The sequence below is a fragment of the Amycolatopsis sp. NPDC005003 genome (assembly GCF_053600695.1).
The window spans coordinates 1-57,671 of the sequence record NZ_JBSGAI010000046.1; the positions used below are offsets into that span (position 1 = coordinate 1).

Sequence of the window (57,671 nt, forward strand, 5' to 3'; positions counted from 1 at the left end):
AACGCTCGGCTGGGACACCCCAGCCGAGCGCTTGGCTACACTCCTGGCCAAAGCCAGTTGATCACACGTGTTGCAACGACCCCTGGAATCCGCCCCTCTCGGCCCGGGCCTTCACCGGCGGACCGGCAGGCACCTCTGGCGGGAAGTCGCCGATGGCGACACCCCGCCATCCCAACCCGTGTCTTTCCGGGAAAACCTCCCGCATCCTCGGAAAACCCCTCGCGGCGGCCGTGGCCCACGGCCGCCGCCTGGTATCCGAGGAGAGTGAGGTTCCGATGTCCCCGCGTCCCCCTCACCGACGCCGGCACCACCTGGCCGTCGCCGCCGCGATCGTTCTGTCCCTGCTGACCGCGCCCGGCGCCACCGCCGCTCCGGCCGGACCGCCACCCACCCCGCGCCCCACCGTCCACCGGGTCACCTTGCTCACCGGTGACGTCGTCACCTACGAACAGGACGGCGCGGGTCACCGCACCGCCCAGGTCGAACCGGCGCTCCGCCCGGACCGGTCGCAACCGGCCTTCCACCTCACCACCACCGCCGAGGGCCTGCTCGTGTACCCGTCGGACGCGCTCCCGCTGATCAACAGCGGGGCGCTGAACCGCACCCTCTTCAACGTCACCGCCCTCGTCGCCGACGGCCGCGACGACGCCACCTCCGCGACGATCCCGGTCATCACCCGCTACGACAAGACCGGAGGCCTGACCGCGCGGGCGAAGTCCCTGCCCCGCACCGAGCGGCCGATCGCGCTCACCACGGCCAACGCCGTCGGCCTGCGGGTCCGGAAAGCCGGCGCGGCCGACTTCTGGCACGCCCTGGTCACCCGGGACGCGGCCGGCCGGCCCGCGCTGGCCGCCGGCATCTCCGACGTCCGCCTCGACCGCAAGGTCCGGGTGGCGCTGGACAAGAGCACCGCGCAGGTCGGGGCGCCCGCCGCGTGGCAGCGGGGCCTGACCGGCGCCGGGACGACGGTCGCCGTCGTCGACACCGGGATCGACGCCGGGCACCCCGACCTGGCCGGCAAGACGGTCGCCGCCGCCGACTTCAGCGGGGAGGGCGACGTCGCCGACCACCACGGCCACGGCACGCACGTCGCCTCGATCATCAGCGGCACCGGCGCGGCTTCCGGCGGGCGCTACAAGGGCGTCGCGCCGGACGCGAAACTGGTCGTGGCCAAGGTCTTCGACGCCTCCGGCGAAGGCGACACCGCGCAGGTGATGGCCGGCATCGACTGGGCCGTGTCCCAGGGCGCGAAGATCGTCAACCTCAGCCTGGGAGCCGGGGTCAGCGACGGCTACGACCCGCTTTCCGAGCAGCTCGACACGCTGTCGGCGAAGACGGGGACGCTGTTCGTGGTGGCCGCGGGCAACGAAGGCCCCGGGGACCGGACGGTCACCACACCGGGCTCGGCGACCTCCGCGCTCACCGTGGGCGCGCTCGACCGCGACAACAGCCTGGCCTGGTTCAGCAGCCGCGGCCCGCGCCTGCGGGACGCCGCGGTCAAGCCGGAGATCGCCGCGCCCGGGGTCGGCATCGCCGCGGCCCGCGCGTCCGGCACCGCACTGGGCGACCCGGTCGACGACCGCTACACCCGCGTGTCGGGGACGTCGATGGCGACGCCGCACGTCGCGGGCGCCGCCGCGATCCTGCTCCAGCAGCACCCGGAGCTGTCCGGGGAGACGCTGAAGAACACGCTGGTCAGCACGGCCAAGGACGTCGGGCTGCGCTGGTACGAGCAGGGTGCCGGGCTGCTCGACGTCGCGCGCGCGGTCTCGCAGCAGGCCAGCGGCACCGCCGTGGCGAGCTTCGGCCGCACCGACCGCACCGCCGCGGCGCGGGTCGTGCGGACGCTGACCTACGCCAACACCGGCGACCGGCCCCTCGAGCTCACCCTGAAACTCCAGGTGCGCCCGTGGGACGACGGCACCGCGCCGCTGACCGGGATGCGGCTGTCGGGCACGAGCCTGTCCATCCCGCCGAAGTCCGCGAAGTCCGTGGAGCTGAGCGAAGACCCCAACGAGGGCACGGCCGGCGTCTACGGCGGCTCGGTGCTGGCCACGACCGCGGACGGCGCGGGCGCGCTCCGCACCGCCGTCAGCGCGTACAACGCGGCGGCGCTGGCGCCGGTAACGGTGCGGGTGCTCGACTCGGCGGGCGCTCCCGCGGAGCTGGCTTCGGCGCAGCTGATCGACGACAGCGCGGGTGGCGCCAACCGCAACGATCCCTTCCTCGACCAGGTCAGCCAGCAGGTCGACCTGGTCGGCGGGGTGGGCCGCGTCGCCGTTCCCGCGGGCCGGTATTCGGCGCTCGGCTGGGTCGTGGAACGCGGCGCGACGACGCGCCGCTGGTCCGCGGTCAGCGCTTCCGGGGTGGCGGTTTCGGCGCCCGCGGAGATCACGCTGAACGCCGCGACCGCCGTCCCGGCCGGGTTCACCACCCCGGAACCGGCCGATCTGCGCGACCGCACGGTTATGCTGCGGCGGGTGATCCCCCCGGCCGCGGGCACGAACGGCTACGTCGGTGAAGCCGGACTGTCGGCCGGCGGTTCCGCGTGGGAGGTGCGCGTCGCCCCGGCGGCGCCCACCACGACCGGCACGATTTCCCTGCAGGACAGCGCAGTGCTGTCTTCGGCGGCGGTCGACCTGCGGGCGGGCGCGACCGTGCTGAACCCCGCCTACGACGTCCCGACGCTGACGGCGAACCTGCCGGGCGAGCGGACGCTGCCGCTCGTGTTCGCCGAAGCGGCCGGCCTGCCCGCGGCGGACGTCCGCGGCAAGGCCGTCCTCGTCCGGATCCCGGCCGGCGCGCCCGACGACGTCTCGGCCGCCGCGGCGGACGCGGCCCGGCAGGTCGGTGCGGCGGGCGGCACCGTCGTGATCCCGTACGCCGGTGTGGCGGGTGCGGCGCCGATCCCCGGGCTGACCAGCGCGGCGGTGCCCACGCTCTCGCTCGGGTTCGAGCAGGGGGAGGCACTGCGCGCGGCGACGTCGGTGCACCTGGTGGTGCGCGCGGCGCCGGAAGCGATGTACAACCTCAGCTACTTCGAGCGCAACGGCGTGCCGAAGGACCTCGTCCGGCGGGTTGACCGGGCGTCGCTGGTCGCGACGAAGACGACCTACCACGCCGACCGGCCCGGCCTGAGCGGCCAGAAGAACTGGTACGCGTTCCCGACCGGCTCGTGGAAGACGCAGCTGGTGCAGGGGACGAAGATCCCCGTACCGGGAGCGTGGACGGAGTACACCGGGCCGGGTGACGACCGCCTCGTGTGGAAACGCGTGGTGACGTTGTCGGGCAACGACAACGCGGGCCGCCGCGCGTCACTGGCGATGAACGTCCAGGGCGGCTACCGCCCCGGCGAACGGTCGCGGCCGGACGAGCACTGGTTCCGCGCCCCGCTGCACAGCACGGCGGTGGAGCTCCCACCCGACCACCCCGCCCGCTACCCGGCGACGGCGAACGGCTGGACGGTGCTGTGCTCGCTGTGCCGCGGCGGGGAGGACCCGGACCTGTTCGTGCCGGCGCTGCAGTGGACCGACGGCCCGCACTACACGAGCCCGTACGAGAACGCCCGCTACTTCACGGGCACGACGGCACGCCTGTTCCGGGACGGCCGCGAGCTCCCGAGGGCCAACTCCGGCGACCCGCTCGCGCTGTTCCCGGTGTTCCGGCTCGCTCCCGAGCGGGCGGCCTACCGGCTCGACGTCACCGACGTGATGCCGGCCCAGGCCCAGGTCGGCACGCCCACCGGCGTCCTGTTCCGGCTCGCGCCGCGCACCGACACGTCGTGGACGTTCACCTCGGAGCGCGCCGCGGTCGCGCCGCCGGCCGGGTACACGTGCCACCCGGCCGGGACGGCGTGCGCGTTCCAGCCGCTGATCCAGCTGGACTACCGGCTGCCGCTCGACGCGGCCGACCGGGCGCCCGCGGCGTTCACGTTCGACATCGCGGCGGCGTCCCACTCCGGCGCGCGCGGCGGCGGCCCGGTGACCCAGCTGCGGGTCGCGTCCTCGGTGGACGAAGGACGCACGTGGACACCGGCGGTGGCCCGCCCGCACGGCGATGCCGTGTGGACGGTGACGGTGGACCAGCCGTCGGGCGAGTACGTCTGGCTGCGCGCGGAAGCCCGCGACGGATCGGGGAACACGGTCACGCAGACGGTGCAGCGGGCGTACGAGATCAGTCGCTGACGTCCGGCCGCGGCAGGGCGACCCACCCCCGGGTGGCGGCCTGCAGCCCGGCCTGGAACCGGGTGCCGGCCCCGAGCTGGGTCATCAGGTGCCGCAGCCGGCGCTGGAAGGTCCGGTAGCTCATGCCGAGCTGCTTGGCGATGCTCCGGTCGGGCAGGCCGGTGGTGAGCAACGCGAGCAGCCGGGCGTCGTCGACGGAGAGGACGCCCGGCTGCTCGGTCGCCGGCAGCCGCAACGGCAGCCCTTCGCGCCAGAGGAGGGCGAAGAGGGCGCTGAGCGCGTCGAGCAGGGCGCAGCGCCGGATGACGAGCGCGGTGCGGATCTCGGGGAGGTCGGATCGCAGCGGGATCAGCCCGACGTCCCGGTCGACGAGGATCATCTTCAGCGGCGCCTCCGGCACGACCCGGGCTTCCTCGCCGAGCACGAGCCCGGCCTCGAGATCGGTGGGGAGATCGTGCAGTTCGAGCGCGCTCCGGTCGTAGACACCCCGGAACCGCACCCCCTGCCCGAGCATCTCCCGCTCGGCGGGGTGGAGAACGGTGGGCGGCTGGGCGTACGGGGGCTTGTCGACGAAGGCGACTTCCTGCTTGGCCTGCCGCAGCAGCCGATCGGCCCGTTCGGCGATCCGGTCGTTCCCGTGCACGACCTCGATGAGGTCGACGGCCTGCTGCGCGGGAGCGTCCCGGAACTGCGCTTCGAGCTGCGCGGCGACCAGTCTCGCGGCGGCGAGCTCCTGGTCCTTCCGCCCGAGCATGGCCCCGATGGCGACTTCCGGCCGCACGGGGGCGTAGGTCCTGGGCGTCCCGGGCAGGCGGGCGAGCAGGCCCTTGCGGATGAGGACGCGCAGCACGGGCCGCAGCCGGTCCTCGGTGAGCGCGGTGGCCTCCCGCAGCTGGGCGAGGGTCATCGACCCGGAGCCGGCAAAGGCTTGGTAGACCTCCAGGTCGGCTTCCCGCAGACCGATGATGTCGAGCATGACCCTCCCGAGCGCGTTCCGGCTGCGTGGCCGACGGTAGCGCTGCCGGGGGAGGAGGGAGAGGTACGGAAAGTACTCGGCGCCGGCGGCCGTAATGAGCTGCCGGGAACATCACCTCTTCCGCGGGGAAGGACCAGGCGGCCGGGAGCCGGCTATGCGGTTCGGCAGCTGCGCGGCCAGGTGCTTGATCAGCTCGCCGATCCGCCGCGGGACCCGGGCGTCGTCGGCGCGGAGGGCGTAGATGTCGGCCGGCGGGGTCGGCACGTCCGGCAGTACGCGCACCAGCGCACCGCTGTCGAGGTGGGAGCGGACCTGCCACTCCGACCGCATGATCACCCCGTGCCCCTGCAGGGCCCAGCCGGTCACGATGTCGCCGTCGTTGCTCGACAGGTGGCCGCGCACCCGGACCTGGCGCGGGTTGCGGGCGTCCCCGAACCGCCACAGCGCGAAGTCGCCCTCGTTTTCGCGGAGGACGATGCAGTCGTGGTCCGCCAGGTCCTCGATCCGCTCGGGCCGCCCGCACCGGTCCACATAGGACGGCGCCGCGCACGGCACCCGGCGGTTCTTCGCCAGCCGGCGCATCCGCAGTGAGGAGTCCGGTGGGGTGCCGACGTGGATGGCGAGGTCGAACTCGCGCCGGTGCGGGCGCAGGGGCAGCGCGGACGTGTGGAGCCGGACGGTCAACCGCGGGTGCCGCGCGGTGAACTCACCGAGCAGCGGGGCGATGTGCGCGCGGCCGAGGCCCAGGGTGGCCTCGACCACGATGGCTCCGCGCAGGTCGCCGGAGCGGGGACCGACCGCGTCCTCGAGCTCGCGAACCTGGTCGAGGATCGGCTCCAGCCGCGCGGCGAACAGCTCTCCCTCGGAGGTCAACGCGAGCCGGCGCGTGCCGCGGTGCACCAGGTGGGCGCCGAGCCGGCGCTCCAGTGCGCTGAGGCGCTTGCTGACGACCGGCAGCGAGCACTGCAGCTCGCGAGCGGCCGCCGTCAGCGTTTCGCTGGACGCGACCACCTGGAAGAAGCGGAGATCGTCGATCATCGCGGTTCGTGCCTTTCGCTCAGCGAAAGGATAGGTTGCCCGGGCGGTTCTTGCCGGGACGGCGGCCGCCGATCAGGGTGGAAGGCGCGTGTTCACCGGATCGACAGGAGCGTTTCGTGTCCCAGCGTCACCGCATCGCGGTCATCCCGGGGGATGGCATCGGCCGCGAGGTCGTCCCGGAAGGGCTGAGGTGCCTCCAAGCCGCCGCCGACGCCCACGGGTTCGAGCTCGACGTCGTCGAATTCGGCTTCGCCTGTGCCGACTACTGGCTGCGGCACGGCGAGATGCTGCCGCCGGACTGGCGGGAGGTGCTCGGTGGGTTCGACGCGATCTTCTTCGGGGCGGTCGGGTGGCCCGAGGTGGTGCCCGACCACGTTTCGCTGTGGGGCAGCCTCCTGCAGTTCCGGCGGGGCTTCGAGCAGTACGTCAACCTGCGGCCGGTGCGGCTGCTGCGCGGGGTCCGCAGCCCGCTGCGCGACCACGGCCCCGGCGACATCGACTTCTTCGTCGTCCGCGAGAACACCGAGGGCGAATACTCGAGCATCGGCGGCCGGATCTTCGAGGGCACCGACCGCGAAACGGTCCTGCAGGAGACCGTGATGACCCGGACCGGAGTGGACCGGGTGCTGCGCTACGCCTTCGAACTCGCCGCCGCCCGCCCCCGCAAGCGCCTGACCTGGGCGACCAAGAGCAACGGCATCGCCATCTCCATGCCGTACTGGGACGAGCGCGCGACGGCGATGGCGGAGCGGTACCCGGACGTCGTCGCCGGCAAGGACCACATCGACATCCTCGCGGCCAAGTTCGTCCTGCGGCCCGGGCAGTACGACGTCGTCGTGGCCAGCAACCTGTTCGGCGACATCCTTTCCGACCTCGGCCCGGCCTGCACCGGCACGATCGGGATCGCCCCGAGCGCCAACATCAACCCGGACCGCACCTGGCCGAGCCTGTTCGAACCGGTCCACGGCTCGGCCCCCGACATCGCCGGGCGCGGGATCGCCGACCCGGTCGGGCAGATCTGGAGCGGCGCCATGCTCCTCGACCACCTGGGAGAAACCGCCGCGGCCGCGGCGGTGCTGGCCGCGATCGAGCGCGTGCTCGCCGGACGCCCGGAAGTGCTCACCCCCGACCTCGGCGGTTCCGGCACGACCGCGGGCCTGGGCACGGCGATCGCCGCCGAGATCGCCGCCGGGGCCGCGGCACCGTGACCCCCGCGTCCGGCCCGGAGGCCGGCGAGGGCCGCGCCGGTCAGGGCCGGCCGGCGACCGCCGGCGTGGTGGGTGCGGCGAGCAGATCTCCCAGTCCGCCGCGGGCGTCCTCGATGACGAGCGCCTCGGCGGCTGCCGGGTCGCCCGCCCGCAACGCCCGGACGAGCGCGCGGTGGCTCCCGTAGCGGTCCAGGCCGAACTCGTCGTTCTCCGCGATGCGTTCCAGTAGCCGGGTCCGCCGCTCGGGCCGGGAGAACACCCGGGTCTGGCCGAGCAGGCGCACGAGAACCGGGTTGTGCGCGCACGCCTCGACGACCTCGTTGAAGCGTTGCATGGTGTCGAGCAGCCGGTCCACGTGCCGGGCCGTCTCCTGCCCGGCCTGGTGCCGTTGCTTGATGACGATCAGCAGGTCGTCGGCTTCGTCGAGGACGGCGTTCAGGTGGTCCAGCTGGGCCGGGGACGCGTGCCGCGCGGCGAAGCGGGCCACCATCCCGCGCAGGGCCACCTCGACTTCGGCGAGGTCCTGGATGGCGGTGTCGCCGAAGGCCGTCACCTGGACCGTCCGCGCTCCGGTGCGCTCGAGGAGACCGTCCTGCTCGAGGCGGCGGATGGCCTCGCGCACCGGTGTCGGGCTCACCGACAGCCGCTCGGCGAGCCCGCGTTCGGTGACCTTCTGCCCCGGCCTCAGTTCGCCGGTCGTGATCGCGTCGCGGACGGCGCGGTACGCGCGGTCGGCCAGCGTGTCGGCCGCCAGCCCCTTCAGGGTCTCCCTTGCCATGGCGTCACTGTATCTGCCATGGCGGAGTCATGATGCAACGCTTGACGTTCTTGCTATAGCAAAAGTACGGTGGCGGTCACCCGCGGCAGCGATGACAGGGAAGGTGGCGGATGACGACGACGTCGAGCACACCACACGTGCGGACGGGCCGCATCACGTTCTTCGTCGCCCTGGCGGTCTTCGCGCAGGAGTCGACGTGGAACCTCTACGACTCGCAGGTGCCGCCGCTGCTGCGCGCGCACATCGGCAGTGCCGCGCTGATCGGCCTCCTGATGGGGATGGACAACGTGCTCGGCATCTTCATCCAGCCGTGGATGGGCAACCGGTCGGACCGCACGCGCACGTCGTGGGGCCGCCGGATGCCCTACCTCCTCGCCGGGATGCCTTTGGCGGCCCTGCTGTTCCTCGTCATCCCGCACGTCGCGGCCACCTTGCCGCTGCTGATCCTGACCATGTTCGGCTACGCGCTGGTGGCGAACTCGTTCAAGCCGATCGCCGAATCCCTGCTCCCGGACTTCGTGCCGCCCGAGCGGCGGAGCCGGGCCAACGCGGTCGTCAAGATCGCGTCGAGCCTCACGGTGCTGGTGGCGGCGCTGATCAGCATCTTCCTGATCGACACGCACCCGAAGCTGTCGTTCGCGATCCCCGCGATCCTGATGGTGGTGTCGCTGGCCGTGCTGGCCGCGAACGTGCGGGACAGCCGGTCGACGGCGTACCGGAACGCCGTCGAGGAGGAACGCGCGCCGGAGGGCACGGCCGCACCCGCCGCGCGGGTGCGGGACACCGTGCTCGACATCGTGCGGGACCCCGACCACAGCCGGTTGCTGCTCATCGTGGCCATCCTGCTCTTCGGTGGCGCGTGGGCCGCGTCGCGGGCGCTCATCACGCCTTATGGCATGGAGGTGCTGGGCCTGTCCCGCGGTGAAGCCGGCGGCCTGACGCTGCCCAGCGGAGTGGCCTTCATCGTGGCCGCCTACCCGGTGGCCAGGCTCGCCGAACGCTTCGGCCGGCTGCGGGTGATGACCGCCGGGATGATCGTCTTCGCGGCCGGCCTGGTGCTCGGCAGCCTGGTGGCGACGCCGGCCGGCGTCGTGGCCGGCCTCTGCGTCGCTTCCGCGGGTGCGTCCTCGTTCCTGGTCAACGCGGTCGTCGTCCTGTGGAACCTGGCGCCGTCCGACCGCGTGGTCGGGACCTACACCGGCCTCTACACCGTCGGCTGGGTGAGCGGCGGCTTCCTGGGGCCGGCCCTGGTCGGCGGCCTGGTCGACCTGACCGGCTGGTCCCTGCTGCTGGTCCACGTCGCGATCGTCGCCGTGCTCGCCGTCCTGGCGGTCGCGCGCGTCGATGCCCGGCAACGCCGGTCGTCGGCGGGGCGGGCGCTGTGACCGCCCGCGTCCTGATCACGACGGACTACCTGCGTCCGGGCGACGAGGCCGACCGGTTCCTGCGGCGCACCGGTCTCGAGACCAGCCACCTGCCCATGACCGGTCGCCGCGATCCCGAGGCCCTCGCGGACGCCCTCGCCGGGATCGACGCGGCGCTGGTGGCCAACGAACCGCTGACCGAAGACGTGCTCGCCCGGGCGTCGCGGCTGCGCGTCATCGTGCGGACGGGCGTGGGCTACGACTCGATCGACGTCCGGGCCGCCGCCCGGCTCGGGATCACCGTGAGCAACCTGCCCGGTGTCAACGCCACCGCCGTGGCCGAGTACACGCTCGGCCTGCTGCTGGCGGGAGCCCGGCGGCTCGTGCAGTCCGCGTGCGGTGTGGCGCAGGGGACCTGGCCGCGGGCGGACGGCCACGAACTGCGCGGCTCGACGCTCGGCCTCATCGGCTACGGCGCATCGGCGCGCGCGGTGGTCCCGCTGGCCCGCGCGTTCGGCATGAACGTGGTCTGCACGACGAACGTCCCGGCGCGGCTGCGCGATCCCGGTGTCCGCTACACCGGGCTGGGCGAGCTGCTGTCCACTTCGGACTACGTCTCGGTGCACACCGCGCTCACCGAACGCACCCGTGGCCTCCTGGACGCCGAGGCGTTCAAGCTGATGAAGCCGACGGCGTTGCTGGTCAACACCGCACGCGGCGCCATCGTCGACGAGGACGCCCTCGTCGCGGCGGTACGGGCGGGCGAGATCGCCGGCGCGGCGCTCGACGTCGTGCGCGAAGAGCCGCTTCCGCCCGGCAGCCCCTTGCGGGGTGTGGACGGGATCGTCGTCTATTCCCACCTGGCCGGGCAGACGGCCGAAGCACGTGCCGCCGCGGGCCTGCGCGGCGCGGAGGAACTGGTCGCCGCACTCGCGGGACGGGCGCGGTTCGTGGTGAACGGAGAGAAATGAGGGACATGGACGAAGTGCGCGTCCTGACGCCGAGCGGCATGCTCGGCGCCGGCTGGGACCACGCGACGGTCGAGCGCGGGATCGCCCTGGGGGCCGACGTCATCAGCATCGACGGCGGGTCCACCGATTCCGGGCCCCACTACCTCGGCGCCGCGACGGCCAAGACGACGGCCAAGGCGGTGGCGCGCGACCTGCGCAGCCTGCTGACGGCGGCCTCCGCCGCGGGCATCCCCGTCATCGTGGGCTCCTGCGGGACGAGCGGGACCGACCGCGGCGTCGACTGGGTCGCCGGGATCGCCGCCGAGGTGATGGCCGAGGAAGGCCTGGACCTGAAGGTGGCGCGGATCTACAGCGAGCAGAACGCGGCCGAGCTGAAGGAACACCTGGACGCGGGCCGGATCCACCCCCTGCCACCGTTGGGAGAACTGACCGCCGAGACACTGGAGAGCTGCACGCACATCGTCGGCGCCATGGGGCACGAACCGATCGTCGAGGCGCTGCGTGCCGGGGCCCAGGTCGTGCTCGCCGGCCGCGCCACCGACACCGCGGTGGCGGCCGCCTACCCGCTCATGAAGGGGATGCCCGCCGGGCCGACCTGGCACGCCGCCAAGATCGTCGAGTGCGGTGGCCAGTGCACGAGCAACCCGCGCGCGGGCGGTGTCCTCGCCACCATCGACGACGGCGGCTTCACCATCGAGCCGCTCGATCCCGCCGTGTCCTGCACGCCGATGTCGGTGGCCGCCCACATGCTGTACGAGACCGCCGACCCGTTCGAGATGCGGGAGCCCGCCGGCACCCTCGACGTCCGGGACGCGCGGTACTTCGCGGTCGACGACCGGATCGTCCGTGTCGAGGGGTCCCGGTTCCACGTCGCCGGCCAGTACACGATCAAGCTCGAAGGCGCCCGGATCACCGGCTACGAAACCGTGTCGTTTTCCGCGATCCGGGACCCGCGCATCCTCGCCGACCTCGACGAGTGGGCGCGGCTGATGCGCACGGTGCTCACCGAGCGGGTGCGCCAGACGCTGGAGCTGGCGGACGACGAGTACGCGTTCGATCTCCGCCTCTACGGGCACAACGCGGTGCTGGACGAGCTCGAACCCGAGGCCGGGCCGCCGCGCGAGGTCGGCGTGATGGTGCTCGTCAACGCGCCCGACCAGGCCACCGCCACGGCCGTCGCCAAGGTCGCCAACCCGCTGATGCTGCACCTGCCGGCCCCGGGGATGGACTACCTGCCCAGCTTCGCCTTCCCGTTCTCGCCCGCGGAGATCGAGCGCGGCGCGGCGTACGAGTTCGTGCTGAACCACGTCGTCGACTGCACCGATCCCGCCGAGCTGTTCCGGATCGAACTGGGGGAGCACACCGATGCCTGACACCACTCTCGCGGATCTCGCCCACGAAGTCCGCTCCAAGAACGCGGGCCCATTCTGGGTCACCATGGAGCTGTTCATGCGCGACGCCGAGGGCTACCGGCTCGCCGCGGACCTGGTGGACGAGCGGCTGATCGCGCGGCTGTACCAGGTGGCGGAAAGCACCGTCCGGATCTTCCGGATCCCGTCTCTCGACGTCGTGAAGATCTCCTTCCCGCGCCCGGTGAGCCAGGGTTCGCTCCGGGACCGTGACGTCCACGCGGGACAGCACCACGTCCCGCTGGCCCGCGTCCCGGTGATGTCCCGTGATTAGGGTCGCGGACCTGCCGGCCGCACACCCCGGCCGCCGGCTGCTCACCAAGCGGACCCCCTTCTTCGCCGCGCCGGGCGAACCGCGCTGCAGTTACTGCGTCTACGTGCCGACGAGCTGGACCCCGGAGAGCGAGCTGCCGGTCCTGGTGGCCGTGCACGGCACCGGCCGCAGCGTGGGTGAGCTGCGCGAGGGATTCATCCCGTTCGCCGAACACCACGGCTTGATCGTGGTGTTCCCGCTGTTCCCGGTGGGCATCGACGACCCGGACGACGTCGACGGCTACAAGCTCCTGCAGGCCCACGGCATCCGGTTCGACCTGGTGCTGCTGAACATCCTGGAGCAGGTCCGCTTCCGGTGGAACGCCCGCACCGGCACCGTGCTGCTGTGCGGCCACTCCGGCGGCGGCCAGTTCGCCCACCGCTTCCTGTACCTGCACCCCGACCGAGTGGCGGCAGTCGCGATCGGAGCGCCCGGCGGCGTGACCTTGCTCGAGCCCGAGCTCGCCTGGCCACAAGGCATCGGCGACACCCGCCGGCGGTTCGGGATCACGGTGGATCCCGCGGCGGTAGCCCAGATCCCGGTACTGCTGGTCATCGGCGGCGACGACGACGGCCGCGCCGACCTGGCCGCCATGGGCGACCACGGCCACAGCCGGCCAGAGCAGCTCGACCGCCTCGCCCAAACCCTGGCCGGCCACGGAGCGGCGGTGGAGAAGGTCGTGGTGCCCGGCGTCGGGCACAGCGCCGCAGGAACACGCCCGCCGGTCACCGGCTTCTTCGGCCGCCTGCTGTCCGAATGAGACACGCCCGGGGTGCTCGGCGTCCGAGCGGACCCCCGGATACGACGAAAGCCACGTTTACCTGCGTAAACGTGGCTTGTCCGTCGGGCTGACAGGATTTGAACCTGCGACCCCTTGACCCCCAGTCAAGTGCGCTACCAAACTGCGCCACAGCCCGGACCCGCACTCCCTGAGTGCGTGAGAAGTACTCTAGCGTGCCCGCCGAACAGCCCCGCAACCAGGGTCCCCTGTCCTCCTGACCTGCGGAAACAAGCCAGGAGGACAGGGACTCAAGATCATGCCGGGTTGGCGGCGTGGGTCAGCGTCTGCCATGCCACGAAGAGGTTGTTCGAGCCCGCCGGGCGTTGGCGCTCTGTCAACGTCTGCGTGTTCGTCATCGCGATGCCCATGCGTGTGTTCAGCGCGTTGAAGCCCACCTCCGTCACTGGGCCGAGGCCGAGATTCAGGTGTCCCGAACACAGCCAGGAGGGCACCGCCGCGCCCAGCTGGTACTTCGACTGGAAACCCAAGGCCTGACGCAGGCGCGTGCCGACGTCGGTCCCGTACACGTCGTCGCCCTGGATGCGGAGCGTTTCCGCCACGTCCGCGATTGCCGCTATGCCGTAGCCCGTGTGGGTGAAGTCGCGGCAGGTTTCCTGGGTCAGGCCGTCCACGAACGTCGACTGGCCCTGCCAGTAGCCCACGATCTGGTCGCGGGAGGAGAGGCCGCTGCCGGGGACCGTTTTCGGCAGGGCGCCGTCCGAAGTCAGGTACACGTAAGCCGCGACGCGGTTGCGGTAGCGCGTCACCGCCTTGTCGTAGCTCGTCCGGTCCTCCAGGAACACCGAGATGCCCACCGCGGCCTCCATCATGGACAATTCCCAGTTCCCGTTGCTGTTGCTGCCGTTGATCACCTTGGTCAGGTACACGTTCCGCAGCATCGTCGCGAACCGGCCCGAGTTCGGCCAGCTCGAATACGTGTACTTGACGATCTCCGCCGCGCGCGGCCACGACGAACCCGCCCAGCCCGTCTGCAGCGGGGCGTTGCTGTTCGTGTGGCTGGTGATCACCGCCGACCACGCGTCCATCAGCGCGATCGACTTCTGTGCGTAGCGCGCGTCGCCCGAGATGTACCAGATCAGCGCGTCCGTGTACGCCGCCAGTGCGTCTTCGCGCTCGTCCGTGCAGCCGTTGTTCGGGTTCGAATACGAGCCGCATTCGACCACCGCACGCGGTTTCGGTGTTCGCGAGAGGGAGGCGTACGAGCTGGCCCGCGCCTGGTCGTACGCCGCCTTCCACGGCTGGGCGCCGGCGTTCACCTTGGCCTTGACGAAGTCCAGCTGGGGACGGCTCACCAGCACGCCGGGGTGGGTGAACGCCGCCGGGGCTGCCGGAGCCGGGGTGGCCAGCACCCCCAGGAGCAGGGGGACCAGCGCGAGGACCTTGCGGAAGCGGGACATGGCTCTCCATAAGATTGTTGGTGTTCGGGACTGGATGTTCTGGATGCCCGGGGCGGCGGGGTGTGGCTGATGGCTCTCTGCCGTTGGGTGGCTTCAGAGGAGTGGCCGCCTTGTCGTTCTGGACGTCCTGGCCGCTGATTGAGATCTGCGCTGTGGTCGCTGTTTATGGAGATGTCGGCGGGTCGTCCACGGGGTGCAGCTGGGAAGACGGGAGGACCGGCCGGATGGCCGTGGGCAAGGTGTGGGTCGGGATCGATGTCGGCAAGGGCTTCCACCATGCGTGCGCGGTGGACGAGACCGGGAAGATCGTGTTCTCGCGGAAGGTCCCCAACGGGCAGACCGCGATTGAGCAGCTGATCGCCCGGACCACCGCGAAAGCGTCCGAGGTGGTGTGGGCGGTCGACATGACCTCCGGCGCGGCCGGTTTGCTGATCACGTTGCTGCTGGCCACGGGGCAGCCGGTGGTGTCGGTGCCGGGCCGGCTGGTCAACCGGATGTCCGGCGCCTTCGCCGGCGAGGGCAAAACCGACGCTCGTGATGCCCGCACCATCGCCGAAACCGCCCGGATGCGCGGCGATCTCACGCCGATCACCACCCCTGATGCGGTCGTGACCGACCTGCAGGTGCTCACCGCGCGGCGGGAGGACCTGATGGCCGACTGGGTCCGCGGAGTCAACCGGGTCCGGGAGCTGCTGGCAAGCATTTTTCCCGCGCTGGAGCGGGCGTTCGACTACTCGACCCGTTCGGCGCTGGTGCTGATCACGGGTTTCCAGACTCCCGACGGCATCCGCGCGGCCGGAGCAGCCGGTCTGTCGGCCTATCTGGCCGAGCATGGTGCCTGGGCCAAGGGCATCCCGTCCATGGTGGACAAGGCTCTGGCGGCCGCAGCGGAGCAGACCGTTGCCCTGGCAGGAGAATCGGTGACCGCGCCGTTGATCGCCCGGCTGGCGCGTCAGCTGCTGGAGCTGGACCGGGAGATCAAGGACCTGGGCAAGCAACTCGCCGAACGGTTCGGTGAGCATCCCGATGCCGGGCACATCACCAGCCTCGACGGGTTCGGTCCCATTCTGGGTGCGCAGCTGCTGGCCGGGACCGGCGGCGACCTGCAGGCCGCGTTCCGCAGTGCCGCGCATCTGGCGGCCTATGCCGGGCTGGCGCCGGTGCCCCGTGATTCCGGGCGGATACGGGGCAACCTGCACCGCCCGCAGCGCTACCACCGCGGCCTGCGCCGGGTGTTCTACCTGGCCGCGCTCTCGGCGATCAAACGCCCCGATAGCCCTTCGCGGGTGTTCTACCTGCGCAAACGTGATGAGGGGAAGGGGCACACCCAAGCACTGATCGCCCTGGCACGCCGCCTGGTCGACGTCATCTGGGCCCTGCTGCGCGACGGCCGCGAGTTCCATCCCTCACCACCGGCCGCAGCCGCAGCTACTGCTTGACACAGTCATTGAGACTCCTCGAGACGACGGTGTCCTGGGGCGCGCCGGCTCAGTGTCATGGTCCAGACCATCGCTGGTCAAGCTTTTCTTTGTGCCCCAAAGAAAGGGTTCAGCCCGCTGAACGGAAACGTTCAGCGGGCTGAACGGAACGTCAGCCGAGCCCGGCGCTCACCGCGTTCATCAGCGCGCCGGTGTCGCCCGACATCTCCCACGCCATCACGCCGAGCAGCCCGCGCGACTTGAGCCACGTCGTCTTCAGCCCGATCGACCAGGCGTCGTCGAACGTCCACCACTGCCCGCCGTTGCCCGTGTAGCACGACGTCGCGACCGCCGCCGTGTCGTGGTGGACCGTGCATCCAGGCACGCTCGCCACCAGGTTCGCGTACCCGCGGGTGCCTGCTTCCTCGGCGAACTGGCCCGGCGCCGCGCCGGTCGCCGACTGCCATTCGCCGCTCTTCCCGCCGTCGGCCACGCCCTGCCAGCCGCGGCCGTAGAATGCCAGGCCGAGCGTCAGCCGCCGTGGATCGACGCCGGCATTCGTGTACGCGTTGATCGCGCTTTCCGCACTGAAGTGGAAGTTGTCCGGGTCGTCCGCGTCGGCGTACAGGTTGCCCTGGTGGCCGGTGCGGTTCGGCTCCCACGAGTTGTCGCTGCCCGCCCCGTGGAAGTCGTACCCCTGCACGTTCGCCACGTCCAGGTAACTGAACACCTTCGCCAGGTCCCAACCCGAAGCGACCTTCGCCGGGTCGGCCGGGGTGAACGCGTGCAGCTGGTACCGCTTGCCGGTGGTCGCGCCGTAGGCGTCCAGCTGTGTGCGGAACTCGGCCAGCAGCGCGGTGAGGTTCGCCTTGTCGTTCGGGTTCCAGTGGTTGCCCGGGTGCCCGTCGCCGCTCGCCGGCCACTCCCAGTCGAGATCGATGCCGTCGAAGATGCCGGCCGCGGTGCCCGGGCCGCCCGCGCCGCCGTAGGGCGCGATGTTGCCCTTCAGCCACGTGTCCACACAGGACGCGACGAACTTCTTGCGCGAGGCGTCGGTGGCGGCGACGTCCGAGAAGTACTTCGAATACGTCCAGCCGCCGAGCGACACCAGCACCTTCAGGTTCGGGTGCTTCGCCTTGAGCTTCTTCAGCTGGTTGAAGTTGCCGCGCAGTGACTCCCAGCCGGTGTCGGCCACACCGTCGACGGACTGCGCCGCCGCGAACGGCCGCGAGTAGTCGGCCTCGGCATCACCGGCGCCGTCGCCCTGGTTGGGGTCCTGCGGGTTGGCCGTGGTGCCCTTCGTGACCCCGGACAGGCAGGTCAGGTTCACCGGATCGATGTTCTCGAACGCGTACAGCAAGTGCGTCAGCTTCGCCGCCGCGCCCGACGTTTCCAGGTTCTTCACGAAGTACTGGCGCCCGTAGATGCCCCACTGCACGAAGTACCCGACCTTCGCGTAGCCCGAGACGATGTCGCCGGTCCGCGCGGTCACCGCGGCGCTCGGCGCCGAAACGTTGTCGTAGCCGTCGCGGGCGCGCACCGTGAACGTGTACGAAGTGGACGGTGCCAGCCCGGTCACCACCGCCGACGTCGTGGTCACCGTCGTGGCCAGCACCGACCCGCGGTACACGTCGTAGCCGATCACGCCGGTGTTGTCCGTCGACGCCGTCCACGCCAGGGAGACGCTGCCCGAGTCGGCGGCCGTCGAGCGCAACCCGGTCGGCGCGGACGGCGCCTGCGTGTCGTCGGCCGGGTTGTTCGTCGTGACAGTCAGAGAAGCGCTCGCCGGGGAGGTGTTCCCCTTGGCATCCTTGGCTTTCACGGTGAACGAGTAGGCCGTGCCCGGAGCGAGCCCGGAGACGGTGGCGCTCGTCCCGGTCACCGACGCGGCCACTGAATTCCCCTGGTAGACGTCGTACCCGGTCACCGGCAAGGAGCCGGCCGCCGAAGCGTTCCACGCCAGCGCGACCGACTTCGTCGTCTTCGCGACCAGGCGCAGGTTCGCCGGCGCGCCCGGCGGGGTGTCCGGTGAACCGTCGCAGTTGGCGTTGTCGACGCGGCACTGCGTCGGCGTCGCGGCGGCACTCAGCCGGAACGTCGGGCTGTACGGGTAGGTGTTCCGGCCCGGCGCCAGCGTCGCGATGTAGTACGCGGGCGTCAGCGTGACCTGGGTGCCGTTCTGGGACACCGTGCCGTGTTCCCCGGTCGAAGCCGTGACGCCGGCGGGGAGCGTGAACGTGATCGCCCAGTTGCTCACCGACGTGGTTCCGGTGTTCGCGACCGTGTAGGTGCCGGTGGTGCCGCTCATCGCCAGGGTGGCGGTCAGCGAGCCGGCTGCGGCGGCGGGTGGGGCGAGCGCCGCGGTGCCGCCGAGTGCGATGAGCAAGGCGGCGAGTGCGGAGCGTAGTCGTGCGGGAGTGCGTCTCATGGCGGTTCTCCAAGCGGCACGAGGCGGGGGACGATGTGGTCTAGACCACATCGAATGTAACCCGGTGCGGCGAGAACCGCGCACGCCCGAACGGCGGCAACCGGTGTCCGAACGGACGGTTAACGTCCCGAGAAGGTCGCCTTCCCCGGTCCGTCGGCGAGGAACGACTTCACGGCGGTGCGGAGGTCTTCGGTGTCGAAGAGCTGGGCCGCGATCGTCGTGATGTGCGCGTTCGCCTCGGGGACGCCGCCGGCGGAGAAGTGGTCGAGCACGCGCTTGGTCGCCGCGTGGGCCCGCGTCGGTCCCTCGGCCAGCCGGCGGGTGAAAGCGCGCGCGGCGTCGTCGAAGCCCTCGTCCGGCAGGACGCGGTTGACGACGTTCCAGCGCTCCAGCGTCGCGGCGTCGTAGGTGTCGCCGGTCAGCACGAACTCTTTGGCGCGCCCGACGCCGGCGCGCGCGGCCAGCCGCTGGGTGCCGCCCATGGTCGGCGTCAGGCCGACGACCTTCTCGACCAGCCCGAACTTCGCGCGCTCGGCGGCGAGGATGAGGTCGCAGGCCACGGCGACCTCGAACGCCCAGGTCAGGCACAGGCCGTGCGCCGCGAACACCGTCGGGAACGGCAGCGCCGCGATGCGGTCCGGCACCGCCAGCATTTCGTCGAACAGCACCTTCGCCTCGTCGGGCGAGCCCTGGGCGTCGAACAGCGAAACGTCGACACCGCCACTGACGATCTTGCCTTCGGCGCGGATGAGCAGCGCCCGCGCGGGTTCGGCCTCCAGCTCGCCGATCGCCGAGGAGAGCGAGGACTGCAGCGAAGCCGTGTAGAGGTTCAACGGCGGAGCGTCGACGGTCAGGACGGCGAGCCCGCCGTCACGATCGAGGCGGACCTGCTGAGTCATGTTCACCCTGCTTCTTCGGCTTCGACGATATCGTCCCAATACTGCTGGGCCTCGGGGCGCCAGTCGACGTGTTTGTGATGGAACAGCTCCGCCGCCTTCGTCCCGCTCCACTTCGCCGGCAGCAGCTCGGCGGGCAGCTGTGGGTCGAGGAAGGGGAAGCGCCGCCACTCGTGGACCAGCTCGGTCTGCGCGCGCAGCACCGCGCGGCCGCCGGTGGGGTGCAGGCCGGTGAAGCGGTCGATGAAGTCCTCGTAGCGGTCCTTGAGGTCGGTCAGGTCCCAGGACCGGGCGACCATGGACTCCTGCTCGCCGACCTCGCCGTACGCGGCGGTGAACGACATCGCCTGCGCGTCGAGGCCGAGCTCGTTGACGATCTGCTGGGCCTCCCGCTGGCGGGACAGATCCGGGCTGACCCACACACCGGCGACCGGCGAGCCGAAGCCCGCCCAGGTCAGCCGGGTGCGCAGCCGGTGGCGCAGGTCGCGCTTGGCCTCGGGGACGGAGACGATCAGCATCAGCCACTGCCCGTTCCAGCGGCGTTCCTCGCGGCCGAACGCGTAGATCCGGTCGGCGCCCTCGGTCAGCAGGCGGCGCCCCGGCGGGGTCAGCGACCAGCGCACGCGGCGTCCGACGCGTTCGGAGACCACCCAGCCCTCGGCGGCGGAGCGGGCCAGCGCCTGCCGCGCGGACTTCTCCTCGATGTCGAGGATGCCGAGCACCTCGACGAGCATCGACGTCCAGACCGGCTTGTCCCGCGGCAGCGCGTACTCGCCGAGGACGGTCATCAGCAGCGACCGCGCGCTGGCGTGGCTGACCTCGCGCCGCCGGCTCACCGTGGGCCGGGGCGCGGACGGGCGGCTTTCCCTCGGCTTCGGCCTGCGGCCGAGGGTGACCGGGGGAGCGGGCTCGCCCATGCTGTTCACCGACCTCACTGTGTTTGTGGCACCACCGGGTAGTGGTACTGCCGTTGTGGCACTGACGAGCTGCGGCACTGACAACCGAACAGGGTACCCACAGTGAGTGATCAAAGCGCCACGGGACACACACGGCCGGTGGTTTTGACCTTGATCTGACAGTTCACCACGAGGTCGTAGACTCGGCTACCTCATGAGCGCAACTCTCGTCGCGAAGGACCTGGCCGCGGGCCACGGTGACCGCATCCTCTTCTCCGGCCTCGATCTCGTGGTGGCGCCCGGCGACGTCGTCGGCCTGGTCGGGGTCAACGGCGCCGGCAAGTCGACACTCCTGCGGACCCTCGCCGGGCTCGCGAAGCCGGACAGCGGCGAGGTCCGGCTGAACCCGCCGTCCGCCACGGTCGGGCACCTGCCGCAGGAGCCGGAGCGGCGCGAAGGCGAGTCGGTGCGGGCCTTCCTGGCGCGCCGCACCGGCGTCTCGGCGGCGCAGGCGGACCTCGACTCGGCGACTTCGGCCCTCACCGACGGCGCAGCGGGCGCGGACGACCTCTACGCGGCGGCCCTCGACCGCTGGCTCGCCCTCGGCGGCGCCGACCTCGACGACCGGGCCGCCGAAGTCGCCGCCGACCTCGGCTTGGCCGTGGACCTGGACCAGCCGATGACGTCGCTTTCGGGCGGCCAGGCGGCGCGGGCCGGGCTGGCGTCGCTGCTGCTGAGCCGCTACGACGTCTTCCTGCTCGACGAGCCGACGAACGACCTCGACCTGGACGGCCTGGCCCGCCTCGAGCGGTTCGTGACCGGCCTCCGCGCGGCGACGGTGCTGGTGAGCCACGACCGCGAGTTCCTGGCGCGCACGGTCGACCGCGTCGTCGAGCTGGACCTGGCCCAGCAGCAGGTGAACGTCTACGGCGGCGGCTACGAGTCCTACCTCGAAGAGCGCGAGGTCGCGCGCCGGCACGCGCGCGAGGACTACGAGGAGTATGCCGACACGAAGGCGGCGCTCGAGGCACGCGGGCGGATGCAGCGGGCGTGGATGGAGAAGGGCGTCAAGAACGCCCGCCGGAAGCAGCCGGACAACGACAAGGCGGCGCGCAAGTTCCGCAGCGAGGCGACGGAGAAGCAGGCGTCGAAGGCGCGGCAGACCGACCGGATGATCGAGCGACTGGACGTCGTCGAAGAGCCGCGCAAGGAGTGGGAGCTGCGGATGGAGATCGCCGCGGCCCCCCGGGCGGGCGCGGTGGTGGCGACCCTGCGCGGCGCGGTGGTCCGGCGCGGCGGGTTCACGCTCGGGCCGGTCGACCTGCAGATCGACTGGGCGGACAAGGTCGCCATCACCGGGGCGAACGGATCGGGCAAGTCGACGCTCCTGGCGGCCCTGCTGGGCCGGGTCGAGTTGGCCGACGGGGCCGCCGCGCTGGGCCCGGGCGTCGTGGTCGGCGAGGTCGACCAGGCGCGGCGGCTGTTCCTGGGTGACGTCCCACTGGTGTCGGCGTTCGCGCAGGAGGTGCCGGAGTTCGCGGACGCGGAGGTCCGGACGCTACTGGCGAAGTACGGCCTGAAGGCGGCCCACGTACTCCGCCCGGCGGCGACGCTCTCGCCGGGGGAGCGCACTCGGGCGGCGCTGGCTCTGCTGCAGGCGCGGGGAGTGAACCTGCTGGTCCTGGACGAGCCGACCAACCACCTGGACCTGCCGGCGATCGAGCAACTGGAGGCGGCGCTGGAGAAGTACCCGGGAACGCTCCTGCTGGTGACGCACGACCGCCGGATGCTCGATGCGGTGAAGGTGACCCGCAGGCTGGCGGTGGACGGCGGCAAGGTCAGCGAAGTGTGACCGGCGGTTGTTCCGGCCCTCGGTCCTCCCAGTACCGGTCGCCGGTCATCGGTGCTGGATGCCGGACATTCATGAGCAGTGCTCTCGAATGTGATCATCGCTCGCGACGCCAAGTGAGCGGTGCTCTCCTTTTGGAGCACCATGTCGGAGTGGTGGTGAGCAGTGCTCTCGGAACTAAGCGGCGCGCGCCGGGATATCGGTGAGCGCTGCTCTCCCGGTTGAAGCGTGGGTGCGGTGAGAGAGAGCGGTGCTCTCTGAGCTGTGTGGTGGGCGCTCTCGGGCGAGAGCGGTGCTCTCCTGGCTGGGCGGCGGGCACTGTCGCGGGAGAGCGGTGCTCTCCGAGTCGGGCGGCGGGTGCTGCGGGGCGAGAGCGGTGCTCTTGATTGAGAGCGCCGTCGACCCGGGGAATGTGATCAGTGCTCTCGCGCGAGAGCGGCGCTCACCCCTTCGTCGCCCCGCCCGTCAGGCCCTTCACGAACTGCTTCTGCAGGGCCAGATAAAAGACCAACACCGGCAGCGTCGCCAGGAACATCAGCGCGAACACGCTCCCCAGATCCGCCTGGTACTGGCCGATCGAGCGGTAGATGCCCGTCGTGATCGTCGTTCCCTGGCTGGGGCCGAGGATGATCAGCGGGTCGATGAAGTCGTTCCAGATCCACACGCCCAGGAAGATCAGCACCGATGCCGTCGCCGGGCGGAGCAACGGGAACACCACCCGCCAGAACACCTGCATGCGGCTGGCGCCGTCGAGCAGGGCCGCCTCCTCCAGCTCCACCGGCACCCCGCGGATGAACCCCGTGAACACGAACACCCCGAACGGCACGTAGTACCCGACGTTGAACAGGACCAGCCCGGGCAGCGTCGCCATCAGGTGGGTGACGCGCAGGACGTCGGTGATCGGGATGAGGATCACCTGCGGCGGGATCATCAGCCCCGCGAGGAGCACCAGCGTCAGCACCTTCGTCCACCGCTTGGCCGAGCGCGCCAGGTAGTGGCCGAGCATCGCCGACAGCACCGTCAGCACCAGGATCGACAGCACCGTCACCACGATGCTGTTGGTCAGGCTCACCCAGAACAGCCCGTCCGGGCGGGTCAGCACCGCGTGGATGTTCGCCAGCGTCGGCGGGACCGGCAAGGACGCCGGCGACTTCGCGATGAGCGAACCCTCCTTGAACACGTTCGCCAGCACCAGGTACAGCGGCACGAAGAACACCGCGCTGACGAACAACGCGACCGCGGGCCGCGACCACGAGCGGATCACAGGTCCACCTCCCGGCGGCGGAGGAAGTTCAGCACCACCGTCGTCACGACGGCGACGATCACCAGCATCAGCACGGCCATCGCCGACGCGTAGCCGACGTGGTTCGAGTCGAAGCCCGTCTGGAGGACGTCGAACGCGATCGTCGCCGTGGAGCCGGAACCGGGGCCGCCGTTGGTGATCACCTTGACGTAGTCGTAGGTCTTGAACGCCGAAATCAGCAGCACCACCGTGTTGATCGTCAACGACGGCGCCAGCAGCGGCCACGTCACCGCGCGGAACCGGCGCAACGGCCCGGCGCCGTCGATCTCCGCCGCCTCCAGCAGCTCGGTGGGCACGCCCTGCAGCCCGGCCAGGTACACCACGACGCAGAACCCGAGCATCTGCCAGCACACGATCGACGCCACCGAATACAGCGCCACGTCCGGGTCGGACAGCCAGCCCGGCGGGTGGGAGACGCCCACGGCGCGCAGCAGCGAATTCACCGGCCCGCGGTCGTCGAGCAGGCGGGACCAGACGATCGACACCACCACCGAGCTGAGGATCACCGGCGTGAAGAACACGCTCCGCAAAGCGTTGTACAGCCAGCCCTTCCGATCGAGCAGCAGGGCCACGCCGAGGCCCAGGACGTTGGGGACGATCACCACGATCAGCGTCAGGATCGTGGTGACCTGCAGCGCGGTGAGGAACTGCGAGTCGGTGAACAGCAGCTGGTAGTTGTCGAGGCCGACGAACTTCACCGGCGGGTTGAACGGGTTGTAGTTCGTCAGGCTGTAGCCGAAGCTGATCAGGATCGGCGCCATCACGAAACACAGGTAGACGAGCACGCCCGGCGCGCCGAACGACGCGAAGTGCGCCAGCCGCGGCAGGACCGGCCGACGCCGGCGGCGGGGCCGGGCGGCGGCCGAGGGCGGGGACGGGCGGGACATGACGGCGGTCAAGGAACGTCAGCCCGCCTTCGCCCACTCGGTGTCCAGGAACGCGCACGCGTCGGCCACGGACTTGCGGCCGGTGATGACGTCCTGGGCGGCCTGGTCGACCTTGTCCTTCATCCCGGGCAGCAACCCGTCGTCGGCGGTCTCCCACCGGAACGCGTGCACGACGGCGTTCTGCTGCACGGCCTGCGAATACAGGTCGTAGCCCGCCTTGAACGTCGCCCCGGCGTCGGACGGCGGCGTGTACCCCTTGATCGCCGGGAACAGGCCGTCGGCCTTGACGGACGCGTCGAGCTGGTCCTTGTCGAGCTGGAAGCCGAGGGCGAACTTCCGCGCCGCGTCGAGGTTCGCGGCCTTGGCGTTCACGATCATGCCGCCGCCGGTGTAGGCGGGGACGACCAGCTTGCCGTCCTCGGTGGGGAAGTTGAAGATGCCCACCTCGAAGTCGTGCTTCTTCGAGTCCGCGTTGGCCGAGAACCAGTTGCCCATCGGGTACATCGCGCCCTGGCCGTCCAGGAACGCCTGCTCGGTCGCCGCGTAGTCGCGGGACACGCTCGTCTTGTCCACGTACCCGGCGGCCGCGAGGTCGGCGAGCTTCGCGAACGCGTGCTGGAACGCCGGATCGGCGAACTTGACCTTGTCCTGGCGGCGCTGGGTCAGCCAGTCCGGCATCGTGTTGTAGACCTCGGTGCTGACCAGCCCGGACAGGATCATCGACGACGGGAAGCCGTCCTTGCCGCCGCCGATGGTGAACGGCGCGTAGCCCTTGTCCTTGAGCTTGCCGGCGTCGGCGACGAGCTCGTCCCAGGTCTTCGGGGGCGCCGCGATGCCCGCGTCGGCGAACATCTTCTTGTTGTAGTAGATCGGCGGGATGGTCTGGGTGTTGGCCGGCAGCTGGTAGTACTTGCCCTTGACCGGGTTGGCCTGCGGGAACTGGAAGTCCTTCAGCTCCTCGGGCGTCCACGCGTAGAGGTTGCCAGCCTCGGCGAAGCCCGCCGAGTCGACGGCGATCATCACGTCCGGGAACTGGCCGGACTGCAGGAGCTGCTTCGCGTACGACGTCCGCCCGTCGGCGGTCGGCGCGACCAGCTTCTTGACCTTGATGCCCGGGTTCTTGTCGGTGACGCGCTTGATGGCCGCGTCCCAGTAGGCCGGGGTGAGGTTCGGGGTTTCGAACGTCAGGAAGGTGATCTCCGCGTCGCCGCCGCTGCCGGTGTTCGAGCCGACCGAGCATGCGCTCACCGCCAGGAGCGCCGCTGCGCCCAGCGCCAGGGACCTTCTCATGTCCAAGCCACCTTCCACCATATGTGATGTATGACGCATTTGATCGGACCTATTCGGCGATGTCAAGCGTCCGGGGCGGCAAGTGCCGCGAAAAGCGCGAGATAGATCAGATCTTTATGCGATCGAGTCGGAGGACGGTGCTGGCGAAGTCGCCGGGCGGCAGGGTGAGGGGGAGCCCGTGCGCGAGCAGCACGGCCCCGCTGTGCGTGCGGCCCGAACCCGGGTCGCGGTACCGCGCGGCCGGATCGAGGCCGTCGAGCCGCAGCGGCCGCTCCGGCGCGTTGAAGTGCGCGGCCTGCCGGTAGGCGAACACGACCACCCGGTCGCCGTGGACGTACTGGAGGGCGGTCACGCCGTCGTCGTGCGGCGGCCGGAGCCGGTACAGCGCGCCGTGCTGCACGACCGGCCGGATGTCCTTGTAGAGCGCCACGAGGTCCCGGGCCAGCGCGAGATCGTCCTCGGGCCACTGCACGATGTCGCCGCCGAGGCCGAGCACGCCGGCCATGGCGACGTGGAACCGGAACTCGAGCGGCACCGAGCGGGCCGTCACGAAGTTGGGGTTGTCGGTGACCCACGCCGACATCGCGCGAGCCGGGTAGAGCTGGCCGTAGCCGTGCTGGATCCGCAGCCGGTCGAGCGCGTCGGTGTTGTCGGAGGTCCAGACCTGGTCGGTGCGGGCGAGCACGCCGAGGTCGATCCGGCCGCCACCGCCGGAGCAGGACTCGATCCGCAGCCCGGGGTGGTCCGCGCGCAGCCGGTCGAGCAGCGCGTACACCGCGCGGGTGTGCTCCACCCACAACCGGTCCTGGTCGGGTTCGCCGGGCCAGCCCGCTTCGCTGAACGGCCGGTTCATGTCCCACTTGAGGAAGTCGATGCCGTGCGAGCCGACGAGCCGGTCGAGCCACTCGTGCGCCCACGCGGCGACGTCCGGGCGGGCGAAGTTGAGCACCAGCTGCCGCCGCAGCTCCGAGCGGCGCCGGTGCGGGTGGTGCAGCACCCAGTCCGGGTGGGCGCGGTAGAGGTCGCTGTCGGGGTTGACCATCTCGGGCTCGACCCAGATGCCGAACCGCATGCCGAGCCCGTGCACCGCGTCGACCAGGGGCTTGAGGCCGTCGGGGAAGCGCGCGCGGTTGACCTGCCAGTCGCCGAGCCCGGCGTGGTCGCCGGTGCGGGCGCCGAACCAGCCGTCGTCCATCACGAACAGCTCGACCCCGAGCGCGGCCGCCCGCTCGGCGAGGGCGCGCTGCCCGGCCTCGGTGACGTCGAACCCGGTGGCCTCCCACGAGTTGTAGAGCACCGGCCGCAGTTCGCCCGGGTGCGGCAGGACGTGCGCGAGGACGTAGGCGTGCCACGCGCGGCTCGCCGCGCCGAACCCGCCGTCGCTGTACAGCCCCGCGGACACGGGGGTGACCAGCGGGCGGCCCGGCCCGACGCGGTGGACGACACCGTCCTGCCCGAAGCCGCCGCTGACCGTCAGCCGCCCGGTCGACGAGCGCGTGGTGGTCAGCCGCCACGACCCGCTCCACGCCAGCGCGACGCCGTAGACCTCGCCGTGGCGCTCGGTCGCCGTGCCGTCGTCGACCATCACCCACGGGTTCGCGTGGTGGCCGGTGATCCCGCGACGGCTGCCGAAGACGGTTTCCCCGTGCGGCACCGGCGACCGGTGCAGCTGCGTCTCCGCCGCCCAGCGGCCGGTGACGTGGCTGAGCCGGTAGTCCTCGAAGACCGGCAACGCCCAGGTGGCGGAGTCGGCCCGGACGACCTCGACGTCGGTGTCGGCGCTCAGCTCGGTCCAGCGTTCGAGGACGGCGCCGCGCAGCCGGTAGTGCAGGGTGATCCGCAACGGGTAGTGCCGGTCCTCGAAGAACAGGCGCAGGTGGTCGGCGGTGGTGTCATGGCCGGCGTACCGCCATTCGAGGGCCCGCGTTCCGTCGGCGAACCGGACCTGCAGGGCGGGTGTCCAGTAGCGGGTGCCGCCGTCGGCGGCGAGTTCGCCGAGTCCCTCGTTCGGGTCGTTGAAGCCGTCCCACCAGGGGAGCGTCTTCCCGGTCAGCTCGGCGACGTCGGTGCCGGGCAGCGCCGGCCCCCAGTAGACGTGGGTCGGGACGTCGTCCTCGTCGAGCCGGAGCGCGTACGTGCTCGAGTCCCCGGTGAGCACCCAGGTGCGGTGTTCTTCGAGGAAGCTGATCCCGGCCATGCGGGACATCCTGCTCATCGGCGCGGCCGCCGCCAAGGGATGTCCCGCTCACCGGTCACCGCCCAACCGTGACAATCGCGCCTCCATGGCGTTATTTCTTGCGGCTGTTCGAGTGGCTTTCAAACAGTGATATTGGTGCCACCGGGTGGCCGCCGTAACAATGAGTGAGATCGGAAAGATTCGAGGGGTGAGGCGACGTGGCGGCGGCGCCGTCGTCGACGAGGGGAGATCGCCGTGGTGGTGGACAGCAGGCTGAGGAATGGGCAAGCGGAACCGGGGGTCCGGGTGGACTGCCCGTGCCTGTCCGATCTCATCGAGGCCAAGCAGAACGGGCGGCCGGAATTCGCGGCGATGCGAGCGGCGTACGAGGACAGCCAGGGAAAGATCTTGGAGGAGTACTACGCGCTCAATTTCCCGGCGGCGATCCTGCTCGTCCTCGCGAAGGAGCAGACCGAGGCCGACGGCGGCGCGGAGCGGAACGTCCTCAAGATGAGGCTGTACTACGACGCGCTGCAGAGCACGACGGACGTCGACGACGTCTTCCGGTCGGCCCGCCGGGTCGAGCGGAAGTACTCGGTCCTGTTGGAGGGGAAGACCCAGGAGATCCTGGCGCGGGGCATCTACACCACGGCTGTCGTCCTCCTGGGCGTGCTCGACGCGATGGTGGGTTCGCCGGACAAGCCGAAGCGGGTGCAGGCCGCGGCCGTGTCGGCCCAGAAGGAGCTCCGCCAGATCGAGCAGAACGCGCGTGACGCCGCTCAGGACCGCGCGCTCGCCCGCTATCTGGGTGGTCTCGCCGCGGGTTTCGTCTTGGCCGTCGCCGCCGTGATCGCCCTGAAGTTCGTGCCCATGAAGGCCGAAATCGTCACCACGCTGATCATCAGCCTGGCTTCGGGTGCCATCGGCGCGATCCTGAGTGTCATGATCCGCGCGGGCGACCGGCAGAAATTGAATGTGAGCCTTGCTCAGGGACGGTTCGTGGCCTTTATGTCCGGGTTCTTCCGGCTGATCATCGGAGCCGTGTTCGGCGCGTCGATGTTCGTGCTCGTGAGCGCCGGATTGCTGCCGATCGCGCTTCCCGCTTCGGTGGAAAAGGTCAACTTCTTCTTCGCCGGGCTCGCGTTCCTCGCCGGGTTCAGCGAACGCTGGGCACAGGACACGATCGTCCGCACCCTGCCCGGCGCCGCGGACCAGAACACGGTCGTGCCGGCGCGGGGCAAGGACGCCTGACCGGTCACGGGCGGTCGGTCAGTCCATCCAGGCCCCCGCCACCACCCTCAACGGAGACGCTTCGCGTCACTGCACAAGTAGCCGCCCATCGTCTTGAAGTACTCGTGCGCGGGCAGGTCGGTCCCGTCGGCGGTGCGGACGCGCTCGACCAGCAGGCCGGGGGACTGCCCGCGGCGGGCGCCCGGCCCGGCGACGATCACCACGCCGTCGCCCTCCCGGATGAAGATCCGGCCCGGCGTGCCGCCGTAGTGCCCCTGCGAAACCGACGCCTTCAGGATCCGCAGCTCCTCGCCGCGGTGATAGGTGAACGCGTTCGGGTACGGGTCGGACAGCGCGCGCACGAACCGCTCGAGGTCCGCGGGCGGCAGCGTCCAGTCGATCAGGCTGTCCCGCTTGGCCCGCTTGTGGAAGAAGCTGGCCTTCGACCGGTCCTGCGGCACCGGCGTGTACCCGGTCTCGATGAGGGCGATGGCCTCGGCGGTGATCGGGGCGATGAGGTCGACCGTGCGGTGGAAGAGGTCGGTCGTGGTGTCGGACGGCCCGACCGGGATCGCGCGCTGCAGCACGATGTCGCCGGCGTCGAGCTCGCCGTCCATCATGTGGGCGGTGACGCCGACCTCGGGCTCGCCGTTGATCATGGCCCAGATGAGCGGTGAGAAGCCCGCGTACGCCGGCAGCAGCGAGTCGTGGATGTTGAGGGTGCCGTGGCGCGGCAGCTCGAAGATCTCCGGCGGCAGCCAGGTGCGCCAGTTGTTCGCGACGATCAGGTCGAGGCCGGCGGCCTGGAGTTCGGCGAGCAGTTCGGCGTCGTCCAGGCGGTTGCGCAGCAGCACGCGGATGCCGTGCTCTTCGGCGAGGTCGGCGACCGAGTCGGCCCAGATCCGCTCGTAGGCGTGGTCGCTCTTCGGGTGGGTGACCACGAGGGCGACCTCGTGGCCGGCGTCGATGAGCGCCTGGAGGGTCCGGTGCCCCCAGGTCTGGTAGCCGAACATCGCCACGCGCATTCGAGAGTGCCTTTCATGGTCGGGGGACGAACATCACCACGAACGTACTAGGCGAGGCTCGCCTAAGTTAGGTTAGGGTTCCCTGAACCGTACCGGAGCGCGCGAGGGAGCAACATGAGTGCAGAGGTCCCGATCTACGACATCGTCGGCGTGGGCTTCGGACCGTCGAACCTGGCCCTCGCGATCGCCCTCGCCGAGCACAACGACCTGGGCGCGGGGGAGCCGGTGACCGCGCACTTCCTCGAGCGGCAGCCGCGCTTCGGCTGGCACCGCGGGATGCTGATCGACACCGCCACGATGCAGGTGTCGTTCCTCAAGGACCTGGTCACCATGCGGAACCCGACCAGCGAGTTCAGCTTCCTCAACTACCTCCACGCCGCCGGCCGGCTGGTCGACTTCATCAACCACAAGAACCTCTTCCCGCTGCGCGTGGAGTTCCACGACTACTTCGAGTGGGCGGCCGCGAAGGTCGACGACGTCGTCTCCTACGGCACCGAGGTCGTCTCCGTGACGCCGGTGTACGACGGCGCCGAAGTCGCGTACTTCGACGTCCAGGCCTCGGACGGGTCGGCGCTGCGGGCCCGGAACCTCGTGATGGGCACGGGGCTGCGGCCCCAGCTGCCCGAGGGCGTCACCACCGGCGAGCGGATCTGGCACAACAGCGAGCTGCTGTTCCGCGTCGAGGGCCTGCGCGAGGCGGATCCGAAGCGGTTCGTCGTGGTCGGGGCCGGCCAGAGCGCGGCCGAGGTCGCCGCGTTGCTGCACGAGGAGTTCCCGCGCGCCGAGGTGTGCGCGGTGTTCGCCCGCTACGGCTACAGCCCGGCCGACGACAGCTCGTTCGCCAACCGGATCTTCGACCCCGAGGCGGTCGACCAGTTCTACCGCGCGGGCGAGCCGGTGAAGGACCGCCTGATGCGCTACCACGGCGCGACGAACTACTCGGCCGTCGACATCGACCTGATCGACGAGCTCTACCGGCGCGTCTACCGCGAGAAGGTGCTGGGCGTGGAGCGGTTGCGGCTGTTCAACGTCTCGCGCCCGGTCGAGGTGACCGACACGGGAACGGTGACGGTCGAGTCCCTGACGACGGGCGAGCGCACGGTCCTGGCCGCCGACGCGGTCGTCTACGCCACGGGGTACCGGCCCGCGGACCCGACGCCGCTGCTCGGCGAACTGGGCCCGCGGTGCCTGCGCGACGACTCCGGGCGCCTGCGTGTGGAGCGCGACTACCGGCTGACCACGGACTTCCCGGTCCGGGGCGGGATCTACCTGCAGGGCGGCACCGAGCACACGCACGGCATCACGTCGTCGCTGCTGTCGAACACCGCGGTGCGGGTGGGGGAGATCCTGCAGTCCGTGGTGGACCGCCGGGTGGTCGCGGCGCCGGCGGGGGAGCTCGCGATCAGCCTACGCTGAACTGCCACACGGTGGTGACAGTGAGGCGTAGGGCGATTGCACGACCTGGTGCCGGGCTAGTCGGCGGCCGCTCGGCGACGTCGTCAGCGCGCGGTGAGCTGTTCGCGCAGGATGTCGCCGTGGCCGGTGTGGCGGGCGAGTTCCTCGATCAGGAACAGGTACACGAAGCGGAGGGTCACCTCGCCGACGACCGGGTGCGTCCACCGGTCGTCGAGCGAGAAGCCCGCGGCGATCTCGCGTGAGCGCGCGCTGGTCCGCTCGTACTCGGCGATCACGTCGTCGACCGTTTCGTCGTCGGCGACCACGAAACTGGGGTCTCCGGGCGTCGACGGGCCGTCGATCTCGTCCTCGGCGAGCCCGGCGATCAGCCACTGGAACCACCGGCGCTCGGCGACGGCGGCGTGCTTGACCAGCGCGATCGGCGTGGTCAGCGACGGGACCAGCCGGCGCCGGGCGTCCGCTTCCGACAGGCCGCGCGCGTTCTCGACGAGCGCGAGGCGGCCGCGGTCGAGCATGGCCTCCAGCAGTTCGCGCTCGGGGCCGGTGGTCTTTTCGGGCAGCACGTACATGCCGCCAGCTTGCCGGAGAATCAGGCCTGGTGCGCCGGTGCCGGGTGGTGGCGGCTGATCGGGATGACCATCGGCGTCCCGCTCACCGGATCCGGCGTCACCTGGCAGCGCACGTCGAAGACCTCCGCCACCAGGTCCTCCGTGATCACCGACGCCGGCTCGCCGGAGGCCACCACGCGGCCCGCCTTCATCGCGATCACGTGGTCGGCGTAGCGGCACGCCTGCGGCAGGTCGTGCAGCACCATCACCACCGTGCGGCCGTCCGCGCGGTTGAGGTCGACGACGAGATCCAGCACGTCGATCTGGTGGGCCAGGTCCAGGTACGTCGTCGGCTCGTCGAGCAGCAGCACCGGCGTGTCCTGCGCGACCGCCATCGCGATCCACGCGCGCTGGCGCTGGCCGCCGGACAGCTCGTCCACCGGGCGGTCGGCCAGGTCCGTCAGCTCCGTGGCCGCCAACGCGGAAGCGACCGCGCCTTCGTCCGATGTGGACCACTGGCGCCACCAGCTCTGGTGCGGGGCCCGGCCGCGGCCGACGAGGTCGGCCACCGTCATGCCCTCCGGCGCGACCGGGGACTGCGGCAGGATGCCGAGCCGCTGGGCGACCTGGCGAGTCGGGAGGTCCTGGATCGAGCGGCCGTCGAGGTACACCGCGCCCGACTTCGGCGTCAGCAGCCGGGCCATCGTGCGCAGCAGCGTCGACTTCCCGCACGCGTTCGCCCCGACGATCGCGGTGATCTTGCCGGGCGGGATGTCGAGGTCGAGGCCGTCGATGACGACCCGGTCGTCGTAGGCGACGCGCAGGTCCTGCACCCGCAGGGACGGTGTCATCTTCTCAGCCTCCGGAGCCGGATCGGTTGGCCCTGGCCAGCAGCCAGAGCAGGAGCGGGGCGCCGAGCGCGCCGGTCACGATGCCCACCGGCAGCGGGGACGCGGTGACCGTGCGGGCCAGGATGTCGCTGCCCAGCACCACGACCGCGCCGGTGAGTGCGGACGCCGTCAGTGGCGGGGCGGCCTGGCGCGCCAGGCGTTGCGCGATCTGCGGCGCGGTCAGCGCGACGAACGAGACCGGGCCCGCGGACGCCGTCGCGAAGGCCACCAGGCCGGCGCCGGACAGCAGCAGCCCCAGCCGCACCGGCTGCACCGGCGTGCCGAGGCCGGCGGCCACGTCGTCGCCGAGCTGCAGGGTGCGCATCCACCGGGACAGGGCCAGCACGAGCGGCAGCAGCACCGCCAGCGCGCAAGCCAGCGGGACGACGTGCTCCCAGCCGCGGTTGTTCAGGTTCCCGACGAGCCAGCCGATCGACGCCTGGGCTTCGGTGATCTGCGCGCGGCTGAGCAGGTAGTCGGTCAGGCTGGTGCACATCGCGAAGATGCCGATGCCGACCAGGATGATCCGGTAGCCGGTGGTGCCGCGCCGCCAGGCGAGGACGTACACGAGCAGGCCGGTGAGCAGTCCGCCGAGCAGGCCGAGCGTGGTGGTGCCGAGGCCCCCGCCGAAGCCGAACGAGATGCCGGCGACGACGGCGGTGGCCGCGCCCGCGTTGATCCCGATCATGTCCGGGCTGGCCAGGGGGTTGCGCGTGATGGTCTGGAACACCGCGCCGGACGCGCCGAACGCGAGCCCGGCCAGCAGCCCGGTGAGCGCCCGCGGCAGCCGCAGCTCCCGCACGATGTAGCCGGTGCCGCTGTCGCCGCCGCCGAACACGGCGGACAGGACGTCGGACACGCCGAGCGGGACGTCGCCGATCGTCATGCCCACGCAGAACAACGCGAACGCCAGCACGGCGAGCACGAGCGAAACGGCCACCAGCCGCAGCCGGATCTGCCCGGACACCGCCGGTTTCGCGAGGCGGAAGACGACGCGGTCGCGCCGCACCTGCAGGAGGCTCATCAGGACTCCACCAGCTTGCGGCGGCGGACCAGCCAGATGAAGAACGGCGCGCCGAGGAAGGCGACGATCACGCCGGCGCGGACCTCGCCGGGCCGGGCCATGATCCGGCCGAGGATGTCCGCGGCCAGCAGCAGGCACGGCGCGAGGACCGCGGTGTAGGGCAGCAGCCACCGGTGGTCGGGCCCGATGACGAACCGCACGGCGTGCGGGACGATCAGGCCGAGGAACACGATCGGCCCGGCGACCGCGACGGAAGCGCCGGTGAGCAGCGTGATGGCCAGGGCGCCGCGCAGCCGCAGCGGGCCGAGGCGCCGTCCGAGCGCGACCGCGACGTCGTCGCCGAGCGCGAGGCTGTTCAGCGCGGGGCCGCTCGTGATCGCCAGCACCACGCCGGCGAGCAGGAACGGCAGGATCCGCAGCAGCGAACCGCTGTCGACACCGGCGAGCGAACCGGCGGACCAGAAGCGGAACCGGTTGAGCGCCACCGGGTCCGACAGCACCATCGCGCTGGTGAACGAGCCGAGCAGGGCCGTGACGGCGGCTCCGGCGAGGGCGAGCTTGACCGGGCTCGAGCCGCTGCGGCCGCGGGTGCCGAGGAAGTAGACGACCGCGGTCGCGGCGAGCGCACCGGCGAAGGCGAACCAGATGTAGCCGTACAGGGAGCCGACGCCGAGCACGGTGATGGAGAAGACGATGGCGAACGCGGCTCCGGCGCTGATGCCCAGCAGCCCCGGGTCGGCCAGCGGGTTGCGGGTCAGCGCCTGCATGAGCGTGCCGGCCAGGCCGAGCGCGGCGCCGACCAGTACCGCCAGCAGTGTCCGCGGCATCCGGACACTGTGGATGATCACCGCGTCGGCCGAGCCGTCGTCGTGCCAGAGCACCTGCCAGACGGCGCCGAACGAAATCTCCTTCGACCCCAGCCAGACGCTCAGCAGGCACAGGAAAACCAGGACGCCGAGAGCGGCCAGCAGCCCGAGTGCGCGGCCCGTGTGTGGCGGGCGTCGCTTGAGAGCGATCCCTCCGGGGTCTGTTCGCACCGCACCTCCGACTGGTACTGATTTTAGGTAAGGCTAACCGATGGTACAGGAGTGCATCCTCACCATCCGTTTGTTAGGGTCACCTAAGTTCGCGCCCCGATCGGGGCGCCGTGAGCAGCGGGAGGCTGGTCTACCGGTGAGCAACGGTGACGCTGTGCAGCAGCAGGGGTCGAGGCTCGGGTTCTGGCGTGACCGCCTCGCCTCGGCGCCCGAGGAACTGCCGCTGCCGGTCGACCGGCCGTACCTCGCGGAGCCCGTCTTCGCCCGGCTGGACCGGCCGCTGCCCGCCGCCGACGAACTGACCCTCCTCGCGGCGTTCACGGTGCTGTTGTCCCGGTATGCGGGAACGGCGGATGTCGTGCTCGGGATCGGCGCGCTGGTGCCGCTGCGGGTGGACCTGGGCGGCTCGCCCGGGTTCGCCGAGGTCGTGGCTCGGGTGCGTGAGGCGCGCGAGGAAGCGCTGGCGCACGAGGTGCCGTTCGCCGACCTGGTCGCGGAGCTGGAGCCCGAGCCCGGCCGCGGGGGAGCGCTGCTCGTCAACGTCGGCTTCGGTGCCGAACCGGACCTTCCGCTGGACCTGAACCTGACCGCCGGCGGGCTGCGCTATCGCGCCGACGTGCTCGAAGAGTCCACTGTGGACCGCATGCTCGGCCACCTGGGGCACCTCCTCGCCGAGGCGGCCGAGCGTCCACAGTGGCCGGTCGACCGGCTCGCCCTGATGACCGCGCCGGAGCTGCACGAGATCCTGGACGGCTGGAACGACACGGAGCTCGCCACCCCGCCCGCCACGTTCCCGGAGCTGTTCGCCGCGCGCGTCCGCGAGAACCCGGACGCCGTCGCGCTCGTCTTCGAAGACGAGGAGCTGACCTACGCCGAACTGGACGCGCGCGCCAACCGGCTCGCCCACGTTCTGATCGGGCGCGGCGCCGGGCCGGAACAGGTCGTCGCGCTCGCCGTGCCGCGCTCGATCGAGATGATCGTCGCCGAGCTGGCCGTCCTCAAGGCCGGCGCCGCCTACCTGCCGCTGGACCAGGACTACCCGGCCGAGCGGATCGCCTTCATGGTGTCCGACGCCCGCCCGGTCTGTGTGGTGACCACGCGCGATCTCGCCGACCGGTTCGACGGCGACGTCCTGCTGCTCGACGACATCTCGTGGGACCCGGCGCCGGACCCGGCCGCCGCGATCGTCCCGGCCAACGCCGCCTACGTCATCTACACGTCCGGCTCCACCGGGCGCCCCAAGGGGGTCGTGGTGTCGCACGCGGGCGTCGCGAAGCTGGTCGCGACGCAGTCCGAACGCTTCGGCGTCGGCCCGCACAGCCGGGTGCTGCAGTTCGCGTCGCCGAGTTTCGACGTCGCGTTCTGGGACCTGTGCCTCGGCCTGCTCTCGGGTGGCCGCCTGGTGATCACCCCGGCCGAGCGGCGGGTGCCCGGCCCCGAGCTGGCCGAGTACGCGCACGCCCACGGCGTCGACTTCATGATCCTTCCGCCCGCCCTGCTCGCCGAGTTCCCCGAGGACTGCGACCTGCCGCGGGACAGCGTGCTGCTGGCGGGCACCGAACGGGTGTCGCCGGAACTGGTGCGCCGCTGGGCACCGGGACGCCGGATGTTCAACGCCTACGGCCCCACCGAGGCCACGACGAACTCGACGCTCGGCCTCTGCGACCCGGAGCTCGCTCCCGGCTCGGCCGTGCCGATCGGCGTGCCCGACCCCGGCACTCGCGCCTACGTCCTCGACGCGCACCTCGCCCCGGTCCCGGTGGGGGTGGTGGGGGAGCTGTACCTCGCCGGGCCCGGCCTGGCGCGTGGTTACCTCGGGCGGCCGGGCTTGACGGCGGAGCGGTTCGTGGCCGACCCCTTCGGTTCGGGCGGACGGCTCTACCGGACCGGTGACCTGGTGAAGTGGCTGCCGGACGGCCGTCTGGTGTTCCTGGGCCGGGCCGACGACCAGGTCAAGATCCGGGGCTACCGGATCGAGCCGGGCGAGATCGAGTCGGTGCTGGCCGAGCACCCGCGGGTCGGCCAGTCGGTCGTCGTCGCGCAGGACGGCCAGCTGATCGCCTACGCCGTGCCGGTGCCCGACCGCGACCAGGCGGCCGAGCAGGGGCACGTCGACGAGTGGCACGACGTCCACGAGGAGATGCTCGCCGGCTCCCAGGGCATCGAGGAGAACTTCGCGGGCTGGAACTCCAGCTACGACGGCTCGGAGATCCCCCTCGACGAGATGCGGGAGTGGCACGCGGCGACGATCGAGCGGATCCGGGCCCTGCGGCCGAAGCGGGTGCTGGAGATCGGGGTCGGCAGCGGGCTGATCCTGTCGAGGATCGCGCCGGAGGCCGAAACCTACTGGGGCGTCGACCTTTCCGAGAGTGCCATCGAGAACGTCCGGCGCGAGGTCGCCGCCATGCCGGAACTGGCGGGCAAGGTGCACCTGGCCGCCCGGCCCGCGCACGACCTGGGCGAACTGCCGGAGTTCGACACGGTGATCGTCAACTCCGTCGCCCAGTACTTCCCGAGCGCGGACTACCTCGCCGAAGTCGTCAAGACGGCCGCGAGCGTGCTCGAACCGGGTGGGACGATCTTCCTCGGCGACATCCGCAACCTCCGGTCGCTGCGCGCGTTCCGGACCGCCGTCGAGCTGCACCGCGGCCGGACCGACGTCGCCGCGGTGGACCAGGCGATCGCCCGCGAAGGCGAGCTGGTCCTCGACCCGGACTTCTTCCCGGCGCTGGCCCGCGGCCTCGACGGCTTCGGCGACGTCGACCTGTGGGTCAAGCGCGGCCACGCCCACAACGAGCTGACCCGGCACCGCTACGACGTCGTCCTGCGGAAGGCACCGCGACCCGGCACCCCGGAAGAGCAGGTCGTCGCGTTCGGCGACCTCGGGGCGGTGGCGCGGTTCCTGGCCGCCGAGACGCCTGGGCGGCTGCGGGTCACCGGCATCCCGGACGCGCGGCTGGCCGGCGAGCTGGCCGCGGTCCGCGCCCTGGACACGGGCGACGCCGAAGCGGCGGTGGCCGCGCTCGATCGGCGGGACGGCGTCGACCCGGAAGCGCTGTACGCGCTCGGCGAGCGCGCCGGTTACCGCGTGGCGGTCACTTTGGCGGACGAAGGCCTCGAAGCCGTCTTCACGAGGGGCGAAGACGGCCCGGCCTACCGTCCGGTGCGGCCGACGGGCGCGCCGGGCTCGTACGCCAACAACCCGGCGGCCCGGCGCGAAACCGGGGCTCTCGTCGCGTCGCTGCGCGCGCACGTGCGGGAGCGGCTGCCGCAGTACATGGTGCCCTCGGCGTTCGTCGTCCTGGACAAGCTGCCGGTGCTCGCCTCCGGCAAGCTGGACCGCAAGGCCCTGCCCAGCCCGGAGCGGTTCACCGCCGGACCGGGCCGTGCGCCGCGCAACCCCGTCGAGCAGCTGCTGTGCGAGATGTTCGCCGACGTGCTCGGCGTGCCGCAGGCCGGGCCGGACGACGACTTCTTCGCCCTCGGCGGCCACTCGCTGCTCGCCACCCGGCTGATCCAGCGCATCCGGGCAGCCGTCGGCGCCGAGGTGCCGGTGCGGGCGGTGTTCGACGCCCCGACCCCGGCCGCGCTCGCGGACCAGCTCGCCGGGGCCGTGACCGAGACCGGGCGGCGCCCGCTCACCCGCGTCGCCGAGCGACCCGAGCGGCTGCCGCTGTCGTTCGCGCAGCAGCGGCTGTGGTTCCTGCACGGCCTCGAAGGCGGCTCGGCCACCTACAACGTCCCGCTCGTCATGCGCCTGGCCGGGGAACTCGACGTCGACGCGCTGCGCCAAGCGCTCAACGACGTCGTGGCCCGGCACGAGGCCCTGCGGACGGTCTTCCCCATCGCCGACGGCGTCCCGTACCAGCGGATCCTGCCGGAAGGAACCGTGGAGCTCGCCGTCCGCGAGGTGTCCGATGTGGACTCCGAAGTGGACACCCTGGTGCGGGAGGTGTTCGACCTCGGCGCCGGGGTCCCGGTGCGCGCGGAACTGCTCACCGTCGATCCGCGGCGGCACGTGCTGGTCCTGGTCGTGCACCACATCGCCGCCGACGGCTGGTCGCTGTCCCCGCTGTGGCAGGACATCGCCACGGCCTACCGCGCCCGCCTGCGCGGCGACGCTCCACAGTGGACGCCGCTGCCGGTGCAGTACGTGGACTACACGCTCTGGCAACGCGAACTCCTGGCCACCGAAGAGGCGGCCCAGCTCGACTACTGGCGCGCCACCCTCGCCGGCCTGCCCGACCGCATCGCCCTCCCGCTCGACCGGCCGCACCCGGCGGTGTCCGCCTACCGCGGCGGGTTCTTCACCTTCACCTGGGACGCCGGGCTCCAGGCCGGGCTCACCGACCTCGCGCGTGCCTGTGGCGCCAGCCCGTTCATGGTCGTGCACGCCGGCCTGACCGCGCTGCTGTCCCGCCTCGGCGCGGGCACCGACATCCCGATCGGCACCCCGATCGCCGGCCGCACCGACCCGGCGCTCGACGACCTGGTCGGCTTCTTCGTCAACACGCTGGTGCTGCGCGTGGACACCGGTGGTGACCCGTCGTTCCGCGACCTCGTGGCCCGGGTCCGCGAGCGCAGCCTCGACGCCTACGCCCACCAGGACGTCCCGTTCGAGCGCCTGGTCGAAGCCCTCAACCCGGCGCGGTCGCTGGCCCACCACCCGCTGTTCCAGACCATGCTCGCCTGGCAGAACACCCCCGGCAGCGGTGTCGAGCTGCCCGGCCTGACCGTCACCGAACAGCCCGTCGGCACCGGCACGGCGAAGTTCGACCTCTGGTTCTCCTTCACCGAGCGCTCCGACGGACTGCACGGCCAGGCCGAGTTCAACGCCGAGGTGTTCGACCGGGCCACCGTCACCGGCCTCCTCGGCCGCCTGGAAACCCTGCTCCGGCAGGTCGTCACCGCCCCGGACCGCCGCCTCGGCTCCCTCGACGTGCTCACCCCGGCCGAGCGCGACGGCCTCGAACAGAGCTGGTCGGGAGCCGTCGAGGACGTCCCCGCGGTCACCGTGCCCGAGCTGTTCGCCGCCCAGGTCGCGCGGACGCCGGACCACCCGGCCCTGGTCTTCGACGACGAAGAACTCACCTACGCCGAACTCGACGCCGTCTCGAACCGCCTGGCCCGCGTGCTGGCCGCGCGCGGAGCCGGGCCCGAGCGCGTGGTCGCGTTGGCCCTGCCCCGCTCGACGCACCTGGTCACGGCGATCCTCGCCGTGCTGAAGACGGGGGCGGCCTACCTGCCGCTCGACCCCGGCTACCCCGCCGACCGCATCGCTTTCATGCTCGAAGACGCCGCCCCGGCGCTGGTGCTGGCGGTCGCCGACACCGCCGTCCCGGGCGCGCTGCTGCTGGACGACCCGGCCACTCTCGCCGGAACCTCGGACGAGCCCCTGGACGTCGTGCTCCGGCCGGAGAGCCCGGCGTACGTCATCTACACCTCCGGGTCGACCGGCCGGCCCAAGGGTGTCGTCGTCCCGCACGCCGGGATCGTCAACCGGCTGCTCTGGATGCAGGACGAGTACGGCCTCACCGGCGACGACCGCGTGCTGCAGAAGACGCCGTCCAGCTTCGACGTCTCGGTGTGGGAGTTCCTCTGGCCGCTGCTCACCGGCGCCACCGAGGTGCTCGCCCGCCCGGACGGGCACAAGGACCCCGCCTACCTCGCCCGGCTGATCCGCGACCGCGGCGTCACGACCGTCCACTTCGTCCCGTCGATGCTCCAGGTCTTCCTCCAGGAACCGGCGGCGGGGGAGTGCGCGAGCCTGCGCCGGGTGCTGTGCAGCGGCGAGGCCCTGCCGCCGGACGCCGTGGCGCAGTTCGGCCAGGTCCTCGACGCCGAGCTGCACAACCTCTACGGCCCGACCGAAGCCTCGGTCGACGTCACCGCGTGGCACACGTCCACCGAGGACACTTCCGTCCCGATCGGACGTCCGGTGTGGAACACCCGCACCTACGTGCTCGACCCTGCCCTGCGTCCGGTCCCGCCGGGCACCCCCGGCGAGCTGTACCTGGCCGGCGTCCAGCTCGCCCGCGGCTACCTCGGCCGGGCCGGGCTCACCGCCGAGCGGTTCGTCGCCGACCCGTTCGGCGCGCCCGGCACCCGGATGTACCGCACCGGCGACCTCGCCCGCTTCCGTCCCGACGGCGTCCTCGAGTTCCTCGGCCGCGGCGACGAGCAGATCAAGATCCGCGGCTTCCGCGTCGAGCCCGGCGAGATCGCCGCGACCCTGTCCGCGCACGACGACGTCGCCCACGCCGTCGTCGTCGCCCGCGAAGACCGCCCCGGCGACGTCCGGCTGGTCGGGTACGTCGTCCCCGCCGACACCGCCGGGTCGGCCGAGGAGGAGGCCGATCAGGTCGGCGAGTGGCGCGAGCTGTACGACTCGGTGTATTCGGGCGAGCGCGACGAGTTCGCCGGCTGGAACTCCAGCTACACCGGCGAGCCGATCCCGCGCGAAGAGATGCGCGAGTGGCGGGACGCGATCGTCACCCGGATCCGTTCGCTGCGGCCGAAGCGAGTGCTGGAGATCGGCGTCGGCAGCGGCCTGCTGCTGACCGAGCTGGCCCCGGACTGCGAGGCGTACTGGGGCACGGACTTCTCCGCCGAGGCGATCGCGTCGCTGGGCGAGCGGGTCGCGGCCGACCCCGCGCTCGCCGGGCGCGTCGAACTGCGCACCGGTGACGCCGCCGATTTCGCCGGCCTGCCGTCCGGGTTCTTCGACACGATCGTGCTCAACTCCGTCGTCCAGTACTTCCCGAGCGGGGCCTACCTGCTCGACGTCGTCCGCAAGGCCCTGGACCTCCTGGCGCCGGGCGGCGCGCTCTTCGTCGGGGACGTCCGCGATCTGCGCCAGGTCCGGGCCTTCCACACGGCCGTTGCGCAGGCCCGCGGCGGTGACGTCGAACAGCTTCTGCTGCGGGAGAAGGAACTCCTGGTGGCGCCGGAGTTCTTCGCCGGTCTCGACGGGGTTGCCGCGGACATCCGGGTCAAGCGCGGCCGGGCGGTCAACGAGCTGACCCAGTTCCGCTACGACGTCGTCCTCAGCCCGGGGACCGCCGAGCCGCTCCCGGCCGAGACGCTGACCTGGGGCACCGATGTGTCCACTGTGGAGGAAGGGGTGGCCCGCCGAGGCGACGGCCTGCGCGTCGAAGGCGTTCCGAACGGGCGGATCACCGAGGGCGTGAACCCCGAAGACTGGTACGAACGGGGTGCGGTCGTCACCTGGTCCGCGGCCGGCGACGGCTCGGTCGACGTCCTCTTCACCAGTGACGCGGCCGGCGCGTTCCGGCCCGGGCCGGAGGAGATCCTGGCCTACACCGGCAACCCGCGGCGGTCGCGCCGAAGCACCGCGCTTCCGGCGGACCTGCGCACCTTCGCCGCCGAACGGCTGCCGGAGCACATGGTGCCCTCGGCGATCGTCGTCCTCGACGCGCTGCCCGTGACGGCGAACGGCAAGCTCGACCGCCGCGCCCTGCCCGCCCCGGACGTGAGCGCGCCGGTCTCGGACCGCGAGCCGCGCACGCCGGTCGAACGCCAGCTGTGCGACCTGTTCGCCGACGTCCTCGGCCTCCCGCGGGTCGGCCCGGACGACAGCTTCTTCGCCCTCGGCGGCCACTCGCTGCTGGCCACCCGGCTGATCGCCCGCGTCCGCACCACCCTGCACGCCGAACTCGAGGTCCGGTCGGTCTTCGAGACACCCACCCCGGCGGGACTGGCCGGGGTGCTCGCCACCGCCCGCGGCACCGCGCGGCCACCGCTGGTCCCCGCCCGCCGCCCGGACCTCGTCCCGCTGTCCGGCGCCCAGCAGCGGCTGTGGTTCCTGCACCACCTCGAAGGACCCTCGGCCACCTACAACGTCCCGCTGATCATGCGCCTCGAAGGCGATCTCGACGTCGACGCGCTGCGCATGGCGCTCTCGGACGTGGTCGCCCGTCACGAGGCGCTGCGCACCCGGTTCCCCCAGCGGGACGGCGTTCCGTACCAGGACATCCTCCCGCCGGAGGAGGTCGATCTGCCCCTCCGCGAAGTCACCGATCTCGGCGAGGCCCTGACCGGCCTGGTCCGCGGGTCGTTCGACCTGGAACGGCACGCGCCGATGCGAGCGGAAGTTCTCCGGCTCGGTGCCCGCGAGCACGTCTTCGCGCTGGTGTTCCATCACATCGCCTCCGACGGCTGGTCGATGGCCCCGCTGTGGCGCGACATCGCCACCGCCTACACCGCCCGCCGGGCCGATGACGCTCCACAATGGACTCCGCTGCCGGTGCAGTACGCGGACTACACGCTGTGGCAGCAGGACCTGCTCGGCCGCGAGGACGACCCGGGCAGCGTGCTGAGCGCGCAGCTCGACTACTGGCGGGAAGCCCTCGACGGCCTGCCGGACCGGATCGAGCTGCCCCTGGACCGGCCGCACCCGGCGACCGCGACGTTCCGCGGCGAGCTGCACACCTTCACCTGGGACGCCGGTCTCCACGCGCGGCTGGCCGAGCTGGCCCGCGAGAGCGGCGCCAGCGTGTTCATGGTCGTGCACGCGGCGCTGGCCGCCCTGCTCACCCGCCTCGGCGCGGGCACCGACGTGCCGATCGGCTCGCCCATCGCGGGCCGCACCGACCCGGCGCTGGACGACCTCGTCGGCTTCTTCGTCAACACCCTGGTGCTGCGCGTGGACACCGGCGGCGAGCCGACGTTCCGCGAACTCCTCGCCCGCGTCCGCGAGCGCAACCTCGACGCCTACGCCCACCAGGACGTGCCGTTCGAGCGCCTGGTCGAGGCGCTCAACCCGGCGCGGTCGCTGTCGTACCACCCGCTGTTCCAGGTCATGATCGCCGGGCAGAACAACGCCCGCGCCGAGGTGACCCTGCCCGGCCTGGCCGTCACCGAAATCCCGGTGACCACCGGGACGTCGAAGTTCGACCTGTCGATCTCGCTGACCGAGCGCGACGCCGGGATCGCCGGGGTCCTGGAGTTCAACGCCGACGTCTTCGACCACACGGGTGCGCACGCGATCCTGCGCCGCCTCGAAGTGCTCCTGCGCGCGGCCCTGGCCGAGCCGGACCGCCCGGTGGGTGCCCTGGACCTCCTCGAAGGGGACGAGCGCGTCCGCGTGCTCACCGAGTGGGCCGGATCCGGAGACCCGGCGGGCACCGAGACGTTCCCCGGGATGTTCGCCCGGCGTGTCGCCGAGGCGCCCGACGCGGTGGCGCTCGTCTTCGAGGACGTCGAGCTCACCTACGCCGAGGTGAACGCCCGCGCCAACCGGCTCGCGCACCTGCTGCTCGACCGCGGTGCCGGGCCGGAGCGGGTCGTCGCGCTGGCCGTCCCCCGGTCCCTCGACATGATCATCGCCGAGCTGGCGGTGCTCAAGGCCGGTGCCGCCTACCTGCCGATCGACGTCGACTACCCGGGCGACCGGATCGCCTACATGGTCGAAGACGCGGCCCCGGTGTGCGTGGTGACGACCCGGGACGTCGAGGCGAAGCTGCCCGCGGCCCTGCCGCGGGTCCTCCTCGACGACGCGGCGCTCGCCGGGTTGTCCACAGTGGACCCCGAGGTCGAGGTCAAGCCTGAGAACGCGGCCTACGTGATCTACACGTCCGGCTCGTCCGGGCGGCCGAAGGGGGTCGTCCTCCAGCATTCGGGTGTCGCGAAGCTCGTCGCGACCCAGGTCGAACGCTTCGGCGTCGGCCCGCACAGCCGGGTGCTGCAGTTCGCGTCGCCGAGTTTCGACGTCGCGTTCTGGGATCTGTGCCTCGGCCTGCTCTCGGGCGGGCGCCTGGTGATCGTCCCGGCCGAGCGGCGGGTCGCGGGCCCGGCGCTGGCCGAGTACGCGCACGCCCACGGCGTCGACTTCATGATCCTTCCGCCCGCCCTGCTCGCCGAGTTCCCCGAGGACTGCGACCTGCCGCGGGACAGCGTGCTGCTGGCGGGCACCGAGCGGGTGTCGCCGGAGCTGGTGCGCCGCTGGGCGCCGGGGCGGCGGATGTTCAACGCCTACGGCCCCACCGAGGCGACCACCAACTCGACCCTCGGCGAGAGCGACCCGGCCGAGCTGGCGGACGCCACGGTCGTCCCGATCGGCGTCCCCGACCCGGGCACCCGCGCCTACGTGCTCGACGCCGGGCTGCGGCCGGTCCCGCCCGGCGTGGTGGGGGAGCTGTACCTCGCGGGCTCCGGTCTGGCGCGGGGGTATCTCGGCCGTCCGGGCTTGACGTCGGAGCGGTTCGTGGCGGACCCCTTCGGCTCCGGCGGCCGTCTCTACCGCACGGGTGACCTGGTGAAGTGGCTGCCGGACGGGCGGCTGGTGTTCCTGGGCCGGGCCGACGACCAGGTCAAGATCCGCGGCTACCGGATCGAGCTGGGCGAGATCGAGTCGGTGCTGGCCGAGCACCCGGCCGTCGGGCAGTCCGTCGTCGTCGCCCAGGACGGGCGGCTCATCGCCTACGCCGTGCCCTCGGCCGGGCGGGACGAAGAAGCCGAACTGGACCACGTCGGCGAGTGGCGCGAGCTGCACGAGAACGTCTTCACCGACGCCGCGTCCGGCGGGCTGGAGGAGAACTTCACCGGCTGGAACTCCAGCTACGACGGCTCCGAGATCCCTCTCGACGAGATGCGCGAGTGGCACGCGGCGACGATCGACCGGATCCGTTCGCTGCGGCCGAAGCGCGTCCTGGAGATCGGTGTCGGCAGCGGGCTCATCCTGTCCCGGATCGCCCCGGACGCCGAGGAGTACTGGGGCGTCGACCTGTCCGAGAAGGCCATCGCCAACCTGCGGCGCGAGCTCGCGGCGACGCCGCTGGCGAGCAAGGTCCGCCTCGCCGCCCGGCCCGCCCACGACCTGGGCGAGCTGCCGGAGTTCGACACGGTGATCGTCAACTCGGTCGCCCAGTACTTCCCGAGCGTCGGCTACCTCGCCGAGGTCATCCGCACGGCCGCGGCGCACGTCCGGCCCGGCGGGGTCATCTTCCTCGGCGACATCCGGAACCTCCGCTCGCTGCGGGCGTTCCGGACGGCGACCGAGCTGCGCCACGGCCGCCGGGACGTCGCCGCGGTGGACCAGGCGATCGCGCGCGAAGGCGAACTCGTCCTGGATCCGGACTTCTTCCGGGCCCTGGATCTCGACGGCTTCGGCGACGTCGACGTTTGGGTCAAGCGCGGCCACGCCCACAACGAGCTGACCCGGCACCGCTACGACGTCGTGCTGCGGAAGGCCCCGCGACCCGGCACCCCGGAAGAGCAGGTCGTCGCCCTGGACGACCTGGAAGGGGCCTTGGCCGCCCGGCCGGCCCGGCTGCGCGTGACCGGCGTGCCCAATGCCCGGCTGTCCGGCGAACTCGCCGCCGCCGCGGCGCTGGCCGCGGGCGACGCCGAGACGGCACTGTCCGCATTGGACCAGCGAGACGGCGTGGACCCCGAAACCCTGCACGACCTCGGCGAGCGGCACGGTTACCGCGTCTACGCGACCCTCACCGCGGACGAGGGCGAGCTGGAGGTCGTGTTCACCACCGGCGAGCCGACGCGGATCCACCGCGGCCGTCCCGTCCGCGCCGCCCTCGAAGCACTGGGCAACCACCCGGCCGGGCAGCGCGACACGAGCGCACTGGTGGCGGCGCTGCGGGCGCACGTCCGCGACCGGCTGCCGCAGTACATGGTGCCGTCGGCGTTCGTACTGCTGGACCGGCTCCCGCTGCTGGCCTCCGGCAAGCTGGACCGGCGCGCCCTGCCGAGCCCGGACCAGCAGGCGGCCCCCAGCGGCCGGGCCCCGCGGACCCCGGTCGAAGAGGTCCTCTGCGGCCTGTTCGCCGAGGTCCTCGACACGTCGTCGATCGGCGTCGACGACGACTTCTTCGCCCTCGGCGGGCATTCGCTGATGGCGACCCGCCTGGTCGCCCGGCTGCGCGCGGTCTTCGGCGTCGAACTGCAGGTGCGGTCGGTGTTCGAGACGCCGACGGTGGCCGGGCTGGCCACGCTGCTGGCCACGTCCGGCTCGGCACCGGCCCGGCCGGCGCTGGTGCGCGCCGACCCGCGGCCGGAGGTACTGCCGCTGTCGTTCGCCCAGCAGCGGCTGTGGTTCCTGCACCGCCTGGAAGGCCCGTCGGCGACGTACAACATGCCGACGGCGGTCCGGCTGACCGGCGCCCTCGACGTCGCCGCGCTGCGCACGGCGCTGTCCGACGTGGTCGAGCGGCACGAAGCCCTGCGCACGGTCTTCCCGGAGATCGACGGGGAGGCCCGGCAGCTCGTCCTCGACGGCGTCACGATCCCGCTGCCGGTCCGCGCGGTCACCGAAGCCACGCTCGCCGACGCCGTGTCGGAAGCGGCGGGCACGGTGTTCGAGCTGGAGTCGGAGCTCCCGCTGCGCGCCGAGCTGCTGCGCTTGGGGGCCCGCGAGCACGTCCTGGTGCTGGTGTTCCACCACATCGCCTCCGACGGCTGGTCGACCGCGCCGCTGTGGCGGGACCTCGCGACCGCCTACACCGCCCGCCAGGCCGGGGAAGCTCCCCGGTGGGCGCCGCTGCCGGTGCAGTACGCGGACTACACGCTGTGGCAGCGGGACGTCCTCGGCGAACCGGTGATCGAACCGCAGCTGGCCTACTGGCGCGAAACCCTCGCCGGGCTACCCGAACGCATCGAACTGCCCACCGACCGGCCCCATCCGGCGGAAGCGTCCTACCACGGCGAGCAGTTCGCCTTCGGCTGGGACGCCGAGCTCCACAGCGGACTCGTCGAGCTGGCCCGCGCCTGTGGGGCCAGCGTGTTCATGGTCGTGCACGCCGGGCTCACCGCGGTGCTCAGCCGGCTCGGCGCGGGCACCGACATCCCGCTCGGCACGTCCATCGCCGGCCGCACCGACGCCGCGCTCGACGACCTGGTCGGGTTCTTCGTCAACACGCTGGTGCTGCGCGTGGACACCGGTGGCGACCCGTCGTTCCGCGACCTCGTGGCCCGGGTGCGGGACCGCAGCCTCGACGCCTACGCCCACCAGGACGTGCCGTTCGAGCGGCTGGTCGAAGCGCTCAACCCGGCGCGGTCCCTGGCCTATCACCCGCTGTTCCAGACGATGATCGCCTGGCAGAACAACGCCGTCGCGGAGATCGCCCTGCCGGGCCTCACCGTCGAGGAGGAGCCGGTCCGCACCGGTACCGCACGCGCCGACCTGACGTTCTTCGTCGGCGAGCGGCCCGGGCACCAGGCCGGGATCCGCGGCACGGCCGAGTACAACAGCGACGTCTTCGACCGCACGACCGTCGAGGCGGTCGTGGAGCGGCTCCGGACGCTCCTGGCCGCCGTCGTCGCCGATCCGGACACCCGGATCGGGGCGGTCGACCTGCTCACCGGCGCCGAGCGCGACCAGCTCGCCGCCGACCCGGCGACACCGCTGCCCGCGGAGACGACCGCCGAGCTGTTCTCGGCCCAGGTCGCGCGGACACCGGACGCCCTCGCCCTGGCGTTCGGCGCCGAGCGGCTGACCTACGCCGAGCTGGACATGCGGGCCACGGCCCTCGCCGGGGCTCTGCTCGCGCGAGGGGCCGGGCCGGAACGCGTGGTGGCGGTCGCGCTGCCGCGGTCGGTGGACCTGGTGGTGGCGCTCTTGGCGGTGCTCAAGACCGGCGCCGCCTACCTGCCCCTGGACCTCAACCACCCGGCCGACCGCATCGACCTGATGCTCACCGACGCGGCACCGCACCTGGTCATCGCCGAAGACGGTATCCGCTCGGGGGTCGTGAGTGGTAATTCGGGTTCTAACCCGAATTACCACTCACGACCAGCCACGGCAGACAACCTGGCGTACGTGATCTTCACGTCGGGCTCGACCGGACGTCCGAAGGCGGTCGCCGGCACCCAGCGGGCGCTGGCGAACCGGCTGCACTGGGGCCGGGACGTCGCCCGAGGCGTGCGCCTGGCCAAGAGCGCGCTGACGTTCATCGACGGCTCCACCGAACTGCTCGGCGGGCTCGTCGCGGGCGACCCGGTGGTCCTCGCCGACGACGCGACGGCGACCGACCCCCTGGAACTGGCCGGATTCGTCCGTGCATCCGGCGCGCAGGTGCTCACCGTGGTCCCGAGCCTCCTCGACACCTTCGCCGAGGACGCCCCGGCCGGGGCGTTCGACTCGGTGACCACCTGGATCACCAGTGGCGAACCGCTTTCGGAAGCACTGGCCGAGAAGGTCGCGGTCCGGTGGCCGTCCGCGAAGCTGGTCAACCTCTACGGCTGCTCGGAGGTCGCCGGCGACAGCCTCGCCCAGGTCTGCGGCCCGGTGGCCATCGGACGGCCGGTCGCGAACACCCGCGCGTACGTCCTCGACGCCGGGCTCCGGCCGGTGCCGCCGGGGGTGCGCGGCGAGCTGTACCTGGCCGGCGCCGGAGTCGCGCGGGGCTACCTCGGGCGGCCTTCGCTCACCGCCGAGCGGTTCGTCGCCTCGCCGTTCGAGCCGGGGGAGCGGATGTACCGCACCGGCGACCTCGTCCGCCGCCGCGCCGACGGGGCTCTCGAGTTCCTCGGCCGCGCCGACCAGCAGATCAAGATCCGCGGCTTCCGCGTGGAGCCCGGCGAAGTCGAAGCCGCGCTGACGGCCGACGCGTCGGTGGCGCGCGCGGCCGTGATCGCCCGGGAGAACCGGCTGATCGCCTACGTGGCACCGTCGGGTGACCCCGTCGCGCTGCGGGCCCTGGTGGCCGAGCGGCTGCCGGAGTACCTGGTGCCGTCGGCCGTCGTCGTCCTGCCCGAGCTGCCGCGGAACGCCAACGGCAAGCTCGACCGCGCCGCCCTGCCCGATCCGGAGGTGCGCGCGTCCGGACGGCCCACGCGGACCCCGGCCGAGCAGGCGCTGTGCGAGCTGTTCGCCGACGTCCTCGGCGTGCCGTCGGTCGGCCCGGACGACGGGTTCTTCGCCCTCGGCGGGCATTCCCTGCTGGCCACTCGGCTGGTCAGCCGGATCCGCGCGCTGCTCGGCGTCGAGGTGCCGATCCGGACGGTGTTCGACGCCCCGACGCCGGCCCGCCTCGCCGAAGCCCTGGACCCGGGCCGGGGCGTGCGTCCGGCGCTGGTCCGGGCCGAGCGGCCCGACCTCCTGCCGCTGTCGTTCGCGCAGCAGCGGCTGTGGTTCCTCGACCGCCTCGACGGGCCGTCCGCGACCTACAACATCCCGTGGGCGTGGGAACTGACCGGCCCGGTCGACATCCAGGCGCTGCGAGCGGCGCTGGGTGACGTCGTCGCGCGCCACGAGGTCCTCCGGACCCTCCTCGTCGAGGAGCACGGCACCCCGCGGCAGGTCGTGCTCGACGAGGCCGTCCCGGTGCTGGTCACCGAGACGGCGGCCGACCCCGGCGAGCGCGTCACCGCGGCGGCGTCGCACTGCTTCACCCTCGACACCGAGATCCCGATCCGGGCCACCCTCGTCTCGGCCGGACCGGACCGGCACGTCCTGGTCCTGCTGGTGCACCACATCGCGGGCGACGGCTGGTCGCTGCCGCCGCTGAAGCGCGACCTTGACACCGCCTACGCCGCCCGGCTGCGCGGCGAGCGTCCACAGTGGACGCCGTTGCCGGTGCAGTACGCGGACTACACGCTGTGGCAGCGGGAGATGTTCGGCCGCGCCGACGACCCGGACAGCCTCCTCGGCCGCCAGGCGGCGTTCTGGCGGGACACCCTCGCCGGGATCCCCGACGAGCTGGCGCTGCCGGCCGACCGGCCACGCCCGGCCCGGTCGACCAACCGCGGCGCCGCCGTGCCGTTCACCGTGCCCGCCTCCGTCCACAGGGGACTCCGGGAGCTGGCCCACCGCAGCGACACCAGCACGTTCATGGTCCTGCAGGCGGCGCTGGCCGCCCTGCTGACCCGGCTCGGCGCGGGCACCGACGTCCCCCTCGGCACGCCGGTGGCCGGCCGCTCCGACCACGCTTTGGAAGACCTCGCCGGGTTCTTCGTCAACACCCTGGTCCTGCGGACCGACACCGGCGGCGACCCGACGTTCCGGGAGCTCCTGGGCCGCGTCCGGGAGGCCGACCTGGCCGCGTACGCCCACCAGGACCTGCCGTTCGAGCACCTCGTCGAGCTGCTCAACCCGCCGCGGTCCCTGGCCCGGCACCCGCTGTTCCAGGTCATGCTCGCGGTCTACCACTCGGGTTCCGGGCCGGAACGGCTGCTCGGGCTCGACGCGGCCTACCGCGACACCGGGCTGCGGCAGGCGAAGTTCGACCTGTCGTTCGACCTGGTCGAAACGGCCGAGGGCATCGATGGCGACCTCGAATACAGCCTCGACCTCTTCGACGAGCCGACCGCCCGGACGCTCACCGAACGCCTGGTCCGGGTGCTGGCGGCGGTCGTCGCGGACCCGGACCGGCCGCTGAGCCGCCTCGACGTCCTCGACCCGGTCGAACGGGATCGGATCCTGCGCGACTGGGGTGCCGGGGCGCCGCTGACGCTCTCGGCCCCGACGGTCGTCGACCGGCTGGCCGCCCAGGTGGCGGCCACTCCGGACGCGACCGCGCTGAGCGATGCGTCGTCGAGTGTCACGTTCGCGGAGTTCGCCGCGCGGACCGACCGGCTCGCGCGGTGGCTGGCGGCGCAGGGGGCGGGGCCGGAGAAGGTCGTGGCGCTCGTACTGCCGCGGTCGGCGGCGGTCGTCGAAGCGATCTTCGGGGTGTTCAAGACGGGCGCGGCGTATCTGCCGGTGGACCCGGACCAGCCCTTGGAACGGATCGCGGCGATCCTCGCCGACGCCGCTCCCGCGCTGGTGCTCACCAGTCGTTCACTGGCTTCGGTCGTTCCCGGCGCGTTGTGTGTCGAGGATATTGTGGACAGTGACGCGGCACTGACACCGCCGTCGCCCGGGAACCCGGCGTACGTGCTCTACACGTCCGGGTCCACCGGCAAGCCGAAGGGCGTGGTCGTCCCGCACTCCGGGCTGGTCAACCTGTTCCACAGCCACCGCGAGACGCTCTACCGCCCGGCCGTCGCCGCGGCGGGCGGGCGGCGGCTGCGGATCGGGCACGCGTGGGCGTTCTTCTTCGACGCGTCCTGGCAGCCGCAGCTGTGGCTGCTCGACGGGCACGAGGTGCACGTCGTCGACGACGAGACCCGCCGCGACCCTTCGCGGCTGGCGGCGGTGGTGCGCGAGCGCGGACTCGACTTCCTCGAGCTCACGCCGTCGCACTTCGCGCAGCTGGCCGCGGCCGGGGTGATCGCGGACGGCCGGTGCGCCCTCGGCGTGGTCGGTGTCGGCGGGGAAGCCGTTTCGCAGACGCTGTGGGAGACGCTGGCGTCGATGCCGGGCACGGAGGCGTACAACCTCTACGGCCCCACCGAGGCCACTGTGGACGCTCTCGTCGGCCGCTTCGGCGACGCCGACCGGCCGGTGGTCGGCCGTCCGGTGCACAACACCCGCGCGTACGTCCTCGACGGCGGTCTTTCGCCGGTCCCGGCCGGGGTGCCGGGCGAGCTGTACCTGGCCGGTGCCGGGCTGGCCCGCGGCTACCACGGGCGGCCGGCGCTCACCGCGGACCGGTTCGTCGCCTCGCCGTTCGAGCCGGGGCAGCGGATGTACCGCACCGGCGACCTGGTGCGCTGGCGGCCGGACGGGCAGCTGGAGTACCTCGGCCGCACCGACGACCAGGTCAAGATCCGCGGTTTCCGGATCGAGCCGGGCGAGATCGAGACGGCCCTGACCCGGCACGACGACGTCACGCAGGCGCTCGTCGTGGTCCGGGACGAGCGGTTGGTCGCGTACACCACCCCGGCGACCGCGGATGCGGTGGAGCTGCGGGAGTTCCTCGCCCGGTCGCTGCCGGAATACATGGTGCCGGCGGCGATCGTGCCCCTGGACGCGTTCCCGGTGACGCCCAACGGGAAGCTGGATCGCGCGGGTCTGCCGGCGCCCGAGTTCGAAACTCGCGGCCGGGCGCCGGAAACGGCCCTGGAGAAGGCTCTCTGCGAACTCTTCGCGGAGGTGTTGGACGTCGCCGCCGTGGGCGCCGACGACGACCTGTTCACCCTCGGCGGCCATTCGATGCTGCTGGTGGTCCTGCGCAACCGGATCACCGAGCAGCTCGGGACCGAGCTGCCGATCGCCGAGTTCTTCCGCACCCCGACCGCGGCGGGTCTCGCCGCGGTGTTGACCCGAGACACGGAGTAGACGTGCACCGCACCCTGATGAACGCCAAGATCCACCGCGCCACCGTCACCCAGGCCGACCTGCACTACGTCGGCTCGCTGACCATCGACGCGGACCTGATGGCCGCCGCGGACATCGTCGAGGGGGAGCAGGTCCAGGTCGTCGACATCACCAACGGCGCCCGGCTGGAGACCTACGCCATCACCGGCGAGCCGGGGTCGGGCGTGATCGGTGTCAACGGCGCGGCCGCGCACCTGGTGCACCCGGGCGACCTGGTCATCATCATCACCTACGCGCAGGTGGAGGAGGCCGAGCGCGCCGGGCACCGGCCGCGGGTCGTGCACGTGGACGCGGACAACCGGCAGGTCCACCTGGGACACGACCCGGCCGAGCCGGTACCCGGCGCGGAAGCTCAGCTGTCGGGTCGTGGTCGCTGACACAGTTGCTTTTGAGAGGCTTACCTAAATAAGGTATGCCTAAGTTACTGGTCTGCGAGAGGTGCTCATGTCCGTGTTCCAAGCTGCCGGGCTCAGCCGGCGTGGATTCCTGATCGGGGCGGGTGGCGTCGTCGCCGCCGCGGCTCTCACCGCGTGCAGCAGCGGCGACAAGCCCGCGGCGACCGGTTCTTCCGGCCCGTGGGAGTTCACCGACGACCGCGGCCAGAAGACCTCGCGCGACCAGCGTCCGGCGCGCGTGGTGGCCTACGCCAGCTCGGCCGCCGCGCTCTGGGACTACGGCGTCCGCCCGGCCGGCGTGTTCGGCCCGCAGAAGACCGCCGACGGCGGCAAGGAGATCCAGGCCGGCAACATCGACCTCAACGCCGTCACTTCGATCGGCAACGCCTGGGACGACTTCAGCATGGAGAAGTTCGCCGCGCTCAAGCCGGACCTGGTCGTCACCGGCCTGACCGGCACCAAGCCGACGGACATGTGGGTGCTCACCGACGACCTCGGCCCCAAGGTGCAGCAGGTCGCGCCGATCGTCGCGCTGTCGGAGTACAAGGTCACGCTGCCGAAGGTGATCGAGCGCTACTCGCAGCTGGCCGTGGCGCTGGGCGGCGACGCGAACTCGGCGACCATGAAGCAGGCCAAGGCGGACTTCGAGAAGGCGTCCGAGGACCTGCGCGCGGCGGCGAAGGAGAAGGCCGGGCTGAAGGTCCTGGTGCTGTACGGCGACAAGGACGGCCTGTACATCGCCAAGCCGGACTACTTCGCCGACCTCGCCTACTACCGCGAGCTCGGCCTGGACATCGTCTCCGGCGGCGGCAGCGAGGACTACTGGGAGCAGCTGTCCTGGGAGCAGGCGGGCAAGTACCCGGCCGACCTGATCCTGACCGACTCGCGCTCGTACGCGCTGCCGCGGGCGCAGATGACCCAGTTCCCGACCTGGAACCAGCTGCCCGCCGTCAAGGCGAACCAGCTCGGTGACTGGTCCGCCGAGCCGCGCTTCAACCACCTGCTCGCCACGCCGGTCATCCAGAAGCTGACCGCGCTGGTGAAGGGTGCCCGCACGGACATCACCGCCTGAGGAGGCCCGCGATGACCAACCCGTTCGAAGACCCGTCCGCGACGTACCTGGTCCTGGTGAACGCGGAGAACCAGCACAGCCTGTGGCCGGAGTCCGTGGACGTCCCGGCCGGCTGGACGGTCGCCTTCGGCCCGTCGTCCCGCCAGGAGTGCCTGGACCACGTGGAAGCGAACTGGACGGACATGCGCCCCAAGTCCCTGGCCGACGCCATGGACGCCTGACCACCCTCCCGCACGACACGCCGGAAGCCACGCGGCTTCCGGCGTGTCGTCCATCCAGGCACGCGACCCGACCCTCCAGGTACGCAGGCCGACCCTCCAGGTACGCGACCCGACCCTCCAGGTACACGAGATGCCCCTCCAGGCACGCGAGATGCCTGCCTGATCACGCGAGTTCCGCCTTCAATCACGCGAGTTCCGGCCTCAGGCACGCCAGTTCCGTGTACCGGAACGGTCGGCTTGCGTATCCAGGCGGTCGGTTTGCGTACCTGGAGGGTCGGCTCGCGTGATCAGGCGCGCTGGCCGGACCAGGCTTCCCAGAGCTTCGCGTACTGACCACCCGCGGCGACCAGGTCCTCATGGGTTCCGGACTCCACGACGGCTCCCGCGTCCAGGACCACGATCCGGTCCGACGCCGCCGCCTGCGTGAGCCGGTGGGCCACGACCAGCGCCGTCCGTCCTTCCAGGGCCGCCGCGGCCGCCGCTTCCAGGACTTTCGAGCCCGCGCTGCCCGCCTCCGCCGTGGCCTCGTCGAGGATCGCGATCGGCGGGTCCGCCAGCACCAGCCGCACCAGGGCCAGCTGCTGCGCCTGCGTCACCGTCAGCTGGTGGCCGCCTTCGCCGACGACCGTCGCGAGCCCGTCCGGCAGCGACGAAACCCATGTCAACGCCCCCACCTTCGCCAGCGCGGCCCGGAGTTCGGCGTCCGACGCCGACGGGCGGGCCAGCCGCAGGTCGTCGGCCAGTGTGCCCGCGAAGACGTGGACCTCCTGGCTGATCAGCCCCACCGTCCGCCGCGTGGCGTCCGGGCCCAGCTCGTCCAGCGGCACGCCGCCGAGCGTCACCGATCCCGTGTCCGGGCGGTGGATGCCCGCGATCAGCTTGGCCAGCGTCGTCTTCCCAGCCCCGCTCGCGCCGACCAGGGCGACCCGTTCCCCGGGGGTGACCGCCAGGTCGACGTCGCGCAGCACCGGGTGACCGTCCACATAGGAGTAGCCGATGCCCGCGGTTTTCACCGACGCGTCCACCGGCCGTGACGGCTGCGCGGGCACCGCCTCGGCCGGGAGGTCCGCGACGCCGATCAGCCGCGCGAGGCTCGCCGCGGCCGCCTGCGCGTCGTCGACCAGCGCCAGTGCCGTGGTGATCGGCCCGAACAGGCTGTGGAAGTACAGTGCCGCCGCCGTCGCGACGCCGACCGTCACGGCGTCCGCGCCCACCAGCACGAACCCGAGCGCCAGCACCGCCGACAGCCCGACGAACTCCGCCAGGTTGAGCCGCGCGTAGAACCGCGTCACCAGCCGGATTCCCCGCAGCGCCAGCGAAACCGCGGCGTCGGACCGCTCGCGCACCCGCGAGAGGTGGGTGTCCGCCAGCCGGAACGCCCGGACCGTCTTCGCGCCGCCGATGGTGTCCAGCAGCTGCTGCTGTTGCGCCCCGACCGCCTCCCGCTGGGCGGCGTACAGCGGCTTCGCACGCGGCACGTACCAGCGCACGGTCCACAGCTGGATCGGCACGGCCAGCAGCGCGGCCAGCAGGAACCGCCAATCCAGCACGGCCAGCGCGCCGAACGTCAGCACGACCGTCAGTACCGACCGCCCCAGCTCGGGCAGTGCCTGCCGGACACCTTCGGCGACCACCGAGACGTCGTTCGTCACGCGGGCGGTGAGGTCGCCGGAGCCGGCGCGTTCGAGCTGTTCGAGCGGCAGGCCGAGGGCGCGTTCGACGAAGCGTTCGCGCAGCTCGGCCAGGATCGTCTCGCCCAGCCGCGCCACCAGCGACACGCCGATCGCGGTCGCCACCGCCTGCGCCACCGCGACGAGCACCAGGCCCACGATCGGCGTGACCAGGTCCGCGGCCGGGTGGCGCGTGGCGACCAGGTCGACGACCCGGCCGAGCAGCGGCGCGGTCAGCAGGCCGATCGCGGTGGCCGCGAACAGCATCGTGAACGCCGCCGCCGCGCGGCCTTTCGCCCGGCCGACGAGCTCGCCGACGACGGCGCGGATCCGCCGCCCGTCGGCCACGGGCAGGAGTTCGCGGGTCATGACAGCACCGCCGCTCGGTAGTCGGGACGGCCGGCCAGCTCGGCGTGGCTGCCTTCGCCCGTGACGCGACCGTCGTCGAGCAGGACGACGCGGTCGGTCGCGGCCAGCAGCGCCGGGCTGGTGGTGACGAGGATCGTGGTGCGGCCGCGCCGCAGCTCGGCGAGGCCGGCGGCGATCCGGGCCTCGGTGACGGTGTCGACGGCGGTCGTCGGATCGTGCAGCACCAGCACCGGCGCGTCGGCGGCCAGCGCCCGGGCGAGCGCGACCCGCTGCCGCTGCCCACCCGACAGCGACCGGCCACGTTCGGTGACGGCGGTCGCGACGCCGTCGGGCAGCGCGCTCGCCACCTCGTCGACGGCGGCCGCGGTCATCGCCTCGGCCGTCTTCGGCCCGGTGGTCACGTTCTCGGCGACCGTGCCGGCGAACAGGTCGGCGTCGTGCGCGGCGACCAGCACCACCTCGCGGACCCGGCTCGGCTCCACAGTGGACAGGTCCACCGAGTCGACCGACACCGAGCCGCCCGCGGGATCGGCGGCCCGGCCCAGGCAGTCCAGGAGGTCCGTCGCGGCGGCCGGGTCGGTGGCCACCACCCCCAGCAGCTCACCCGGACGCGCCTCGAACCCGACGTCGCGCAGGGCGCCGCGGTTCAGCGCGGAGAGCTTGACGTGCCCGGCCGCCGGAGCCGGCAGGGCCGCGTCCCCGCCGCCGACGGCGGGCGGCGCGTTGAGCACGTCGGCGATGCGCGCGGCCGACGCCCGGCCCTGCGCGAGCTCACCGTTGACCCACGAGAAGATCGAGAACGGCGTGATCAGGTACTGCGCGAGCCCGACCGCGGCGACCAGGTCGCCGACGCTGATGTCGCCCGCCGCGGCGAGGTTGCCGCCGACGAGGGCGACCACGGCTATGAAGATCCCGGTGAGCGCGAGCAGCGCGCCGTTGTGCCAGGCCTGGGCGCGGGCCGCGCGCAGCGTCGCCCGCAGCGAGTCCTGGCTGGTGCGGCGGTAGCGGTCGACCGC

At 72.0% G+C, this 57,671-nt stretch carries 33 protein-coding genes and 1 tRNA gene (1 of these 34 running past the window's edge); 15 read left to right on the plus strand and 19 right to left on the minus strand.

All coding sequences use genetic code 11. The features are described from left to right. The first annotated feature begins 275 nt into the window (after positions 1-275). The gene (locus ACWED2_RS38590; RefSeq protein ID WP_449695464.1) at positions 276-4,184 is read left to right on the plus strand and encodes a S8 family serine peptidase; all 3,909 of its coding nucleotides are present in this window, start codon (positions 276-278) and stop codon (positions 4,182-4,184) included. Here the strand turns inward: ACWED2_RS38590 and ACWED2_RS38595 are convergent. Together ACWED2_RS38595 and ACWED2_RS38600 are read right to left on the minus strand one after the other, a co-directional pair. Continuing rightward, on the minus strand, positions 4,174-5,160 hold the full coding sequence (locus ACWED2_RS38595; protein ID WP_449695465.1) for a helix-turn-helix domain-containing protein: 987 nt from the start codon (positions 5,158-5,160) through the stop codon (positions 4,174-4,176). The genes ACWED2_RS38590 and ACWED2_RS38595 overlap by 11 nt on opposite strands. 111 nt (positions 5,161-5,271) lie before the next feature. Then, entirely contained in the window at positions 5,272-6,198 is a 927-nt protein-coding gene (locus ACWED2_RS38600; RefSeq protein WP_449695466.1) for a LysR family transcriptional regulator, read from the minus strand. Positions 6,199-6,314: 116 nt separating this feature from the next. On the opposite strand from ACWED2_RS38600, the gene ACWED2_RS38605 reads away from it, so the two are divergent. Beyond that, positions 6,315-7,406, plus strand: a complete 1,092-nt coding sequence (locus ACWED2_RS38605; protein WP_449695467.1) for a tartrate dehydrogenase — start codon at positions 6,315-6,317, stop codon at positions 7,404-7,406. A 40-nt stretch (positions 7,407-7,446) separates the two neighbouring features. On the opposite strand, the gene ACWED2_RS38610 is transcribed toward ACWED2_RS38605, so the two are convergent. Next, positions 7,447-8,184: a GntR family transcriptional regulator gene (locus ACWED2_RS38610; RefSeq protein WP_449695468.1), complete on the minus strand. Its 738-nt coding sequence runs from the start codon at positions 8,182-8,184 to the stop codon at positions 7,447-7,449. Positions 8,185-8,294: 110 nt separating this feature from the next. On the opposite strand from ACWED2_RS38610, the gene ACWED2_RS38615 reads away from it, so the two are divergent. Genes ACWED2_RS38615 through ACWED2_RS38635 form a run of 5 tightly spaced genes read left to right on the plus strand, consistent with a single transcriptional unit; the run spans position 8,295 to position 13,001 of the window. Further along, entirely contained in the window at positions 8,295-9,569 is a 1,275-nt protein-coding gene (locus ACWED2_RS38615) for an MFS transporter (protein WP_449695469.1), read from the plus strand. Continuing rightward, a complete protein-coding gene (locus ACWED2_RS38620) occupies positions 9,566-10,519 on the plus strand; it encodes a phosphoglycerate dehydrogenase (RefSeq protein ID WP_449695470.1) in 954 nt (317 codons plus the stop codon). The genes ACWED2_RS38615 and ACWED2_RS38620 overlap by 4 nt, the downstream gene beginning before the upstream one ends. A 5-nt stretch (positions 10,520-10,524) precedes the next feature. After that, on the plus strand, positions 10,525-11,892 hold the full coding sequence (locus ACWED2_RS38625) for an acyclic terpene utilization AtuA family protein (RefSeq protein WP_449695510.1): 1,368 nt from the start codon (positions 10,525-10,527) through the stop codon (positions 11,890-11,892). Beyond that, positions 11,885-12,202 (plus strand): DUF4387 domain-containing protein, encoded by a 318-nt coding sequence (locus tag ACWED2_RS38630; protein WP_449695471.1) that lies wholly within the window; start codon positions 11,885-11,887, stop codon positions 12,200-12,202. The genes ACWED2_RS38625 and ACWED2_RS38630 overlap by 8 nt, the downstream gene beginning before the upstream one ends. Beyond that, on the plus strand, positions 12,195-13,001 hold the full coding sequence (locus ACWED2_RS38635) for an alpha/beta hydrolase (RefSeq protein WP_449695472.1): 807 nt from the start codon (positions 12,195-12,197) through the stop codon (positions 12,999-13,001). The genes ACWED2_RS38630 and ACWED2_RS38635 overlap by 8 nt, the downstream gene beginning before the upstream one ends. Before the next feature lie 83 nt (positions 13,002-13,084). Here the strand turns inward: ACWED2_RS38635 and ACWED2_RS38640 are convergent. After that, a tRNA-Pro gene (locus ACWED2_RS38640) sits at positions 13,085-13,158 on the minus strand. A gap of 118 nt (positions 13,159-13,276) precedes the next feature. Then, complete coding sequence (locus ACWED2_RS38645) at positions 13,277-14,440, minus strand: alginate lyase family protein (RefSeq protein WP_449695473.1); 1,164 nt, start codon at positions 14,438-14,440, stop codon at positions 13,277-13,279. A gap of 224 nt (positions 14,441-14,664) precedes the next feature. On the opposite strand from ACWED2_RS38645, the gene ACWED2_RS38650 reads away from it, so the two are divergent. Continuing rightward, positions 14,665-15,879, plus strand: a complete 1,215-nt coding sequence (locus ACWED2_RS38650) for an IS110 family transposase (protein ID WP_449695474.1) — start codon at positions 14,665-14,667, stop codon at positions 15,877-15,879. Positions 15,880-16,030: 151 nt separating this feature from the next. On the opposite strand, the gene ACWED2_RS38655 is transcribed toward ACWED2_RS38650, so the two are convergent. The 3 genes from ACWED2_RS38655 to ACWED2_RS38665 form a co-directional block, all read right to left on the minus strand. Further along, positions 16,031-18,244 (minus strand): glycosyl hydrolase family 18 protein, encoded by a 2,214-nt coding sequence (locus ACWED2_RS38655; protein ID WP_449695511.1) that lies wholly within the window; start codon positions 18,242-18,244, stop codon positions 16,031-16,033. Positions 18,245-18,405: 161 nt separating this feature from the next. Beyond that, complete coding sequence (locus ACWED2_RS38660) at positions 18,406-19,185, minus strand: enoyl-CoA hydratase/isomerase family protein (protein WP_449695475.1); 780 nt, start codon at positions 19,183-19,185, stop codon at positions 18,406-18,408. Positions 19,186-19,187: 2 nt separating this feature from the next. After that, on the minus strand, positions 19,188-20,099 hold the full coding sequence (locus ACWED2_RS38665; RefSeq protein WP_449695512.1) for a PaaX family transcriptional regulator: 912 nt from the start codon (positions 20,097-20,099) through the stop codon (positions 19,188-19,190). 193 nt (positions 20,100-20,292) lie between these two features. On the opposite strand from ACWED2_RS38665, the gene ACWED2_RS38670 reads away from it, so the two are divergent. Further along, positions 20,293-21,930 (plus strand): ABC-F family ATP-binding cassette domain-containing protein, encoded by a 1,638-nt coding sequence (locus ACWED2_RS38670; protein ID WP_449695476.1) that lies wholly within the window; start codon positions 20,293-20,295, stop codon positions 21,928-21,930. 439 nt (positions 21,931-22,369) lie between these two features. Here ACWED2_RS38670 and ACWED2_RS38675 read toward each other — a convergent pair whose 3' ends face one another. The 4 genes from ACWED2_RS38675 to ACWED2_RS38690 all read right to left on the minus strand — a co-directional run bounded on the left by ACWED2_RS38675 (position 22,370) and on the right by ACWED2_RS38690 (position 27,604). Next, complete coding sequence (locus ACWED2_RS38675; RefSeq protein WP_449695477.1) at positions 22,370-23,191, minus strand: carbohydrate ABC transporter permease; 822 nt, start codon at positions 23,189-23,191, stop codon at positions 22,370-22,372. Then, a complete protein-coding gene (locus ACWED2_RS38680) occupies positions 23,188-24,117 on the minus strand; it encodes a carbohydrate ABC transporter permease (RefSeq protein ID WP_449695478.1) in 930 nt (309 codons plus the stop codon). The genes ACWED2_RS38675 and ACWED2_RS38680 overlap by 4 nt, the downstream gene beginning before the upstream one ends. 18 nt (positions 24,118-24,135) lie before the next feature. Continuing rightward, positions 24,136-25,407 (minus strand): extracellular solute-binding protein, encoded by a 1,272-nt coding sequence (locus ACWED2_RS38685; protein ID WP_449695479.1) that lies wholly within the window; start codon positions 25,405-25,407, stop codon positions 24,136-24,138. 106 nt (positions 25,408-25,513) lie between these two features. Continuing rightward, complete coding sequence (locus tag ACWED2_RS38690) at positions 25,514-27,604, minus strand: alpha-galactosidase (protein WP_449695480.1); 2,091 nt, start codon at positions 27,602-27,604, stop codon at positions 25,514-25,516. Between the two features lie 285 nt (positions 27,605-27,889). On the opposite strand from ACWED2_RS38690, the gene ACWED2_RS38695 reads away from it, so the two are divergent. Beyond that, positions 27,890-28,834, plus strand: coding sequence for a hypothetical protein (locus tag ACWED2_RS38695; protein ID WP_449695481.1), 945 nt, complete (start codon positions 27,890-27,892; stop codon positions 28,832-28,834). A 47-nt stretch (positions 28,835-28,881) separates the two neighbouring features. Here ACWED2_RS38695 and ACWED2_RS38700 read toward each other — a convergent pair whose 3' ends face one another. Continuing rightward, the gene (locus ACWED2_RS38700) at positions 28,882-29,838 is read right to left on the minus strand and encodes a methionyl-tRNA formyltransferase (protein WP_449695482.1); all 957 of its coding nucleotides are present in this window, start codon (positions 29,836-29,838) and stop codon (positions 28,882-28,884) included. A gap of 114 nt (positions 29,839-29,952) precedes the next feature. On the opposite strand from ACWED2_RS38700, the gene ACWED2_RS38705 reads away from it, so the two are divergent. Continuing rightward, complete coding sequence (locus ACWED2_RS38705) at positions 29,953-31,254, plus strand: lysine N(6)-hydroxylase/L-ornithine N(5)-oxygenase family protein (protein WP_449695483.1); 1,302 nt, start codon at positions 29,953-29,955, stop codon at positions 31,252-31,254. A gap of 83 nt (positions 31,255-31,337) precedes the next feature. Here the strand turns inward: ACWED2_RS38705 and ACWED2_RS38710 are convergent, their stop codons facing one another. From ACWED2_RS38710 to ACWED2_RS38725, 4 genes are read right to left on the minus strand one after another with little or no spacing between them, the layout of a single operon-like run. Then, a complete protein-coding gene (locus ACWED2_RS38710) occupies positions 31,338-31,823 on the minus strand; it encodes a DinB family protein (RefSeq protein WP_449695484.1) in 486 nt (161 codons plus the stop codon). Between the two features lie 20 nt (positions 31,824-31,843). Further along, positions 31,844-32,653, minus strand: coding sequence for an ABC transporter ATP-binding protein (locus ACWED2_RS38715; RefSeq protein ID WP_449695485.1), 810 nt, complete (start codon positions 32,651-32,653; stop codon positions 31,844-31,846). Positions 32,654-32,657: 4 nt separating this feature from the next. Beyond that, complete coding sequence (locus tag ACWED2_RS38720; protein ID WP_449695486.1) at positions 32,658-33,716, minus strand: FecCD family ABC transporter permease; 1,059 nt, start codon at positions 33,714-33,716, stop codon at positions 32,658-32,660. Further along, complete coding sequence (locus ACWED2_RS38725; RefSeq protein WP_449695487.1) at positions 33,716-34,753, minus strand: FecCD family ABC transporter permease; 1,038 nt, start codon at positions 34,751-34,753, stop codon at positions 33,716-33,718. Before ACWED2_RS38725 ends, ACWED2_RS38720 begins: the two co-directional genes overlap by 1 nt. A 136-nt stretch (positions 34,754-34,889) precedes the next feature. On the opposite strand from ACWED2_RS38725, the gene ACWED2_RS38730 reads away from it, so the two are divergent. The 4 genes from ACWED2_RS38730 (at position 34,890) to ACWED2_RS38745 (ending at position 54,616) form a co-directional block, all read left to right on the plus strand. Continuing rightward, positions 34,890-52,889 carry an amino acid adenylation domain-containing protein gene (locus ACWED2_RS38730; RefSeq protein ID WP_449695488.1) on the plus strand — a complete coding sequence of 6,000 codons (18,000 nt, stop codon included), beginning with the start codon at positions 34,890-34,892 and terminating at the stop codon, positions 52,887-52,889. A 2-nt stretch (positions 52,890-52,891) separates the two neighbouring features. Next, positions 52,892-53,305: an aspartate 1-decarboxylase gene (gene panD, locus ACWED2_RS38735; RefSeq protein ID WP_449681763.1), complete on the plus strand. Its 414-nt coding sequence runs from the start codon at positions 52,892-52,894 to the stop codon at positions 53,303-53,305. A gap of 67 nt (positions 53,306-53,372) precedes the next feature. Beyond that, positions 53,373-54,395: an ABC transporter substrate-binding protein gene (locus tag ACWED2_RS38740; RefSeq protein ID WP_449695489.1), complete on the plus strand. Its 1,023-nt coding sequence runs from the start codon at positions 53,373-53,375 to the stop codon at positions 54,393-54,395. Between the two features lie 11 nt (positions 54,396-54,406). After that, positions 54,407-54,616 (plus strand): MbtH family protein, encoded by a 210-nt coding sequence (locus ACWED2_RS38745; protein WP_449695490.1) that lies wholly within the window; start codon positions 54,407-54,409, stop codon positions 54,614-54,616. A 287-nt stretch (positions 54,617-54,903) separates the two neighbouring features. Here the strand turns inward: ACWED2_RS38745 and ACWED2_RS38750 are convergent, their stop codons facing one another. Then, positions 54,904-56,655 (minus strand): ABC transporter ATP-binding protein, encoded by a 1,752-nt coding sequence (locus tag ACWED2_RS38750; RefSeq protein WP_449695491.1) that lies wholly within the window; start codon positions 56,653-56,655, stop codon positions 54,904-54,906. Continuing rightward, positions 56,652-57,671: the 3' portion of an ABC transporter ATP-binding protein gene (locus ACWED2_RS38755; RefSeq protein WP_449695492.1), read on the minus strand. It continues 651 nt past the right edge of the window; only the last 1,020 of its 1,671 coding nucleotides appear in the window; its start codon lies off the right edge, out of view; it ends in the stop codon at positions 56,652-56,654. Before ACWED2_RS38755 ends, ACWED2_RS38750 begins: the two co-directional genes overlap by 4 nt.

Coding starts and splice junctions, on each gene's coding strand:
- ACWED2_RS38590 (WP_449695464.1), top strand. CDS start 276: ATGTCCCCGCGTCCCCCTCACCGACGCCGGCACCACCTGGCCGTCGCC.
- ACWED2_RS38595 (WP_449695465.1), bottom strand. CDS start 5,160: ATGCTCGACATCATCGGTCTGCGGGAAGCCGACCTGGAGGTCTACCAA.
- ACWED2_RS38600 (WP_449695466.1), bottom strand. CDS start 6,198: ATGATCGACGATCTCCGCTTCTTCCAGGTGGTCGCGTCCAGCGAAACG.
- ACWED2_RS38610 (WP_449695468.1), bottom strand. CDS start 8,184: ATGGCAAGGGAGACCCTGAAGGGGCTGGCGGCCGACACGCTGGCCGAC.
- ACWED2_RS38615 (WP_449695469.1), top strand. CDS start 8,295: ATGACGACGACGTCGAGCACACCACACGTGCGGACGGGCCGCATCACG.
- ACWED2_RS38625 (WP_449695510.1), top strand. CDS start 10,525: ATGGACGAAGTGCGCGTCCTGACGCCGAGCGGCATGCTCGGCGCCGGC.
- ACWED2_RS38630 (WP_449695471.1), top strand. CDS start 11,885: ATGCCTGACACCACTCTCGCGGATCTCGCCCACGAAGTCCGCTCCAAG.
- ACWED2_RS38645 (WP_449695473.1), bottom strand. CDS start 14,440: ATGTCCCGCTTCCGCAAGGTCCTCGCGCTGGTCCCCCTGCTCCTGGGG.
- ACWED2_RS38650 (WP_449695474.1), top strand. CDS start 14,665: ATGGCCGTGGGCAAGGTGTGGGTCGGGATCGATGTCGGCAAGGGCTTC.
- ACWED2_RS38660 (WP_449695475.1), bottom strand. CDS start 19,185: ATGACTCAGCAGGTCCGCCTCGATCGTGACGGCGGGCTCGCCGTCCTG.
- ACWED2_RS38665 (WP_449695512.1), bottom strand. CDS start 20,099: ATGGGCGAGCCCGCTCCCCCGGTCACCCTCGGCCGCAGGCCGAAGCCG.
- ACWED2_RS38670 (WP_449695476.1), top strand. CDS start 20,293: ATGAGCGCAACTCTCGTCGCGAAGGACCTGGCCGCGGGCCACGGTGAC.
- ACWED2_RS38680 (WP_449695478.1), bottom strand. CDS start 24,117: ATGTCCCGCCCGTCCCCGCCCTCGGCCGCCGCCCGGCCCCGCCGCCGG.
- ACWED2_RS38685 (WP_449695479.1), bottom strand. CDS start 25,407: ATGAGAAGGTCCCTGGCGCTGGGCGCAGCGGCGCTCCTGGCGGTGAGC.
- ACWED2_RS38690 (WP_449695480.1), bottom strand. CDS start 27,604: ATGGCCGGGATCAGCTTCCTCGAAGAACACCGCACCTGGGTGCTCACC.
- ACWED2_RS38700 (WP_449695482.1), bottom strand. CDS start 29,838: ATGCGCGTGGCGATGTTCGGCTACCAGACCTGGGGGCACCGGACCCTC.
- ACWED2_RS38705 (WP_449695483.1), top strand. CDS start 29,953: ATGAGTGCAGAGGTCCCGATCTACGACATCGTCGGCGTGGGCTTCGGA.
- ACWED2_RS38710 (WP_449695484.1), bottom strand. CDS start 31,823: ATGTACGTGCTGCCCGAAAAGACCACCGGCCCCGAGCGCGAACTGCTG.
- ACWED2_RS38715 (WP_449695485.1), bottom strand. CDS start 32,653: ATGACACCGTCCCTGCGGGTGCAGGACCTGCGCGTCGCCTACGACGAC.
- ACWED2_RS38720 (WP_449695486.1), bottom strand. CDS start 33,716: ATGAGCCTCCTGCAGGTGCGGCGCGACCGCGTCGTCTTCCGCCTCGCG.
- ACWED2_RS38740 (WP_449695489.1), top strand. CDS start 53,373: ATGTCCGTGTTCCAAGCTGCCGGGCTCAGCCGGCGTGGATTCCTGATC.
- ACWED2_RS38745 (WP_449695490.1), top strand. CDS start 54,407: ATGACCAACCCGTTCGAAGACCCGTCCGCGACGTACCTGGTCCTGGTG.
- ACWED2_RS38750 (WP_449695491.1), bottom strand. CDS start 56,655: ATGACCCGCGAACTCCTGCCCGTGGCCGACGGGCGGCGGATCCGCGCC.